Source organism: Cupriavidus sp. 22TCCZM04-2, assembly GCF_057798895.1.
Map to the genome: position 1 here is coordinate 128383 of NZ_JBYOJS010000011.1, position 56304 is coordinate 184686.

At 65.7% G+C, this 56304-nt stretch carries 55 protein-coding genes and 1 pseudogene (1 of these 56 only partly in view); 34 read left to right on the top strand and 22 right to left on the bottom strand.

Annotation, left to right across the window (positions count from 1 at the left end; all coding sequences use genetic code 11):
- Positions 1 to 406: amidase family protein (locus AC3FKG_RS17660; RefSeq protein WP_488743716.1), on the bottom strand; the 406-nt coding region annotated here is incomplete at its 3' end.
- Positions 407 to 626: 220 nt separating this feature from the next.
- On the opposite strand from AC3FKG_RS17660, the gene AC3FKG_RS17665 reads away from it, so the two are divergent.
- Positions 627 to 1232, top strand: coding sequence for a winged helix DNA-binding protein (locus tag AC3FKG_RS17665; RefSeq protein ID WP_483711245.1), 606 nt, complete (start codon positions 627 to 629; stop codon positions 1230 to 1232).
- A gap of 203 nt (positions 1233 to 1435) precedes the next feature.
- Positions 1436 to 5482, top strand: coding sequence for a phosphoribosylformylglycinamidine synthase (gene purL / locus AC3FKG_RS17670; RefSeq protein WP_488743717.1), 4047 nt, complete (start codon positions 1436 to 1438; stop codon positions 5480 to 5482).
- 85 nt (positions 5483 to 5567) lie between these two features.
- Here purL and AC3FKG_RS17675 read toward each other — a convergent pair whose 3' ends face one another.
- The 6 genes from AC3FKG_RS17675 to AC3FKG_RS17700 all read right to left on the bottom strand — a co-directional run bounded on the left by AC3FKG_RS17675 (position 5568) and on the right by AC3FKG_RS17700 (position 9797).
- Entirely contained in the window at positions 5568 to 5858 is a 291-nt protein-coding gene (locus AC3FKG_RS17675; protein WP_488743718.1) for a hypothetical protein, read from the bottom strand.
- 51 nt (positions 5859 to 5909) lie between these two features.
- Positions 5910 to 6704 carry a peptidylprolyl isomerase gene (locus tag AC3FKG_RS17680; RefSeq protein ID WP_488743719.1) on the bottom strand — a complete coding sequence of 265 codons (795 nt, stop codon included), beginning with the start codon at positions 6702 to 6704 and terminating at the stop codon, positions 5910 to 5912.
- A 4-nt stretch (positions 6705 to 6708) separates the two neighbouring features.
- A complete protein-coding gene (locus AC3FKG_RS17685) occupies positions 6709 to 7023 on the bottom strand; it encodes a BolA family protein (RefSeq protein WP_483711249.1) in 315 nt (104 codons plus the stop codon).
- 64 nt (positions 7024 to 7087) lie between these two features.
- The gene (locus AC3FKG_RS17690; RefSeq protein WP_488743720.1) at positions 7088 to 7627 is read right to left on the bottom strand and encodes a septation protein A; all 540 of its coding nucleotides are present in this window, start codon (positions 7625 to 7627) and stop codon (positions 7088 to 7090) included.
- Positions 7628 to 7707: 80 nt separating this feature from the next.
- Positions 7708 to 8118, bottom strand: coding sequence for a peptide-methionine (R)-S-oxide reductase MsrB (gene msrB / locus AC3FKG_RS17695; RefSeq protein ID WP_488743721.1), 411 nt, complete (start codon positions 8116 to 8118; stop codon positions 7708 to 7710).
- A gap of 116 nt (positions 8119 to 8234) precedes the next feature.
- Complete coding sequence (locus AC3FKG_RS17700) at positions 8235 to 9797, bottom strand: protein adenylyltransferase SelO (RefSeq protein ID WP_488743722.1); 1563 nt, start codon at positions 9795 to 9797, stop codon at positions 8235 to 8237.
- Positions 9798 to 10179: 382 nt separating this feature from the next.
- On the opposite strand from AC3FKG_RS17700, the gene AC3FKG_RS17705 reads away from it, so the two are divergent.
- The 6 genes from AC3FKG_RS17705 to AC3FKG_RS17730 all read left to right on the top strand — a co-directional run bounded on the left by AC3FKG_RS17705 (position 10180) and on the right by AC3FKG_RS17730 (position 17127).
- Positions 10180 to 11805 (top strand): 3-(methylthio)propionyl-CoA ligase, encoded by a 1626-nt coding sequence (locus AC3FKG_RS17705; RefSeq protein ID WP_483711253.1) that lies wholly within the window; start codon positions 10180 to 10182, stop codon positions 11803 to 11805.
- A gap of 151 nt (positions 11806 to 11956) precedes the next feature.
- Complete coding sequence (locus tag AC3FKG_RS17710; protein ID WP_488743723.1) at positions 11957 to 13207, top strand: branched-chain amino acid ABC transporter substrate-binding protein; 1251 nt, start codon at positions 11957 to 11959, stop codon at positions 13205 to 13207.
- Between the two features lie 166 nt (positions 13208 to 13373).
- Positions 13374 to 14321: a branched-chain amino acid ABC transporter permease gene (locus AC3FKG_RS17715; protein WP_483711255.1), complete on the top strand. Its 948-nt coding sequence runs from the start codon at positions 13374 to 13376 to the stop codon at positions 14319 to 14321.
- Positions 14322 to 14324: 3 nt separating this feature from the next.
- A complete protein-coding gene (locus tag AC3FKG_RS17720) occupies positions 14325 to 15644 on the top strand; it encodes a branched-chain amino acid ABC transporter permease (protein WP_483711256.1) in 1320 nt (439 codons plus the stop codon).
- A complete protein-coding gene (locus tag AC3FKG_RS17725; RefSeq protein ID WP_483711257.1) occupies positions 15641 to 16414 on the top strand; it encodes an ABC transporter ATP-binding protein in 774 nt (257 codons plus the stop codon). Before AC3FKG_RS17720 ends, AC3FKG_RS17725 begins: the two co-directional genes overlap by 4 nt.
- Positions 16414 to 17127, top strand: a complete 714-nt coding sequence (locus AC3FKG_RS17730; RefSeq protein ID WP_483711258.1) for an ABC transporter ATP-binding protein — start codon at positions 16414 to 16416, stop codon at positions 17125 to 17127. Before AC3FKG_RS17725 ends, AC3FKG_RS17730 begins: the two co-directional genes overlap by 1 nt.
- Positions 17128 to 17131: 4 nt before the next feature.
- Here AC3FKG_RS17730 and AC3FKG_RS17735 read toward each other — a convergent pair.
- Positions 17132 to 18690, bottom strand: a pseudogene (locus AC3FKG_RS17735) (amino acid permease).
- A 498-nt stretch (positions 18691 to 19188) separates the two neighbouring features.
- Between AC3FKG_RS17735 and AC3FKG_RS17740 the strand changes: the two are divergent.
- The 11 genes from AC3FKG_RS17740 to AC3FKG_RS17790 all read left to right on the top strand — a co-directional run bounded on the left by AC3FKG_RS17740 (position 19189) and on the right by AC3FKG_RS17790 (position 31473).
- On the top strand, positions 19189 to 21270 hold the full coding sequence (locus AC3FKG_RS17740) for a 3-hydroxyacyl-CoA dehydrogenase NAD-binding domain-containing protein (RefSeq protein WP_488743724.1): 2082 nt from the start codon (positions 19189 to 19191) through the stop codon (positions 21268 to 21270).
- Positions 21271 to 21323: 53 nt separating this feature from the next.
- On the top strand, positions 21324 to 21962 hold the full coding sequence (gene pncA / locus AC3FKG_RS17745) for a bifunctional nicotinamidase/pyrazinamidase (protein ID WP_488743725.1): 639 nt from the start codon (positions 21324 to 21326) through the stop codon (positions 21960 to 21962).
- 47 nt (positions 21963 to 22009) lie between these two features.
- Positions 22010 to 23188: an acetyl-CoA C-acyltransferase gene (locus tag AC3FKG_RS17750; protein ID WP_483711262.1), complete on the top strand. Its 1179-nt coding sequence runs from the start codon at positions 22010 to 22012 to the stop codon at positions 23186 to 23188.
- A gap of 197 nt (positions 23189 to 23385) precedes the next feature.
- Positions 23386 to 25248, top strand: coding sequence for an acyl-CoA dehydrogenase (locus AC3FKG_RS17755; protein ID WP_488743726.1), 1863 nt, complete (start codon positions 23386 to 23388; stop codon positions 25246 to 25248).
- A gap of 47 nt (positions 25249 to 25295) precedes the next feature.
- Positions 25296 to 26078, top strand: coding sequence for an SDR family oxidoreductase (locus AC3FKG_RS17760; RefSeq protein WP_488743727.1), 783 nt, complete (start codon positions 25296 to 25298; stop codon positions 26076 to 26078).
- Between the two features lie 118 nt (positions 26079 to 26196).
- Positions 26197 to 26634: a PaaI family thioesterase gene (locus tag AC3FKG_RS17765; RefSeq protein WP_483711265.1), complete on the top strand. Its 438-nt coding sequence runs from the start codon at positions 26197 to 26199 to the stop codon at positions 26632 to 26634.
- 106 nt (positions 26635 to 26740) lie between these two features.
- A complete protein-coding gene (locus AC3FKG_RS17770; protein ID WP_488743728.1) occupies positions 26741 to 27751 on the top strand; it encodes an NADP-dependent oxidoreductase in 1011 nt (336 codons plus the stop codon).
- Positions 27752 to 27820: 69 nt separating this feature from the next.
- A complete protein-coding gene (locus tag AC3FKG_RS17775) occupies positions 27821 to 28666 on the top strand; it encodes a class II aldolase/adducin family protein (RefSeq protein WP_488743729.1) in 846 nt (281 codons plus the stop codon).
- 81 nt (positions 28667 to 28747) lie between these two features.
- A complete protein-coding gene (locus tag AC3FKG_RS17780) occupies positions 28748 to 29650 on the top strand; it encodes an SDR family oxidoreductase (RefSeq protein ID WP_483711268.1) in 903 nt (300 codons plus the stop codon).
- A gap of 31 nt (positions 29651 to 29681) precedes the next feature.
- Positions 29682 to 30614, top strand: a complete 933-nt coding sequence (locus tag AC3FKG_RS17785; RefSeq protein ID WP_483711269.1) for an alpha/beta fold hydrolase — start codon at positions 29682 to 29684, stop codon at positions 30612 to 30614.
- A 154-nt stretch (positions 30615 to 30768) separates the two neighbouring features.
- Positions 30769 to 31473 carry an aspartate/glutamate racemase family protein gene (locus AC3FKG_RS17790; protein ID WP_488743730.1) on the top strand — a complete coding sequence of 235 codons (705 nt, stop codon included), beginning with the start codon at positions 30769 to 30771 and terminating at the stop codon, positions 31471 to 31473.
- 6 nt (positions 31474 to 31479) lie between these two features.
- Here AC3FKG_RS17790 and AC3FKG_RS17795 read toward each other — a convergent pair whose 3' ends face one another.
- Positions 31480 to 32001: an O-acetyl-ADP-ribose deacetylase gene (locus AC3FKG_RS17795; RefSeq protein WP_483711271.1), complete on the bottom strand. Its 522-nt coding sequence runs from the start codon at positions 31999 to 32001 to the stop codon at positions 31480 to 31482.
- Positions 32002 to 32055: 54 nt separating this feature from the next.
- Positions 32056 to 33204 carry an iron-containing alcohol dehydrogenase gene (locus AC3FKG_RS17800; RefSeq protein ID WP_483711272.1) on the bottom strand — a complete coding sequence of 383 codons (1149 nt, stop codon included), beginning with the start codon at positions 33202 to 33204 and terminating at the stop codon, positions 32056 to 32058.
- A 279-nt stretch (positions 33205 to 33483) separates the two neighbouring features.
- On the opposite strand from AC3FKG_RS17800, the gene AC3FKG_RS17805 reads away from it, so the two are divergent.
- The 3 genes from AC3FKG_RS17805 to AC3FKG_RS17815 all read left to right on the top strand — a co-directional run bounded on the left by AC3FKG_RS17805 (position 33484) and on the right by AC3FKG_RS17815 (position 36130).
- Positions 33484 to 34515, top strand: coding sequence for an alpha/beta hydrolase (locus tag AC3FKG_RS17805; RefSeq protein ID WP_488743731.1), 1032 nt, complete (start codon positions 33484 to 33486; stop codon positions 34513 to 34515).
- Positions 34516 to 34599: 84 nt separating this feature from the next.
- Entirely contained in the window at positions 34600 to 35580 is a 981-nt protein-coding gene (locus tag AC3FKG_RS17810; RefSeq protein WP_483711274.1) for a tripartite tricarboxylate transporter substrate binding protein, read from the top strand.
- A gap of 112 nt (positions 35581 to 35692) precedes the next feature.
- Positions 35693 to 36130 carry a YbgC/FadM family acyl-CoA thioesterase gene (locus AC3FKG_RS17815; protein WP_483711275.1) on the top strand — a complete coding sequence of 146 codons (438 nt, stop codon included), beginning with the start codon at positions 35693 to 35695 and terminating at the stop codon, positions 36128 to 36130.
- 105 nt (positions 36131 to 36235) lie between these two features.
- On the opposite strand, the gene denD is transcribed toward AC3FKG_RS17815, so the two are convergent.
- From denD to AC3FKG_RS17850, 7 genes are all read right to left on the bottom strand, one after another.
- Positions 36236 to 37210, bottom strand: a complete 975-nt coding sequence (gene denD / locus AC3FKG_RS17820; protein ID WP_488743732.1) for a D-erythronate dehydrogenase — start codon at positions 37208 to 37210, stop codon at positions 36236 to 36238.
- Positions 37211 to 37230: 20 nt separating this feature from the next.
- Complete coding sequence (otnI, locus tag AC3FKG_RS17825) at positions 37231 to 38013, bottom strand: 2-oxo-tetronate isomerase (RefSeq protein WP_488743733.1); 783 nt, start codon at positions 38011 to 38013, stop codon at positions 37231 to 37233.
- Between the two features lie 37 nt (positions 38014 to 38050).
- Entirely contained in the window at positions 38051 to 39427 is a 1377-nt protein-coding gene (locus tag AC3FKG_RS17830; protein WP_483711278.1) for an MFS transporter, read from the bottom strand.
- Positions 39428 to 39526: 99 nt separating this feature from the next.
- Positions 39527 to 40180: a 3-oxo-tetronate 4-phosphate decarboxylase gene (gene otnC / locus AC3FKG_RS17835; RefSeq protein WP_488743734.1), complete on the bottom strand. Its 654-nt coding sequence runs from the start codon at positions 40178 to 40180 to the stop codon at positions 39527 to 39529.
- A complete protein-coding gene (gene otnK, locus AC3FKG_RS17840; RefSeq protein WP_488743735.1) occupies positions 40177 to 41478 on the bottom strand; it encodes a 3-oxo-tetronate kinase in 1302 nt (433 codons plus the stop codon). Before otnK ends, otnC begins: the two co-directional genes overlap by 4 nt.
- Positions 41479 to 41491: 13 nt before the next feature.
- Positions 41492 to 42394, bottom strand: a complete 903-nt coding sequence (gene ltnD / locus AC3FKG_RS17845) for an L-threonate dehydrogenase (RefSeq protein WP_488743736.1) — start codon at positions 42392 to 42394, stop codon at positions 41492 to 41494.
- A gap of 52 nt (positions 42395 to 42446) precedes the next feature.
- Complete coding sequence (locus tag AC3FKG_RS17850) at positions 42447 to 43184, bottom strand: FadR/GntR family transcriptional regulator (protein ID WP_483711282.1); 738 nt, start codon at positions 43182 to 43184, stop codon at positions 42447 to 42449.
- Positions 43185 to 43375: 191 nt separating this feature from the next.
- On the opposite strand from AC3FKG_RS17850, the gene AC3FKG_RS17855 reads away from it, so the two are divergent.
- Positions 43376 to 43804, top strand: a complete 429-nt coding sequence (locus AC3FKG_RS17855) for a GNAT family N-acetyltransferase (protein WP_488743737.1) — start codon at positions 43376 to 43378, stop codon at positions 43802 to 43804.
- Here the strand turns inward: AC3FKG_RS17855 and AC3FKG_RS17860 are convergent, their stop codons facing one another.
- The 3 genes from AC3FKG_RS17860 to ygfZ are packed head-to-tail and all read right to left on the bottom strand — an operon-like array spanning position 43805 to position 45974.
- Positions 43805 to 44632 carry an NRDE family protein gene (locus tag AC3FKG_RS17860; protein WP_488743738.1) on the bottom strand — a complete coding sequence of 276 codons (828 nt, stop codon included), beginning with the start codon at positions 44630 to 44632 and terminating at the stop codon, positions 43805 to 43807.
- Positions 44633 to 44659: 27 nt separating this feature from the next.
- Positions 44660 to 44950, bottom strand: a complete 291-nt coding sequence (locus tag AC3FKG_RS17865) for a DUF4936 family protein (protein WP_483711285.1) — start codon at positions 44948 to 44950, stop codon at positions 44660 to 44662.
- A 16-nt stretch (positions 44951 to 44966) separates the two neighbouring features.
- Positions 44967 to 45974 carry a CAF17-like 4Fe-4S cluster assembly/insertion protein YgfZ gene (gene ygfZ / locus AC3FKG_RS17870; protein ID WP_488743739.1) on the bottom strand — a complete coding sequence of 336 codons (1008 nt, stop codon included), beginning with the start codon at positions 45972 to 45974 and terminating at the stop codon, positions 44967 to 44969.
- 202 nt (positions 45975 to 46176) lie between these two features.
- Here ygfZ and mltG point away from each other — a divergent pair, with 202 nt between their 5' ends.
- The 7 genes from mltG to AC3FKG_RS17905 all read left to right on the top strand — a co-directional run bounded on the left by mltG (position 46177) and on the right by AC3FKG_RS17905 (position 51548).
- Positions 46177 to 47172 (top strand): endolytic transglycosylase MltG, encoded by a 996-nt coding sequence (gene mltG, locus AC3FKG_RS17875; protein WP_483711287.1) that lies wholly within the window; start codon positions 46177 to 46179, stop codon positions 47170 to 47172.
- Positions 47173 to 47178: 6 nt separating this feature from the next.
- A complete protein-coding gene (gene tmk / locus AC3FKG_RS17880; protein ID WP_488743740.1) occupies positions 47179 to 47790 on the top strand; it encodes a dTMP kinase in 612 nt (203 codons plus the stop codon).
- Positions 47791 to 47873: 83 nt separating this feature from the next.
- Positions 47874 to 48887 (top strand): DNA polymerase III subunit delta', encoded by a 1014-nt coding sequence (locus AC3FKG_RS17885; protein WP_483711289.1) that lies wholly within the window; start codon positions 47874 to 47876, stop codon positions 48885 to 48887.
- 94 nt (positions 48888 to 48981) lie between these two features.
- Positions 48982 to 49377: a PilZ domain-containing protein gene (locus AC3FKG_RS17890; RefSeq protein WP_483711290.1), complete on the top strand. Its 396-nt coding sequence runs from the start codon at positions 48982 to 48984 to the stop codon at positions 49375 to 49377.
- 218 nt (positions 49378 to 49595) lie between these two features.
- A complete protein-coding gene (locus AC3FKG_RS17895; RefSeq protein ID WP_488743741.1) occupies positions 49596 to 50390 on the top strand; it encodes a TatD family hydrolase in 795 nt (264 codons plus the stop codon).
- Positions 50383 to 51129 carry an ankyrin repeat domain-containing protein gene (locus tag AC3FKG_RS17900; RefSeq protein WP_483711292.1) on the top strand — a complete coding sequence of 249 codons (747 nt, stop codon included), beginning with the start codon at positions 50383 to 50385 and terminating at the stop codon, positions 51127 to 51129. Before AC3FKG_RS17895 ends, AC3FKG_RS17900 begins: the two co-directional genes overlap by 8 nt.
- A gap of 29 nt (positions 51130 to 51158) precedes the next feature.
- A complete protein-coding gene (locus AC3FKG_RS17905) occupies positions 51159 to 51548 on the top strand; it encodes a YkvA family protein (RefSeq protein ID WP_488743742.1) in 390 nt (129 codons plus the stop codon).
- A 12-nt stretch (positions 51549 to 51560) separates the two neighbouring features.
- On the opposite strand, the gene egtB is transcribed toward AC3FKG_RS17905, so the two are convergent.
- A complete protein-coding gene (gene egtB, locus AC3FKG_RS17910) occupies positions 51561 to 52850 on the bottom strand; it encodes an ergothioneine biosynthesis protein EgtB (protein WP_488743743.1) in 1290 nt (429 codons plus the stop codon).
- Positions 52851 to 53007: 157 nt separating this feature from the next.
- Positions 53008 to 53628, bottom strand: a complete 621-nt coding sequence (locus tag AC3FKG_RS17915) for an FMN-dependent NADH-azoreductase (RefSeq protein WP_488743744.1) — start codon at positions 53626 to 53628, stop codon at positions 53008 to 53010.
- 152 nt (positions 53629 to 53780) lie between these two features.
- Between AC3FKG_RS17915 and AC3FKG_RS17920 the strand changes: the two genes are divergently transcribed.
- The 4 genes from AC3FKG_RS17920 to AC3FKG_RS17935 form a co-directional block, all read left to right on the top strand.
- Positions 53781 to 54728: a LysR family transcriptional regulator gene (locus AC3FKG_RS17920; protein ID WP_483711296.1), complete on the top strand. Its 948-nt coding sequence runs from the start codon at positions 53781 to 53783 to the stop codon at positions 54726 to 54728.
- A gap of 170 nt (positions 54729 to 54898) precedes the next feature.
- Positions 54899 to 55309, top strand: a complete 411-nt coding sequence (locus AC3FKG_RS17925; RefSeq protein WP_483711297.1) for a DoxX family protein — start codon at positions 54899 to 54901, stop codon at positions 55307 to 55309.
- Between the two features lie 68 nt (positions 55310 to 55377).
- The gene (locus AC3FKG_RS17930) at positions 55378 to 55911 is read left to right on the top strand and encodes a DUF4136 domain-containing protein (RefSeq protein WP_483711480.1); all 534 of its coding nucleotides are present in this window, start codon (positions 55378 to 55380) and stop codon (positions 55909 to 55911) included.
- Between the two features lie 129 nt (positions 55912 to 56040).
- Positions 56041 to 56304: the 5' end (the start) of a DNA translocase FtsK gene (locus tag AC3FKG_RS17935; RefSeq protein WP_488743756.1), read on the top strand. 3072 nt of this gene lie beyond the right edge of the window; 264 of the gene's 3336 nt are visible here — the first part of the coding sequence; the start codon lies at positions 56041 to 56043; the stop codon falls past the right edge of the window.

Below are 56304 nucleotides of genomic sequence, written 5' to 3' on the forward strand. Positions count from 1 at the left end.
CCATTGGGGGTTGGCGCCCCACCCCCGCCACCGCGAACTCGGTCATGTTGGTGCGGCCGACGACGGCCGCACCAACATGTCGCAGGCGGGCGACCACGGCGGCATCGGCGCTGGCGGGTGCGGCGTCGTGGCGCACTGCCGACGCCGCGCGCGTGACTTCGCCAGCGACGTCGAAGAGATCCTTCACCGAGACCGGCAGGCCCGCGAGCGGGTGCAGGCGCTTGCCGGCGCGGCACGCGGCATCGGCGGCACGGGCGGTCTGGATCGCGCTGTCGAAGGTGCTGTGCAGGAACACGGCCTGCGCGTGCTCGCCCGCCGCCGCGGCGGCGGCCGTCTCCACCAGGTCGGCGCGGCTCGTGGTGCCATCGCGCAGGCGGGAGTTCAGTATGTCGAGGTCTGGAAGCATCGGTGGCTTGGAGGCTTGGAGGCGTGGAGTCGGGCAGGCGCAATGGCTCCGGATTCAGCCGGCGTGCTGGCTCCAGGCGCGCAGCGGTGCGCGCCCTGCCTGTTCTTGTCAGGCATTCATGCTCATAATTTGCCGATAAACTGTCAAGCCAAAATTAGCGGGGACGTCACCGTGGGCATCGCCCGGCGGCTCCCGTGCAACGTTGCAAGGAGCATTCCCCATGGCACGCAAGCCCGCCGCGCCCGGTTCGGCCGCCGAAGCGGACCTCATCCACGCGCCGGACGACGTCCCCGTCAAGTCCGCTACCTCGCTGTCGCGCGCGGCGGGCACCAACATCGTATCGTCGTCGCATCTCGTGTCGGCGCGCAGCCCGGAGTTGTCCGAGTTCGAGTTCGGCCTGAACACCGCGTACAACGCTTACAGCCGCTGGGTGGTGCGCTGCATGGGCGCGGCCGGCGTGCGCGACCTGACCTTCCTGGACGTGCTGGTGCTGCACCATGTCAACCACCGCGGCCGGGCCAAGCGCCTGGCCGACGTCTGCTTCGTGCTGAACGTGGAAGACACCCACCTGGTGACCTACGCGCTGAAGAAGCTTCAGGGCCTGGGGCTGGTGACGGGCGAAAGAGTCGGCAAAGAGGCCACCTATTCGACCACGCCGGAGGGCGCCGAAGCCTGCGCGCGCTACCGCGAAATACGCGAGCAATGCCTGACCAGCAACTTCACCGCAGGCAGCGAGGAAAACGCCGAGATCGGCGAACTCGCACGGTTGATGCGCGTGCTGACCGGGCTATACGAGCAGGCGGCGCGCTCCGCAACGTCACTTTAAGGCCTGGAAGGCTGGTGACTTGGAAAAAGTGATGCATAGGCATTATCACGGCAAGGCGTAACACGGGGCGCCCGTGATGGCGCAGTGCAAAATCCGGGTGCCGGCAAGGTACAATACCGGTTTCCCGCCGGCCGGCATCCCATACAGCGGTGCCGGCATGCAGCAGCCCCTATCTCCTCCTTCGCCTCCCGACCGCTACGATCATGGCGCATTTTTCATGCTTCCCCGGCGCTTTGGCGCTTTCCGCCTTCCGCCAGCAACGCCTGCTCACCGCCCTGCGGCAGATCGACACCGATATCGAATCGGTGCACGGCCAGTTCCTCCATTTCGTTGACTCGGACACTGCGCTGTCCACGGAAGACCAGAGCCGCATTGCCGCGCTGCTGACCTACGGCGCGCCGTTCGCGGAGCAGCCGGAGGGCGACCGCTTCGTCGTGATTCCGCGTTTCGGCACGATTTCGCCGTGGGCCAGCAAGGCCACCGACATCGCGCACAACTGCGGCCTGACGCATGTGCACCGCATCGAGCGCGGCATCGAGATCACCGTGATCTGCAAGAAGGGCCTGCTGCGCGGACGCAAGACGCTGGATGCCGACACGCGCGCCGCCGTGGCCGCGCACCTGTTCGACCGCATGACCGAAACGGTGATTGCCTCGCGTGAGGACGCCGCCGGACTGTTCCAGGAGCTGCCGGCCAAGCCGCTGCGCTTCATCGACATTGCAGCCGGCCGCAGCGCGCTGGCCGAGGCCAACGTGGCCATGGGCCTGGCCCTGTCGGAAGACGAGATCGATTACCTGATCGACGCCTACGCGAAGCTGGAGCGCAACCCGACCGACGTCGAACTGATGATGTTCGCGCAGGCCAACAGCGAGCACTGCCGCCACAAGATCTTCAACGCCACCTGGACCATCGACGGCGTGCAGCAGGACAAGTCGCTGTTCGCGATGATCCGCAACACGCACCAGCTCAATCCGCAGGGCTCGATCGTGGCCTATTCGGACAACTCCGCCGTGATGGAAGGCGGCGTGGCCGAGCGCTGGTTCCCGCGCGGCGATGCTCACAAGTATGGCCGCCACGAGGCGCTGACCCATACGCTGATGAAGGTCGAGACGCACAACCACCCGACCGCGATCTCGCCGTTCCCGGGTGCCTCCACGGGCGCCGGCGGTGAAATCCGCGACGAGGGCGCGACCGGCCGCGGCGCCAAGCCCAAGGCTGGCCTGACCGGCTTTACCGTGTCGAACCTGATGCTGCCCGAGGCCGTCGAGTCGTGGGAAAACGACCGCGACGCTGCCCAGCCAGTGGCGCACCGCAATCCCGACGACAAAGCCGGCGTGACGGGCAAGCCGGACCGCATCGCCTCGCCGCTGCAGATCATGATCGAGGGCCCGCTCGGCGGCGCCGCGTTCAACAACGAATTCGGCCGCGCCAACCTGGGCGGCTACTTCCGCGTCTACGAGCAGAACGTGGGCGGCACCGTGCGCGGCTACCACAAGCCCATCATGATCGCGGGCGGCATCGGCAATATCGACGCCAGCCACACGCACAAGAACGACCTGCCGGCCGGCACGCTCCTGATCCAGCTGGGCGGCCCGGGCATGCGCATCGGCATGGGCGGCGGCGCCGCCAGCTCGATGGCGACCGGCACCAACACCGCCGACCTGGATTTCGATTCAGTCCAGCGCGGCAACCCCGAAATGGAGCGCCGTGCGCAGGAAGTGATCAACGCCTGCTGGCAGCTTGGCGACCAGAACCCGATCCTGTCGATCCACGACGTCGGCGCGGGCGGCATTTCGAATGCGTTCCCCGAAGTGGTGGACGGTGCCGGCCGCGGTGCGCGCTTCGACCTGCGCAAGGTGCACCTGGAAGAGTCCGGCCTTTCGCCCGCCGAAATCTGGTGCAATGAATCGCAGGAGCGCTATGTGCTGGCCATCGCGCCGGACAGTTTCCCCCAGTTCCAGGCCATGTGCGAGCGCGAGCGTTCGCCGTTCGCCGTGGTGGGCGTAGCCACCGAGGAAAAGCAGTTGCAGCTGGTCGATTCGCATGTCGACGCCGCGCTCAAGGAGCACTTCACGGTCGACATGCCGATGGACGTGCTGCTGGGCAAGCCGCCGCGCATGCACCGCGACGTGACGCGCGTCGAGCAGTCGCTGCCGGCGGTGGACGTCACCGGCATCTCGCTGGAACAAGCGGTGCGCGACGTGCTGCGCCACCCGACCGTGGCCAACAAGTCGTTCCTGATCAGCATCGGCGACCGTACCGTGGGCGGCATGAACGCGCGTGACCAGATGGTCGGCCCGTGGCAGGTGCCGGTGGCCGACGTGGCCGTGACCACGCTCGACTACAAGGGCAATGCCGGCGAGGCGATGACCATGGGCGAGCGCACGCCGCTGGCCGTGATCAACGCCCCGGCCTCGGGCCGCATGGCGATCGGCGAAGCGCTGACCAACCTGGCGGCGGCACCGGTCAAGGACCTGGGCAAAGTCAAGCTGTCCGCCAACTGGATGGCCGCTTGCGGCGTGGAAGGCGAAGATGCGAAGCTGTACGACACCGTGCATGCCGTGGGCATGGAGCTGTGCCCGGCACTCGGCATCAGCATCCCGGTGGGCAAGGATTCGCTGTCGATGCGCACCAAGTGGCAGGACGATGGCGTGGCCAAGGAAGTGGTGGCTCCCGTCTCGCTGATCATCTCGGCGTTCGCCGCGGTGGACGACGTGAACCGCACGCTGACGCCGCAACTGCGCACCGACGCGGGCGACACGGTGCTGATCGGCATCGATCTGGGCCGCGGCAAGAACCGCATGGGCGGCAGCATCCTGGCGCAGGTCACGCAGCAGGTCGGCGACAGCGCCCCCGACGTGGACAGCGCCGAAGACCTGAAGAACTTCTTCAACGTGATCCAGCGCCTGAACGGCGAAGGCAAGCTGCTGGCGTACCACGACCGCTCCGACGGAGGCTTTATCGCCACGCTGGCGGAAATGGCGTTTGCCGGCCACTGCGGGATCTCGCTGAACGTAGACATGCTGGCGCTCGACCCGCAGCAGGAACAGGACTATGGCGACGCCAAGAACTGGGCTCAGCAGATCGCCGAGCGCCGCAACGACCAGACCCTGCGCGCGCTGTTCTCGGAGGAACTGGGCGCAGTAGTGCAGGTGCGCCTGCAGGAACGCGATGCCGTGTTCGCGGTGCTGCGCGAAGCTGGCCTGTCGGCATGCAGCCATGTGGTCGGCAAGCCCAACGCAACCGACCAGATCGAGATCTATCGCGATGCCAAGAAGGTGTTCGGCGCCTCGCGCACCGACCTGCAGCGCAACTGGAGCGAGGTCAGCTGGCGCATTGCGCGCCTGCGCGACAACCCGGTCTGCGCCGACAGCGAATACGACCGCCTGCTGGACGCCGCCGACCCCGGCATCAGCCCGGTGCTGACCTTCAATCCGGCCGAGGACATCGCCGCGCCGTTCGTCGCGACCGGTGCCCGTCCGCGCGTGGCGATCCTGCGCGAGCAGGGCGTCAACTCGCAGATCGAGATGGCCTACAGCATGGACCGCGCGGGCTTCGATACGCACGACGTGCATATGAGCGACCTGATCGCGGGCCGTGCAAACCTGGCTGATTTCAAGGGCTTTGTCGCGTGCGGCGGCTTCAGCTACGGCGACGTGCTGGGCGCGGGCGAAGGCTGGGCCAAGACCATCCTGTTCAACGCGCAGATGGCCGAGCAGTTCGCGGCCTTCTTCAACCGCCAGGACACCTTCGCGCTGGGCGTGTGCAATGGTTGCCAGATGATGAGCAACCTGGCCCCGATCATCCCCGGTGCCGGGGCCTGGCCGAAGTTCACGCGCAACCAATCGGAGCAGTACGAGGCGCGCTACGTCACGGTGGAAGTGCAGCAGTCGCCGTCGATCTTCTTCGCCGGCATGGAAGGCAGCCGCATTCCGATCGTCGTCGCGCACGGCGAAGGGTTTGCAGATTTCTCGCAACAAGGCGAGATCGGAAAGGCCAATGTGGCACTGCGCTTTGTCGACAACCACGGTGCGGTGACGCAGACCTATCCGTTGAATCCGAATGGCTCGCCCGATGGCATCACGTCGGTGACAACGACCGATGGGCGCTTTACCGTGCTGATGCCGCACCCGGAACGCGTGTTCCGTGCCGCGACCATGAGCTGGGCGCCCGATGCCTGGAAGCAGGTCGCCGACGGCGCCAGCCCGTGGATGCGCATGTTCCGCAATGCGCGCAAGTGGGTGGGGTAATTCAGGGCCGAGTCGGGCAGCGTATGCTGCCTGAGATGGGTTAAGGGGCTCGTGGTGTCATGCAAAGCATGGCATCACGAGCCCCTTACTCTTGCAGCGGCGCCAGCAACCGCGAACTCCACGACGCATAGGCGAAGTGAAGCAGCCGGCGCGGGTCGCAATCCTGGAGGGGGATGATTTCGCCGCGCGATTCCTTGTAGGCGACCACCGCGCGGAGGATCTTCTCCGGCGCATAGCGGTCCCGCAACGGCAGGTGCTGATGGAGCGTGCGCCACCCGGGGGCGGCGCCGTCAAGCGAGGCCGAGGCAAGCGCGCAATAGCACATGCCCCGGGAAGAGAGATGCCAGAGTTGCCAGTAGCCGGCTCGAGGCTCCACGCTGCTGCTTCCTTCTAGTCTGCAGGCGGGCGGGGGCTCCGGCCTGCAACGTTACTGGATCTTGGCCTTTTCCTTGAGGGCCTTCATCATGGCCTGGAACTGCTCGCGTTGCCAGTTCTGGTCGCCCATCATCATCTGCATCAGCTGGGGCTTGACCTCTTCGTAGCTCGGGATCTTGGCGTCGCGGGTGTCGACCAGTTCGATGATGTGCCAGCCGAACTGGGTCTTGACCGGCGTATCGGTCATCTGGCCTTTCTTCAGACCCGTCATGGCCGCCGAAAATTCCGGCACGTAGCTGCTGCTGTTGGCCCAGTCCAGGTCGCCGCCGTTCGCCGCCGAGCCCGGGTCCTTGGACGAGGCCTTGGCCATGTCCTCGAACTTGGCGCCGGCCTTGATCTTGGCGATGATGGCCTTGGCGTCGGCTTCTTTCTCCACGAGGATGTGACGCGCGTGGTATTCCTTGCCGTTGCCGAACTGGGACTTGATCTTGTCGTACTGCTTGCGCAGTTCGGCGTCGCTGGCGCCGTGGGTCTTCACGTAGTCTTCGAACACCGCGCCGGCCAGCACGTTCAGGCGGGCTTGTTCCAGCTGCTCCTGCACGTCGTCACGCTGCGTCAGGCCGCGCTTGTTGGCTTCCTGCACCAGCAGTTCGCGGTCGATCAGCATGCTGCGCGCGCGGTCCCGCAACTCCGGGTTTTCGGGCTGGCCGGTGCCGGCGATCAGCTTGTCCAGCTTGGCCGAGGGAATGGCCTTGCCATTCACGACAGCGGCATTCTGGGCGGCTGCGGGCAGGCTGCCGGCAGCGAGCACAGCCGCCAGGCTGAACGAGAGGACGGTGGTCTTCATGGAATCAGGTCTGAGAGTTGCTGGAAGAACCGCGTGAAGTTTCGCGGGATTGAAATTCTTGATCGGTGAACGCGGTCACGGCCAAAGCGTGGATCTGCGTGGGGAACAGACCGCGCAGCGCATCATACACCATGCGGTGCCGCGCCACGCGGGAGTGCCCCGTAAAGCGCTCGCTGACGATGGTCACGTCATAGTGGCCACCGCCCGATGCCGCGCCGGCGTGGCCGGCATGCAACGCGCTGTCGTCGCGCACGACCAGATGGCTGGGGGCGAGCGCTTCGCGCAGCATCGCCTCGATAGTGGCGGGATCAGCTGCCATGTGTTCCTCGGGGATCTTGGAGCGAGGTCCGGAAGCCCCGGCCTCGCAAATGTGGCGCCGGCGTTCAGTCCGGCGTGTTTTCCTGCATGTGGCGTGACAGCCAAACACTTTGGGCGATGATGAAGACGAGCATCAGGCCCATGCTGCCAAACAGCTTGAAGTTCACCCAGACGTCCGTGGAGAACTGGAAGGCCACATACAGGTTCAGCAGCCCCATGGCGGCGAAGAACGTCGCCCAGGCCGCATTGAGGCGGCCCCAGACCGGGTCGGGCAGCGTGACCTGCTTTTCCATCATGGCGCGGATCAGGTTCTTGCGCCAGCCGATCACCGAGCCGATCAGCGCCACGGCGAACATCCAGTACAGCACGGTCGGCTTCCATTTGATGAAGCTCTCGTTGTGCAGGACCAGGGTGGCGCCGCCGAACACGCCAATGATCAGCAGGCTCACCCACTGCATCGGCTCGACCTTGCGGTGGCGCAGCCATACCCAGCCGATCTGCAGCACGGTGGCGCCGATGGCCACGGCCGTGGCGGTGTAGATGCCGGCCAGCTTGAAGGCGGCAAAGAAAAGGATGACCGGAAACAGGTCGAAAAGGAATTTCATGCAGGAATAGCCTGGGTTGGCGGGCCCGGCTTTTTGGGCAGCCGGCCCGCAGGCCGGCTGCACGGCCGGGCGCGTGTGCGTCAGCCGTCGCGCTCAGCCGGGTCGCGATTGTCGAATTTTAACGCAGCCGAGTTGATGCAATAGCGAAGTCCGGTCGGCGCCGGCCCATCTTCGAATACGTGGCCGAGATGGCTGCCGCATTCCTTGCAGCGGACCTCGACGCGCACCATGCCATGCGTGTGGTCGGCGTGCTCGGCGATCACCTCGCCGTTGATGGGCCGGAAGTAGCTGGGCCAGCCGCAGCCCGCGTCGAACTTGGTGGCCGATTCGAACAACGGGGTGCCGCAGCCTACGCACTTGTAGATGCCGTTGTCCCAGTGGTCCCAGTAGCGGCCCGTGAACGGGCGTTCGGTGGCGGACTCGCGCGCCACGCGGTATTCGATGTCGGAGAGTTGCTCGCGCCATTCGGCGTCGGTCTTGCTTGTGGTCATGCTGGATCCTTTCGGTAGGGGGCTGGCGTGCCATGCCGGCCTCACGCATTGGTCGCGGCCGTGGTCGGAACCTTACACCAGCCCGGACCGGCGTGCCGGCGGGCGTCCGGCCGAGTTCACGACGAGCAGCTCACTTCCAGGCCAGACGCCCAGTCCGGCGGCAGCGCCGCGTAGGCCTCCGATTCCGGTTGTTCGTCGAAGGGACGCGACAGCACCGCAAGCAGCTTGTCCACCTCGCTGAAGTCCTTTGCCCGCGCGTGGCGGATGGCGGTTTCAGCAAGATGGTTGCGCAGCACGTACTTGGGATTGACCGCCAGCATCGCGGCGCGCCGGGCGGTGTCGTTCGACTGTTCGGCCCGCAGCCTGGCCCGGTATTCTTCTGCCCATGCGTCCCAGGCGGCACGGTCAGGGAACAAGTCGCGCACCGGCGCGTCGCTGGCGCCATCCATGGATGAGATATGGGCCAGGTTGCGCCAGAACAAGGTGTAGTCCACGTGCTGCTGGTGCAAAAGCTGGAACAGGCTGGTCAGCAGCGGCTCGTCTTCCTTGTCGCCGCCGGCGGGCATGCTCAGGCCGAGCTTGGCGCGGTAGTGGCGGAAGAACGCGCTGGCGTAGCGATCGCGGAACGGATCGAGTGCCTCGCGCGCCAGTGCCACGGCGGCATCGCGCGCGGCGTCGCCGGCGTCCGGCTCCAGCCACAACGGCAGCAGCGCCTGCGCCAGGCAGTGCAGGTTCCAGAACGCGACCTGCGGCTGCTGGCTGTACGCGTAGCGGCCCTGGGTGTCCGAGTGGTTGCAGATATGGTTGGCATCGAACGCGTCGAGAAAACCGAAGGGACCGTAGTCGATGGTCAGGCCGAGAATCGACATATTGTCGGTGTTCATCACGCCATGGCAGAAGCCGATCGCCTGCCAGTGCGCCACCATGTCGGCCGTGCGCAGCGCGACCTCGCGCAGCAGTGCCTGGTAAGGCTGGGCGGACTCGCGGCAGCCCGGCATGAAATTGTCGATGACGAAATCGGCAAGCTGGCGTACCGCGGCAACGTCGTCGTGCGCAGCGAAGTGCTCGAAGTGACCAAAGCGGATAAACGTGGGCGCAAGCCGCGTCACCACGGCTGCGGTCTCGATGGTCTCGCGCCGCACCGGCGCGTCGGAACCGATGATGCTCAGCGCGCGCGTGGTCGGCACGCCGAGCGCCGCCATGGCCTCCGAACAAAGGTACTCGCGGATCGACGAGCGCAGCACCGCGCGGCCATCCGCCATGCGCGAATAGGGCGTGAGTCCGGCCCCCTTGAGCTGGATTTCCCACGGGCCGGCATCGGTCTGCGCCTGCGCCAGGCGGATCGCACGGCCATCGCCGAGTTGCCCCGCCCAGACGCCGAACTGGTGCCCAGAGTACACGGTGGCCAGGGTGTCTGCCCATTCGGGAACGCTGTTGCCGACGAACGCTTCAATGAACCCGGGCTGCGCCGATGCTGCGGCGGGCATGCCGAGCAGCGCAGCGGCGGACGGCGCGATGCTGACGAGGTAGGGCGAGGACAGTGGCGTGGGGCGCAGGCGCGTGAAAAAGCGCTCGCCAAGCTCGGCAAAGCCGGGCGTCGTTCGGAATGGCGCCTCGAACGTCGCGCTGTTGCCGGCGGCATCGCTCTGGGCGGAAGGGGGATTCAGGGTATCGGACATTGTCTGGGGGCGGACCGCGCGGCAAGGGATTCAGGCATTGACTAGCGAATGCCGCGTGTGGGCGGTGCAGCGCCGGCATGCTGTTTGTCCCGGAAGTGCGCTTGCGTGCTAGGGAAAACGACATGTTGAGGCGCAACATGGCTCGCAGTATTGTACTTCCACATCCGGATCCGGCCCGCCAGGCTGCCTTGCCAACGCAATCTTCTTCCCATTGATTGCGTCGATGAATCCGGTGCATGAATCTCGCACATTTGCGGCCTCGAATATGGCAGTGCACAACGGAATCCCGTTGACGTCGATCCAGGGTGTGGGAACAATCGCCAAAAAATAGAACGGTTGTTCGTTTTCAGAAGAAAATTACTAAAATTCAGGAGACTGTTTCATGGCATTGATGGGTCAAATGATGAGCGCGCCGCTGCTCATTTCCTCGATCATCAAGCACGCTGCACGCTACTACGGCGGCACCGAAATCGTCTCGCGACGTACCGAAGGCGACCTGCATCGCTATACCTATCGCGACTGCGAGCTGCGCGCCCGCAAACTGGCCCAGGCGCTCGGTGCGCTCGGCGTGAAGCAGGGCGACCGAGTTGGCACCCTGGCCTGGAATGGCTATCGCCACCTCGAGATCTACTACGGCGTGTCCGGCATGGGCGCCGTCTGCCACACGATCAATCCGCGCCTGTTTCCGGAGCAGGTCGCCTATATTGTCAACCACGCCGAAGACGGCTATGTCTTCTTCGACCTGACCTTCCTGCCGCTGGTGGAAGGTATTGCGCCGCATTGCCCGAACGTGAAGGGTTGGGTGCTGATGAGCGATCGCGCCCATATGCCGGCCGAGTCCAAGGTTCCGCTTCTTTGCTATGAAGAACTGGTCGACGCCCAGGACGGCAACTACGAATGGCCGCTGTTCGACGAGAGCCTCGCATCGAGCCTGTGCTACACGTCGGGCACGACGGGCAACCCGAAGGGCGCCTTGTACTCGCATCGCTCCACGGTCCTCCATTCCTACGCTTCGGCGTTGCCGGATGCACTGGGCTGCTCGGCACGCGACGTGATCCTGCCCGTGGTTCCCATGTTCCACGTCAATGCCTGGGGCCTGCCGTATTCGGTGCCGCTGGTCGGTGCGAAGCTCGTGTTGCCAGGCGCCAAGCTCGACGGGGCTTCGCTGTATGAGTTGTTCGAGCAGGAAAAGGTGACCTTCTCCGCCGGCGTGCCGACGGTTTGGCTGGGCCTGCTGCAGCATGTGCAGGCCAACAACCTGAAGTTCTCCACCTTCCGCCGCACCGTGATCGGCGGCTCGGCGGTGCCGCCGGCAATGATCCGTGCGCTGCGGGCCCTTGACGTCGAAGTCATCCACGGCTGGGGCATGACGGAGATGTCGCCACTTGGCACCACCTGCAAGCTGCTGGCCAAGCACGAGGAGCTGTCCGAGGAGGCGTGCCAGAAGGTCCTCGAGAAGCAGGGACGCGTCCTGTTCGGGGTGGACATGAAGATCGTCGATGGCGACGGCAAGGAGTTGCCGTGGGACGGCAAGGCCTTCGGCGACCTGCTGGTGCGCGGCCCGTGGATCATCGAGCGCTACTTCCGCAATGATGCGAACCCGCTCGTCGACGGCTGGTTCCCGACCGGCGACGTGGCCACCATCGATGCGGACGGCTACATGCAGATCACTGACCGAAGCAAGGACGTGATCAAGTCCGGCGGCGAATGGATTTCGTCCATCGATATCGAGAACGTGGCCGCGGCCCATCCGGCCGTGCATATGGCCGCCTGCATTTCCGTGTACCACCCGAAGTGGGACGAGCGGCCGCTGCTCGTCGTGGTCAAGAAGCCGAACGCCGAAGTCACCAGGGAAGAACTGCTGAAATTCTTCGAGGGCAAGGTCGCCAAGTGGTGGATTCCCGACGACGTGGCCTTTGTCAGCGAGATCCCGCTGACCGCCACCGGCAAGATGCAGAAGCTCAAGCTGCGCGACCAGTTCAAGGACTACCGCCTGCCGGCAGTGTAAGGCGGAAACGGGCATCCGCCACGCCGTGCCTCGCTTGCGGCACGGCGCGGGCGGGGCACCGGCGGGCGCGTGCAGAGCGCTGGAAGTCCCGCCCGGCAAGCCGCAATCGATGATCGATGACAAGCCAACGACAAGAGTGAAGGAGACAGGTATGACCAAAATGCGTCCGCTGGTGGCCGGCGTGGCCGCGTTCGCGGCACTGGGTTCTGCGCTGGTTTCGGGCACGGCACTCGCGGATACGGTGAAGATTGCCTTCATCGATCCGCTCTCGGGGCTGATGGCCCCCGTTGGACAGAACCAGCTCAAGAGCTGGCAGTACGTGGCCGAGGTGGCCAACCAGAAGGGATGGGGCGGCCCGCACAAGTTCGAGGTGGTCGGCTTCGACAACAAGCTGTCGCCGCAGGAGAGCCTGACTATCCTGAAACAGGTGGCCGACCAGGGCATCCGCTATATCGTGCAGGGCAACGGCTCGTCGGTGGGCCTTGCGCTGGAAGATGCGGTGGCCAAGCACAACGAGCGCAATCCGGGCAAGGAAATCGTCTACCTGAACTACGCCGCGGTGGACCCGGACATGACCAACAGCAAGTGCAACTACTGGCATTTCCGGCTCGACGCCAACTCCGACATGAAGATGGAGGCCCTGACCACCTATCTGGCCAAGGACCCCAACGTCAAGAAGGTCTACCTGATCAACCAGAACTACTCGTTCGGCCACCAGGTGGCGCGCGCGGCCAAGGACTACCTGAAGCGCAAGCGCCCGGATATCCAGATCGTCGGCGAAGACCTGCACCCGCTCGCGCAGGTCAAGGACTTTGCGCCGTATGCGGCCAAGATCAAGGCCTCGGGCGCCGATACCGTGATCACGGGCAACTGGGGCAGCGACCTGGCGCTGCTGATCAAGGCCGGCAAGGACGCCGGGCTGACCACCAACTACTACACGTACTACGCCGGCACCACCGGCGTGCCGACGGCAATGGGCCCCGCCGGCGCCGAGCACGTCAAGTACGTCGGCTACTACAATCCGAACAACGAGGGCTTCAAGGGCGCCGACATCATCGAGGGCTACAAGAAGAAGTACAACGACGACTTCTACGTGATGGCTGCCTACACCGGCGTAGCCATGCTGGCCAGGGCCGTCAAGGACAGCGGCTCCACCGACCCGGTCAAGGTAGCCAAGGCCATGGAAGGCATCAAGGTCGACAGCATGAATGGGCAGGTGGAGATGCGCAAATCCGACCACCAGGCCCAGCAGTCGCTGGTGGTGGCCACGTGGACCAAGGTCAACGGCAAGGACGTCAAGTACGACCAGGAGAACACCGGCTACGGCTGGAAGACCAATGCGCTGATGGACCAGTACGTCGCGGCGCAGCCGACTTCCTGCCAGATGAAGCGGCCGGGCTGATCCGCCCACGGCGGGCCGGCCGGCAGCATAAAGCCGGCCGCCCGATCCAGCATACTTTCGGTCGAAAATGGGGAGCGCCGGGATGCGATGCATCCGGCTCGATGGCGCTCGTCCTTGTCGAAACCGGATGGCTGTGCCGCGGCGCAGCCTGATTGAAGGATAAGTTGTGGAATTCTTCGTCATCTCACTGCTGAACGGCATCAGCTACGGGCTGCTGCTGTTCATGCTCTCTTCAGGCCTCACCCTGATCTTCAGCATGATGGGCGTGCTCAATTTCGCGCACGCCAGCTTCTATATGCTCGGGGCCTACTTCGCCTATACCGTGGCCAGCAAGGTCGGATTCTGGCCCGCGCTGATCCTGGCGCCGCTGCTGGTGGCTGGAGCCGGCGCACTGGTGGAGCGCTTCGGCCTGCGCACCGTGCACAAGTACGGACACGTCGCCGAACTGCTGTTCACGTTCGGGCTGGCCTACCTGATCGAGGAGGGCGTCAAGCTCGTGTGGGGCCTGGCCGCCGTGCCGTATCGCATTCCGGCCGAGCTGGATGGACCGCTGTTTACGGTCTTCACTTCGTCATTCCCGAAATACCGCGCCTTCATGATGCTGGTGTCGCTCGGCATGCTGGTGGCGATCTATCTCGTGCTCACGCGCACGCGCATTGGCCTGGTGATCCAGGCCGCGCTGACGCACCCCGAGATGGTCGAGGCGCTCGGCCACAACGTGCCGCGCGTGTTCATGATGGTGTTCGGCGGCGGCGCCGCGCTGGCGGGGCTGGCCGGCGTGATCGGCGGCAATGCCTTTGTCACCGAGCCATCGATGGCGGCGGCGGTCGGCTCGATCGTCTTCGTCGTGGCGGTGGTGGGCGGCATGGGGTCGCTGGTAGGGGCGTTTATCGCGTCGATCCTGATCGGCGTGCTGCAGACCTTTGCGGTGACCATCGATGCGTCGCTGGCCGGGCTCTTCAGCAGCATCGGACTGGCCGTGACCGACGCCACGCCGTTCTATTCGCTGTGGAAGCTCACCGTGGCGCAGGTGGCGCCGGTGCTGCCTTACCTGCTGCTGGTGCTGATGCTGATCTTCCGGCCGCGCGGCCTGATGGGAACCCGGGAGAGCTGAGCCATGAGAGTCGAAACGACGATGGAACAACGCCGTGAAGCGGTCATCACCGGCCGTACCGTGCACTACAAGCCGCTAAACCTGGCGCGCTGGCTGATATGGGGCATGACCGTGCTGGTGATGCTGGTGCTGCCGCTGATCTTCACCGGCGGGTTTGCGATCACGCTGATGTCCCAGATGGGCATCATGATTATCTTCGCGCTGTCCTACAACATGCTGCTGGGCCAGACCGGCATGCTGTCGTTCGGGCACGCGGTGTATTCGGGCCTGGGCGCCTTCATTGCCGTGCACGTGCTCAATATGATCGGCGCGGGCAAGGTGTGGCTGCCAGTGTCGATGCTGCCCCTTGTGGGCGGCGTGGCCGGCGCCTTCTTCGGCGTGCTGTTCGGCTACGTGACCACGAAGAAGTCGGGCACCACATTCGCCATGATCACCATGGGCATCGGCGAGATGGTGTTCGCCAGTTCGCTGATGTTCCCCGAGTTCTTCGGCGGCGAAGGCGGCATCTCGACCAACCGCGTGGTGGGCGACCCGTTCCTCGGCATCACCTTCGGTCCCGGGCGCCAGGTGTACTACCTGATTGCCGCGTGGTGCCTGGTGTCGATGGTGGCGATGTATGCGTGGACGCAGACGCCGCTGGGCCGCATCGCCAACGCGGTGCGCGACAACCCCGAGCGCGTTGAGTTCATTGGCTACAACACGCAGCGCGTGCGCTATCTGGTGCTGATCCTGTCGGCGTTCTTTGCGGGCATCTCGGGCGCGCTGTCGGCCATCAACTTCGAGATCGTCTCGGCAGAGAACGTCAGCGCGGTGCGCTCTGGCGGCGTGCTGCTGGCGGCGTTTATCGGCGGCGCCGGCGTGTTCTTCGGGCCGATCATCGGCGCGGTGGTCTTCATGCTGTTCGCGGTCGCGCTGTCGGACCTGACCAAGGCGTGGCTGCTGTACCTGGGCCTGTTCTTCGTGCTGATGGTGATGTTCGTGCCGGGCGGCATTGCCAGCCTGCTGCTGATGCAGATGCCGCTGCTGGCGAAGGGCAAGTTCAGGCAGATGCTGCCGTCCTATGGCCGCGCAGCGGCAGCGGGCGTGGTGCTGCTGGCGGCCATGATCCTGACCGTCGAACTGGTCTACAAGGTCCAGGTCGACAGCGCCAACGGGACCGGCATGTCGCTGTTCGGCATCGGCTTCGATGCGGCCACGCCGATACCGTGGGCGGTCGCCGCCGTGCTGTGGGTGGCCGGGCTGCTGGCATGGCGCATGGCGGTAGCGCGCGTGCGCGCCGCGTGGGACAAGGTGCAAGGCGAAATCGCGGGAGGCAGGGCATGACAGCGGCACTGGAACTGACCGATGTGCGCAAGAAATTCGGCCAGACGGAGATCATCCGCGGCGTGAACCTGTCCGTTCCCAAGGGCGAGCGCCACGCGCTGATCGGGCCCAACGGCGCCGGCAAGTCGACCACGTTCAACCTGATCTCCGGGCGCTTCGCGCCGACTACCGGCTCGGTGCGGCTGAACGGACAGGAAATCGGCGGACTGCAGCCGTTCGCCATCAACCGCATGGGGCTGTCGCGCAGCTTCCAGATCACCAATATCTTCCACCGCCTGTCGGTGTTCGAGAACCTGCGCTGCGCGGTGCTCTGGTCGCTCGGCTACAAGTACTCGTTCTGGCACCGCCTGTCGGCGCTGCGCGACGCGCGCGAGCGCGCCGACGAAGTGCTGGAGCTGATCGGCATGCAGCACCGGCGGGAGTCGCAGGCGGGGCTGCTGACCTATGCGGAGCAGCGCGCGCTGGAAATCGGCATCACCATCGCCGGTGGCGCCGACGTGATCCTGCTCGATGAACCCACGGCCGGCATGAGCCGCTCGGAATCGGACCATGCCGTCGAGCTGATCCGCAAGGTCACCGCGGGCAAGACGCTGGTGATGGTCGAGCATGACATGAGCGTGGTGTTCGGACTGGCCGACCGCATCTCGGTGCTGGTCTACGGCGAGGTGATCGCCACCGATACGCCGCAGGCCATCCGCAACAACCGCAAGGTCAAGGAGGCTTACCTGGGTACCACGCTGGATGAAGGCGCCACCGAAGGAGCGCACTGATGGCAAAGCGCATGCTGGACGTTACCGGGCTGCACGCCTACTACGGCAAGAGCCATATCCTCCACGGCGTGGACGCGCATATCGATGAAGGCGAGATCGTTGCGCTGCTCGGGCGCAATGGCGTGGGGCGCTCGACCATGGCCAAGGCCATCCTCGGCATGGTGAAGGCCGAGGGCTCGGTGCGTTTTCGCGACGAGGAAATCCTGGGCCGCCGCACCTTCGAGATCGCCCATCTCGGCATCGGCTACGTGCCGGAGAATCGCGACATCTTCCCGACGCTGACAGTGCGGCAGAACCTGCTGCTCGGCGAGAAGCGCAATCCGCGCCAGGCAAAGCCACGCTGGTCTATCCAAGATATGTTCGCGATGTTCCCGCGCCTGAAGGAGCGCGAGAATACCGCGGCGGGCGTGCTGTCAGGCGGCGAGCAGCAGATGCTGACCCTGTGCCGCACGCTGATGGGCGATCCTGACCTGATCCTGATCGACGAGCCGACCGAAGGCCTGGCGCCGATGATCGTGACGCTGGTGGGTGACTACCTCAAGACGCTGAAGGAGCGGGGCGTGTCGGTGCTGCTGATCGAACAGAAGCTGGCCATCGCGCTCGATATCTCGCAGCGGGTGTACGTGATGGGCCATGGGCACATCGTGTTCGAAGGCACGCCGACCGAACTGAAGGCCAATGCGCAGGTGCGCAAGGAGTGGCTGGAGGTGTAGAGGCTCAGGTCACGTCCGGCTCACCACCGGACGCGACCGGATATCCCGCTTGTGCAGCTTGGCTGGCCGCGACTTTCGCCGTCTTCGGCAGCTCGAACGGCATATCCTCATAGTCGATCAGCCGCGTCTTCCTGACGATACGGTAACCGAGCCACAGCGCCAGGAACACCGGCACGCCGATATAGGTGGCGATGATCTCGGGCCAGCGGTTGGGAATGTCCGCGAAGGCCTGATAGTTCTGCCCGGCCACGATCACGAGGCAAAGCACGCCTGCGAAGAGCGGGCCGAACGGATACAGCGGCGAGCGATAAGCCAGCGCGTTGACGTCATAGCCCTGGTAGACCAGCCCGCGGCGGAAGCGGTAGTGGCTGAGGGCGATGCCGAACCACGCGAAGAAGCCCGTCATCGCCGACGTATTGAGCAGCCACAGGTAGACCGCCTTGTCGCCGAACAGCGAGCTGAAGAAGCACAGCGCGCCAATAGCCGTGGTGACCACCAGCGCATTGAACGGCACGCCGTTCACGGTCAGCTTGCCGAGCCAGCGCGGCGCGCGTCCGCTGACGGCCAGGCCGTACAGAATGCGCGTGGAGACATACATGCTCGACGTGCCGGCCGACAGCAGCGCGGTCAGCACCACGGCATTCATCAGGCCGGCGGCGAAGGCCAGCCCGGCGTGGCGGAATACCAGCGCGAACGGACTCACGCCGACGTCGGTCACGTCATTGCGCAGCAGGTTCGGATCGGTATAGGGAATCAGCACGCCGATGATCAGGATCGCGATCACATAGAACAGCAGATGCGCCAGAAGGTCTGCCGGATCGCGCGCGGGATGGTCTGGGCCGGGTTCTCCGCCTCGCCGGCGGCCACGCCGACCGTCTCGGTGCCCTGGAACGAGAAGCCCGCAATCATCGCCACGCCGATCATGGCCGGTATGCCGCCGACGAACGGCGCGTCGCCGAGGGTGAAGTTGTGCCAGCCCGATTGCGGCCCGCCCTTCATGATGCCGAAGATCATCAGCAGGCCCACGAACAGGAACACGATCACCGTGATCACCTTGATCAGCGCGAACCAGTACTCGGCCTCGCCGAAGCCGCGCACCGAGAACGCGTTGAGCGCGAACATCAGCAGCAGGAAGCCCGCACTCCAGGCTAAGCCCGGCATGCCGGGAAACCAGAACTGCATCACCAGCTGCGCCGCCGTGAGCTCCACGGCAATGGTCACGGCCAGGCTGAACCAGTAGTTCCAGCCGAGCGCAAAACCGAAGCCTTCGTCGACATAGAGCGCACTGTAGGTGACGAAGGAGCCGGCCACCGGCATGTGGACGGCCAGTTCGCCCAGGCTGGTCATCAGGCAGTACACCATGAAGCCGAGCAGTGCATACATCAGCAGCGCGCCACCAGGGCCGGCCTGCGCGATGGAAGCACCCGAGGCGACGAACAGCCCCGTGCCCACGGCGCCGCCGATGGCGATCATGGTGAGATGGCGCGCCTTGAGCTTGCGCTGGAGATCGTCATGCTCGACGACCGGGTGCTGGTGCGGATGAGGGTGGGAGTGGGAAGACATCAGGGTCGCTGGAACTTCGCCTGCCCGGACCTCTTCTGGAGATCCGGGGCGGAAAAATGAAAAGCCGGGAGTCTAACCTGTCTTTTTTGGGAATCGTCCGCCGAGCTCAAATTAAGTCGCATACTGGCCTTGATCCGCAGCGTTGACTTCGCGAAAGTGCGGCGGGCGCCATGGGTTTTTCCGCAAACGCTTGGCTGGACAAGGGTTTATCCGGGTGCGGGGCCGTGGGCCCATGCACGCGGCGAAGGGCGGAAATAAAGCCCGCGCATGGTAGCGAAATAGCCGGAAAATTAAAATTGAACGACCGTGCTATTTTGTGTATGCTGTGTTTCGCCCGTCGGCTGAAACGCTTGTCGGGCGCGGGAATGCGGAGGGTTTACCCTTCGGTCGCGGCTCCGGCCGCGGCAGTCCGACGGCCGGGACAGGCCGGCAGTGCAGCACGAAGACATATTCGAGAATTCGAATCCCGAGACAACCCAAGACACCAAAGGAACCAGCATGACAGCGCAGTATCAGGTTCAGGACGGCGTAGCCGTCATCACGCTCGACAATCCCCCTGTCAACGGCCTGGGTCACAGCACCCGGCTTGGCATCGTCGATGGCATGACCCGTGCGCTGGACGATGCGGCCGTCAAGGCCATCGTCATCACCGGCGCCGGCAAGGCATTCTCGGGTGGCGCCGATATCCGCGAATTCAATACCCCCAAGGCCACGCAGGAGCCGACGCTGCATTCGGTGATCCGCGTGCTCGAAGGCTCGTCCAAGCCGGTGGTGGCAGCGGTCCATTCGGTGGCAATGGGCGGTGGCCTGGAGCTGGCGCTGGGCTGCAACTATCGCGTGGCGTCGAAGGGCGCGCAGATTGCGCTGCCGGAAGTGAAGCTGGGCCTGCTGCCCGGCGCCGGCGGCACGCAGCGCCTGCCGCGCGTGATCGGCCTGGAAGCGGCCGCGAACATGATCGTGTCGGGTACCGCCGTGCCGTCCGAGAAGTTTGCCGGCACCAAGCTGTTCGACGAGATTGTGGACGGTGACGTGCTGCCCGCCGCCGTCAAGTTTGCACAGAACGTTGCCGCCGCGCCCGGCCCGTACCCGAAGGTGCGCGATCTCAAGGTCCGCCACGAGAACGCCGAAGGCTTCCTCGGCTTCGCCAAGACCACCGTGGCTGCGATGGCCAAGAACTTCCCGGCGCCGCTGAAGTGCCTGGAAGCGGTGGCCGGCTCGATCAAGCCGTTCGAGCAGGGCCTGAAGGAAGAGCGCGATGGCTTCCTGTACCTGGTGACCACGCCGGAATCGCGCGCGCTGCGCCATGCTTTCTTCGGTGAACGCGCCGCCAGCAAGATCCCCGACGTGCCGTCGGACACGCCGGTGCGCAAGATCGAGAAGATCGCCGTGATCGGCGCCGGCACCATGGGTGGCGGCATCAGCATGAACTTCCTGAACGCTGGCATTCCGGTCACGATCCTGGAAACCAAGCAGGAAGCGCTGGACCGCGGCGTGGGCGTCATCCGCAAGAACTACGAGAACAGCGCCAAGAAGGGCAAGCTGACCCAGGAAAAGGTCGAGCAGCGCATGGGCCTGCTGTCGACCACGCTGTCCTATGACGACATCAAGGACGCCGACATGGTCATCGAGGCCGTGTTCGAAGAGATGGGCGTCAAGGAAGTCGTCTTCAAGAAGCTGGACGAAGTGATGAAGCCGGGCGCGATCCTGGCTTCGAATACCTCGACGCTGGACGTGGACAAGATCGCATCCTTCACCAAGCGTCCGCAGGACGTGGTCGGCATGCACTTCTTCAGCCCGGCCAACGTGATGAAGTTGCTCGAAGTCGTGCGCGGCGCGAAGACCGGCAAGGATGTGCTGGCCACCGTGATGGCGATCGGCAAGAAGATCAAGAAGACCGCCGTGGTGTCGGGCGTGTGCGACGGCTTTATCGGCAACCGCATGATCGAGCAGTACAGCCGCCAGGCCGGCTACCTGCTGGACGAAGGCGCATTGCCGGAGCAAGTGGACAAGGCCATCGAGAAGTTCGGTTTTGCCATGGGTCCTTTCCGCATGGGCGACCTGGCCGGCAACGATATCGGCTGGGCCATCCGCAAGCGCCGCGCCGTGGATAAACCGGACATCCAGTACTCGAAGACCGCCGACTTGCTGTGCGAAATGGGCCGTTACGGCCAGAAGACCGGCGCGGGCTGGTACGACTACAAGGCGGGCGACCGCAAGCCGTACCCGAATCAGCAGGTCAACGACATGATCGTGCAGCATTCGAAGGACCTCGGCATCACGCGCCGCAAGATCTCCGACGAGGAGATCGTCGAGCGCCTGGTGTTCGCGCTGGTCAACGAAGGCGCCAAGATCCTCGAAGAGGGCATTGCGTCGAAGGCCTCGGATATCGACATGGTGTACCTGACCGGCTACGGCTTCCCGCTGTTCCGCGGCGGCCCGATGCTTTACGCCGACCAGGTTGGCCTCTACAACGTGGCGCTGGCGATGAAGAAGTACGCCAAGGGCTACCACGGCGAAGCCTGGCAAGTCGCACCGCTGCTGCAGAAGCTGGCGGACGAAGGCAAGGGCTTCAACGACTGAGGCCCGGGCCGCAGCAAGGCAGAAGGAAGGCGAAAGCGAAGGCAAAGGTGAACATGAGACCCGGTCCGGATGACTGCCTGCTGGTGGTCGACGTGCAGAACGACTTCATGCCCGGCGGCGCGCTTGCCGTGCCGCGTGGCGACGAAATCGTTCCTGTCGTCAACCAGCTGGCGCGCATGTTTTCGCACGTGGTGCTGACGCAGGACTGGCACCCGGCGGACCATGTCTCGTTTGCCGCCAACCATGCGGGGACCCAGCCGTTCCAGATGCTGGCGTTGCCGTACGGCCAGCAGGTGCTGTGGCCGGTCCACTGCGTGCAAGGCACGGCGGGCGCGGCTTTCCATGCCGCGCTCGATGTGCCCAATGCCCGGCTGGTGATCCGCAAGGGCCATCATGCGGGCGTGGACAGCTACTCCGCCTTCCTGGAGGCGGACCGCAGCACGCGCACCGGACTGGCCGGCTATCTGCGCGAGCACGGCGTCAAGCGCGTGTTCCTGGCCGGACTGGCGACCGACTACTGCGTGGCGTGGAGCGCGCTCGATGCGCGCGCCGCAGGCTTTGAAGCCGTGCTGACCGAGGACGCCTGCCGCGCCATCGACCTGAACGGGTCGCTGGCACAGGCGTGGCAAGACCTCGCCGCCGCGGGCGTGAGGCGTATCCAGTCTGCCGACTTGCTGCAAGCCAAAGGCTGAACCGAACCAACCGAACTGAAAGACACCAAGATTCCGAGGAGCAAGACATGAACGAGGCAGTCATCGTATCCACCGCCCGCACCGGGCTGGCCAAGAGCTGGAAGGGCGCGTTCAACATGACCCATGGCGCCACGCTGGGCGGCCACGCCGTCGAGCACGCCATTGCACGTGCAAAGATCGAAGCCGGCGAAGTTGAAGACGTGCTGATGGGCTGTGCCAACCCCGAAGGCGCAACCGGCTCCAACATCGCACGCCAGATCGCTCTGCGCGCCGGTTGCCCGGTCACCGTGCCGGGTGCGACCGTGAACCGCTTCTGCTCGTCCGGCCTGCAGACCATCGCCATGGCCGCGCAGCGCGTGATTGCCGATGAAGGCGACATCTTCGTGGCCGGCGGCGTGGAAAGCATCTCGTGCGTGCAGTCCGAGATGAACCGCCACATGATCGCCGACCCGTGGCTGGTCAAGAACAAGCCCGAAATCTACTGGAACATGCTCCAGACCGCCGAGAACGTGGCCAAGCGCTACAACATCTCGAAGGATCGCCAGGACGAGTACGGCGTGCGCAGCCAGCAGCGCGCCGCCGCCGCCCAGGAAGCCGGCAAGTTCAAGGACGAGATCGTGCCGATCACGGTGCTTGCTGGGGTGGCCGACAAGTCCACGGGCCAGCTGGTCACGAAGGAAGTGACGCTGGACCGCGACGAAGGTATCCGCGGTGACACGACGCTGGAAGCCGTGTCTAAGATCCGCACCGCGGTGCCGGGTGGCGTGGTTACAGCCGGCAATGCTTCGCAGTTCTCGGACGGTGCTTCGGCAGCCGTGGTGATGAACGCACGCGTCGCGGCCGCCAAGGGCCTGCAGCCGCTGGGCGTGTTCCGCGGCTTTGCCGTGGCCGGTTGCGAGCCCGATGAAATGGGGATTGGCCCGGTGTTCGCGGTGCCCAAGCTGCTGAAGAAGGCCGGCCTGAAGGTCGACGACATCGGCCTGTGGGAGCTGAATGAAGCGTTTGCCGTGCAGGTGCTGTATTGCGCCGACAAGCTTGGCATTCCGATGGATCGCCTGAACGTGAACGGCGGTGCCATCGCCGTGGGCCATCCGTACGGCGTGTCGGGTGCGCGCCTGGTCGGCCATGCGCTGATCGAAGGCAAGCGCCGCGGCGTGAAGTACGTGGTGGTGACGATGTGCATCGGCGGCGGCCAGGGCGCGGCGGGTCTGTTCGAAGTGCTGTAAAGGCGGACCGCTTGTTTGCTCCCTCTCCCGCTTGCGGGAGAGGGAGCACGCTTGCAGCCATTCCGGGCCAGCCGTTACAGCTGGCGCAATATCGCTCCGAAGTCATTCCCTTCCAGTAGGGCTGTCTGGCAGCCCCGGGGCACACCAGCAAGACAAAAGAATTCGCGGCACGCCAAGCAGTGCCGCACGGAGACACCATGTCGCTGATCCTTTCCCGCCGTGACCTGAATTTCGTCCTGTACGAGTGGCTCAAGGCCGAAGAACTGAGCCAGATTCCGCGCTATGCCGACCACTCGCGCGAGACCTTCGACGCGGCGCTGGATACCTGCGAAAAAATCGCCACCGACCTGTTCGCGCCGCACAACAAGAAGAACGACCAGCACGAACCGGAATTCGATGGCGAGACCGTCACCATCATTCCCGAAGTCGGCACCGCCCTGAAGGCCTTCTGCGAGGCTGGCCTGATGGCCGCCGGGCAGGACTATGAACTGGGCGGCATGCAGCTGCCCGTGCTGGTCGAGAAGGCCGGCTTCGCCTACTTCAAGGCCGCCAACGTCGGCACGAGTTCCTACCCGTTCCTGACCATCGGCAACGCCAACCTGCTGCTGACGCACGGCACGCCCGCGCAGATCGACACCTTCGTCAAGCCAGAGATGGAAGGCCGCTTTTTCGGCACCATGTGCCTGTCGGAGCCGCAGGCGGGTTCATCGCTGTCCGACGTGACGACGCGCGCCGAATACGAAGGTGAATCGCCGCTGGGCGCGCAGTACCGGCTGCGCGGCAACAAGATGTGGATCTCGGCAGGCGAGCACGAGCTGTCGGAGAATATCGTCCACCTGGTGCTGGCCAAGATTCCGGGCCCGGACGGCAAGCTCGTGCCGGGCGTGAAGGGGATCTCGCTGTTCATCGTGCCCAAGTACCTCGTCAACGCCGATGGCTCGCTCGGCGAGCACAACGACGTGGTGCTCGCCGGGCTGAACCACAAGATGGGCTATCGCGGCACCACCAATTGCCTGCTGAACTTCGGCGAGGGCATGAAGCACCGGCCAGGCGGCAAGGCCGGTGCGATCGGCTACCTGGTCGGCGAGGCCGGCAAGGGCCTGGCCTGCATGTTCCACATGATGAACGAGGCACGCATCGGCGTGGGCCTGGGCGCCGTGATGCTCGGCTATACCGGCTACCTGCATGCGCTGGACTATGCGCGCAACCGTCCGCAGGGCCGCCCGGTCGGCCCCGGCGGCAAGGATCCCGCCAGCCCGCAGGTGAAGCTGGTCGAGCACGCCGATATCCGCCGCATGCTGCTGGCGCAGAAGAGCTACGTCGAAGGCGGCCTGGCGCTGAACCTGTATTGCGCGAAGCTCGTCGACGAAGAACGCGCCGCGGCCACCGCCGGCGATGCGCCATCGCACGCGCGGCTGTCGCTGCTGCTGGACATCCTGACGCCGATCGCCAAGAGCTGGCCGTCGCAGTGGTGCCTGGAAGCCAATAACCTGGCGATCCAGGTGCATGGCGGCTACGGCTATACCCGCGAATACAACGTCGAGCAGTTCTACCGCGACAACCGCCTGAACCCGATCCACGAAGGCACGCATGGCATCCAGGGCCTGGACCTGCTGGGCCGCAAGGTGGTGATGAAGGATGGCGCCGCGTTCCGGCTGCTGGGCGAGCGCGTGCAGGCCACTTGCGAGCGCGCGTTGTCCACCGGCGACAAGGAACTGGCCGGCGAAGCCCGTGCCCTGGGCGCTGCTGCCACGCGCCTGTCGGAGGTCACCAAGGTCCTCTGGAGCGCGGGGGATGCCAACGTGACGCTGGCCAACGCCAGCCTCTACCTCGAGGCCTTCGGCCACGTGGTGGTGGCGTGGATCTGGCTGGAGCAGGCACTGGTGGCGCAGGATGCGCTGGCACGCGGCGCCAGCGGCGAAGACGAGATGTTCTATCGCGGCAAGCTGGCCGCGGCCGCGTACTTCTCGCGTTGGGAACTGCCGAAGGTGGGTCCGCAACTCGACCTGCTGGCCACGCTGGACCGCACCACGCTGGACATGCAGGACGCCTGGTTCTGACTGGCTCCTCCACTCCCCGACATCAAGAATCATCAAGGAACCGAATCATGCGTACCATCCAGCAACTGTTTGACCTGAAGGGCCGTACCGCGCTGATCACCGGCGGTTCGCGCGGGCTTGGCCTGCAGATCGCCGAAGCGCTCGGCGAGCAGGGCGCGCGCGTGGTGCTGTCCGCGCGCAAGGCCGACGAACTGCAGGCCGCGCAGGCGCATCTGAAATCGCGCGGCATCGAGGCCGACTGGATCGCCGCCGACGGCGCGCAGGAGGCGGACATTGTGCGCCTGGCCGATGAGGCGCTGGCCAGACTGGGCCACGTCGACATCCTCGTCAACAACGCCGGCGCGACCTGGGGCGCTCCCGCTGAAGACTATCCGGTCGAGGCCTGGGACAAGGTGATGAACCTGAACATCCGCGGCCTGTTCCTGCTGAGCCAGCGCATCGGCAAGCTGTCAATGATTCCGCGCCGCCATGGCCGCATCATCAACGTTGCGTCGATCGCCGGACTTGCGGGCAACCCGCCGGGCTCGATGGAGACCATTGCCTACAACACCTCGAAGGGTGCCGTGATCAACTTCACGCGCACGCTGGCAGGCGAATGGGGCGAGCACAACATCACCGTCAACGCGCTTGCGCCGGGCTTTTTTCCGTCGAAGATGACCAAGGGCTCGCTCGATCGCATGGGCGTCGATGCCATGTGCGCGGGCGTGCCGCTGCATCGCCTGGGCGATGACGAGGACCTGAAGGGTGCCGCGCTGCTGTTTGCCAGCGACGCGGGCAAGCACATCACCGGCCAGGTGCTGGCGGTGGACGGCGGCGTCAGCGCGGTCTGACGGCTATCGGTGCACGGTCCTAACGATAGTCGGAGTTTGCGGCAATAATGCGGAACCGGTGCCGGCGGCATCATCTGTCTTCGGCACCACACCATCCCCCACACCAAATCGCATTGCCATGAACCAGTACACCGGCTCACTGAGCCATATTCCTTTCCTTGCCGATCTCGGCGTGACTTGCAGCCTGGCGGAAGGCGGACGCAGCGAGATCTCGCTGCCGATCGAGAAGCGCCACGAGAACAGCTGGGACATGGCCCACGGCGGCGTGATCATGACCCTTCTCGACGTGGCCATGGCAGTGGCCGGCCGCAGCAGCGATGCCGACGGCCGCGGCGTGGTCACTATCGAGATGAAGACCAGCTTCATGGCGCCGGGGCGCGGCCATCTGACCGCGCGCGGCACCACCGTGCACCGCACCACCACCATGGTCTTCTGCGAGGCGGAGATCGTCGACGCCGACGGCAAGACCGTGGCGCGCAGCTCGGGCACGTTCAAGTACATCCGGCGCATGCCTCCGCAGCGTCCGGGCGCAACGGATACCGGCGCCGACGGCTGAACGCCGGCACAGCAAACACAAGGGAGCGGATTCGCCGCTCCCGCATCGCAGCCACGCAGTGTCCTGCAGCCCGCAGTTTTCCAACTCCCATTGGAAGGAACCGACCATGTCGAACACATTCAAGCGCATCGTTCTCGCATCGCGTCCCGAAGGCGCGGTGACGCCCGCCAACTTCCGGCTCGAAGAAGTGCCCGTGCCGCAGCTTGCCGACGGCCAGGTGCTGGTGCGCAACCACTACCTGTCGCTGGACCCGTACATGCGCGGCCGCATGAACGAGAGCAAGTCCTACGCCGTGCCCCAGCCGCTGAATGAAGTGATGATCGGTGGCACGGTTGGCGAAGTCGTCGCCAGCAAGAACGCAAAGTACAAGGTCGGCGACAAAGTCGTCGGCATGTTCGGCTGGCAGGAGATGGGGGTGAGCGATGGCACCGGCATGCAGCCGGTCGATACCACGCATCTGCCGCTGTCGGCTTACCTCGGCTCGGTCGGCATGCCGGGCGTGACGGCGTGGTACGGGCTGAACAAGATCATCCAGCCCAAGGCCGGCCAGACCGTGGTGGTCAGCGCCGCGTCGGGCGCGGTCGGCAGCGTGGTCGGGCAGTTGGCCAAGCTGGCCGGCTGCCGAGCCGTGGGTTTCGCGGGCGGCAAGGACAAGTGCGACTACGTGGTCAACGAACTCGGCTTCGACGCGTGTATCGACTACAAGGCGGCCAAGGATGCGAAGGAGCTTTACACGATGCTCAAGGCGGCCACGCCCGACGGCATTGACGGCTACTTCGAGAACGTCGGCGGCGACATCCTCGACGCGGTGCTGACGCGCATGAATGCGTTCGGCCGCATCGCCATGTGCGGCATGATCGCGGGCTATGACGGCCAGCCGCTGCCGCTGAAGAACCCGCAACTGATCCTGGTGTCGCGCCTGACCGTCGAAGGGTTCATCGTCTCCGAGCACATGGAAGTGTGGCCGCAGGCGCTGAAGGAGCTGGGCACGGCCGTTGCGCAGGGCAAGATCAAGTTCCGCGAATCGGTCGCACAGGGACTGGAAAGCGCGCCGGAAGCGTTCATGGGCCTGCTCAAGGGCAAGAACTTCGGCAAGCAGCTGGTCAAGCTGGTGTAAGCGGCAAGGGCGCGGTCGGCCCTGCGCGGCCGGCTGGCCTGCATAGAACGACAACCACAGGAGACAGCCATGAACGCACCGCAAGCCCGGCCAGCACCCGACGACGAGATCGGCGCTGGCCTGTCAGAAGAGGTCAAGGCACGCTATCGAAACCTGCCGCGCCTGCCGCAGTTCGACACGCCGGCGCAGGAACGCCTGCACCGCAAGCAGCGCCTCGCCGCAGCCTTCCGGTTGTTCTCCAAATTCGGTTTCGACGAGGGCGTGGCCGGCCACATCACCGCGCGCGACCCCGAGTTCACCGATACCTTCTGGGTCAATCCGTTCGGCGTGCATTTCAGCCAGGTGACGGTGTCGAACCTGATCCGCTGCGACCATCACGGCAACGTGGTCGAGGGCGACTATCCGGTCAATGCGGCGGCGTTCGCGATTCATTCGCGCGTCCACCAGACCCGTTCCGATGCCGTGGCCGCAGCGCATTCGCATAGCACCTATGGCCGCGCCTGGTCCACGCTGGGCCGTCCGCTCGATCCGCTCACACAGGATGTCTGCGCGTTCTACAACGACCACGCTCTCTATGACGACTTCGGCGGCGTGGTGGTGGAGCTGGACGAAGGCCAGCGCATCGCCAATGCGCTGGGATCGAACAAGGCCGCCATCCTGCAGAACCACGGGCTGCTGACGGTGGGCAAGACGGTCGACGAGGCCGCGTGGTGGTTCATAACGATGGAGCGTTCGTGCCAGGTGCAACTGCTGGCCGAGGCGGCTGCCGCGCGTACCAATGCGCCGCTCAAAGTCATTTCCGATGCTGCCGCACGCCAGGCTTATTCGATCGTCGGTACCGCGCAGGCAGGCTGGTTCCAGTTCCAGCCGCTGTATGCCCGTATCGTCAAAGAGCAGCCCGACCTGCTGGACTGACACGATGACCTCCATGCCGCATGCAAGGCGGTACTGACCGACCGGAACATAAGGCAAACCACAGCGAGAGGGGACTAGAACATGAAGCAATTCGAAGGCAGGGTAGCCGTCATCACGGGTGGCGCTTCGGGCTTTGGCAAGGAATTTGCGCGCACGGGCGCGGCGCTCGGCATGAAGCTGGTGCTGGCCGATGTGCAGCAGGATGCGCTGGATGCCGCCGTGGCCGAACTGAAGGCGCAAGGTGCCGAGGTGATCGGCGTGCGCACCGATGTCTCGCGCGGTGAACAGGTGCAGGCGCTGGCCGACGCGGCCATGGAGCGCTTCGGTCAGGTCAACGTGCTGTTCAATAACGCCGGCGTCGGCGCGGGCGGCCTGCTGTGGGAAAACTCGCTGAAGGACTGGGAGTGGGTGCTGGGCGTGAACCTGTACGGCGTGATCCACGGTGTGCGCATCTTCACGCCGCTGATGCTGGCCGCCGCGGCGAAAGATCCCGCGTACCAGGCGCACATTGTCAACACGGCGTCGATGGCGGGCATGCTGAGTCCTCCGGCGATGGGCGTCTACAACGTGTCCAAGCATGCCGTGGTCACGTTGACCGAAACGCTTTACCAGGACCTCGGGCTCGTCACCGAGCAGGTGCGCTGCTCGGTGCTGTGCCCGTACTTCGTGCCGACCGGCATCAACCAGTCACAGCGCAACCGGCCCACCGATCTGGCGAACGACGCGCCGCCCACGCGTTCGCAGATGGTGTCGCAGGCGTTGACGGACAAGGCGGTCACTTCCGGCAAGGTCACGGCCGAGGACGTGGCGCGCAAGACCTTCGATGCCATCCGCGACGAAAGCTTCTATATTTATTCGCACCCGCAGGCCCTCGCACCCGTGCAGCAACGTTTCGAGGACATCATCGGCCAGCGCAATCCGGGCGATCCGTTCGCGGACAAGCCCGAGGTGCGCGCCGGCCTGGTTGCCGCGCTGCGCGGCTGACGCAACGCAACAAACCAGACGAGGCCCGCGCATGGAGAACGCCATGACCGCCCCCGCCGTAATCCGCCATCTGCAGTTTGCCAGCCTGCCCAACGGCACGCGCCTGCACTATGCCAGCGCCGGGGAGCGCGGCAAGCCGCTGATGCTGTTCGTGCATGGCTTCCCGGAGTTCTGGTTCGAGTGGGAAGCCCAGCTTGCCGAATTCGGCCGCACCCACTTTGCGGTGGCGCCGGACCTGCGCGGCTTCAACCTGTCGAGCAAGCCCGAGGCCGTCGACGCTTACCGCCCGCGCCATATCGTCGAGGACCTGGTGCAGTTCGTCTCCGTGCTCGGCTACGAACGCTGCATCGTCGTGGCCCACGACTGGGGCGGGGCGATCTGCTGGAACCTTGCCATCCAGTTCCCGCAACTGGTCGAGCAACTGGTGATCATTAATTCGCCGCATCCGTACCTGTTCGCCAAAGCGCTGGCAACTGATCCGCAGCAGCAGGCGGCCTCGGCCTATATGAACTGGCTACGCCGCCCGGGCTCGGAAGAAATCCTGGCCGCCAATGGTTTCGCGATGCTGGAGAACATGCTCAAGGCGGGTGGCGAGCAACCCGCGCCGTGGTTCAGCGGCGAAACGCGCGAGAAATACCTGGCCGCATGGGCGCAGCCGGGCGAGGGCGAATCGCATTCGCTGTCGGGCGGCGTCAATTACTACCGCGCTTCTCCGATGCATCCGCCCGGGCCCGGCGAGCCGCCGCCGGACATCTCGCGGCTCGATCCGGCGGCGTTCGTGGTGCGCGTGCCAACCTTCGTGATCTGGGGCGAGCGCGACCGCGCACTGCCGAAATCGCTGCTCGATGGCCTCGACCAGTTCGTGCCGGACATGCGGCTGGAGCGCATTCCGGACGGCACGCACTGGGTAGTGCACGAGCAGCCGGAGCTGGTCAACCGGTTGATACGCAGCGCGCTGAAGTAGCGGAAAACGCAGTCTTGCCGTGCAGTTGGGATGGTTGCCCGGCCATAACTGGCCGGGTCGCCCGCGCGAAAACTGTCCCTGTCTGCCGGCAGATCCGGGTGGTAGATTGCCTCGTCGACAACGCGCAGCCCCCATGCGCCACACGGAGCAGGCAATGAAGACTATCGGGCTGATCGGCGGCATGAGCTGGGAATCGTCCGCCGAATACTACCGTCTCATCAACCAGGGCATGAAAGCCCGGCTGGGCGGGCATCGCAATGCGCGCAGCGTCATGGCCACGGTGTGCTTCGAGGAGATCAAGGCGCTGCAGCACGATGGGCGCTGGGACGAGCTTGCCGTGCTGATGCAGCAGGCCGCCCGGCAGTTGCAGGCCGGCGGTGCCGATTTCGTGCTGCTGTGTACCAACACCATGCATCGCGTGGCCCCGGCGATCGAAGCTGCGTTGTCGGTGCCGTTCGTCCATATCGTCGACCCGACCGCGCTGGCGCTGCGCGAAGCAGGCATCGGCCGTGTCGCGCTGCTCGGCACGCGCTTCACGATGGAGCAGGATTTCTACCGCGGCCGGATGCACGACCGCCATGGCATCGAGACCCTGGTGCCGGACGAAGCCGATCGCGCCATCGTGCACGACATCATCTATGACGAGCTCTGTCATGGGACGATTCGCGACGCGGCGCGCGCGGAATTCCAGCGCATCATCGGCGAACTCGGCACGCGCGGCGCGCAGGGCGTGATCCTCGGCTGCACCGAGATCACGCTGCTGATCGGCCCGCAGGACAGCGCGCTGCCGGTGTTCGATACCACCGCGCTGCATGCGCAGGCCGCGGTGGCCATGGCCGATGATGGCGTGGTGCCGTAGGCGTCGTCAGGACAGGCGCTCGCGGTACAGCTTGTAGTTCTCGTCGTCGAAGCAGACGAACGTCACCTGTTCGATGCCTTTGGCGGTAGCCAGGGCCTCGCGCACCGCACGGATGGCGATATCGGCCGCGCGTTCCCGCGGAAAGCCGTAGATGCCGGTGCTGATATTGGGAAAGGCAATGGTGCGCAGGTGATGTTCGGCGGCCAGCCGGATGCTGTTGCGGTAGGCACTGGCCAGCTGTGCGTCTTCGTCGCGGCTGCCGCCATGCCAGACCGGGCCGACCGCATGGATGACGTACGGCGCGGGCAGCAGTCCGCCGGTGGTGATCACCGCCTCGCCGGTCGGGCAGCCACCCTGCGTGTCGCGGATGGCCTTGCACGCCGCCATGATCGCGGGTCCGCCGGCACCGTGGATGGCGCCGTCCACGCCGCCGCCGCCGAGCAGGCCGCTGTTGGCCGCATTGACGACTGCGTCGACTTCCATCCGGGTAATGTCGCCATGCACAACCTGCAAGTGTTCACCAGTCATTCGCTGTCTCCCCCAGTGGATGAGTGTCCCGGACCGGCCCAGGGCCAGGCTGGCCTACATGGACGCCACAAGCATACGCCGATAATCCTCCGCGCTGGCCTCTTTTGGATTGGTCTTGTGGCAGTGGTCGAGCAGCGCGCCCGCGATCACCTTGTCGAACATGTCCTCGGTGACACCCATCTGGCGCAGGCCGGTGGGCAGCCCCAGGCGGGCGGTCATGTCGTGCACGGCCTGGGCGATGTCGGCGTCTTCCGGCAGGTGCATGGCGCGGCGCAGGCGCGCATAGCGGTCGTCGCGGACCACGGTCGGGGCGTCGGCATTGAAGCGCAGCACGGCTGGCATGACCACCGCGTTGAGCGTGCCGTGGTGCAGGCCGGTCTTGCCGTCGATCTTCAGGCCGCCGAGCGGATGCGACAGCGAATGCACGCAGCCCAGGCCCTTCTGGAACGCCATGGCGCCCTGCATGGACGCGCTCATCATATTGAGCCGCGCATCGCGGTCCTTGCCGTCGCGGGTGGCGCGCTCGATATGGCCCCAGCCGCGCTCCAGGCCGTCCAGTGCAATGCCGTCGGCGGGCGGATTGAAGGCGGGCGCCAGGAAGGTCTCGATGCAATGGGCAATCGCATCCATGCCGGTCGCGGCGGTCAGGCCGGCAGGCAGCCCCAGCGTCAGTTCCGGGTCGCAGATGGCTGATTTCGGCAGCAAGTGCCAGGAGTGGAAGCCGAGCTTGCGCCCGTCGTCGAGGATGATGATGGCGCCACGCGCCACCTCGCTGCCCGTGCCGGAAGTGGTGGGCACGGCAATCAGCGGCGCGGCGCGCTCGGTGATCTTCGCGCTGCCGCCTTCGATGGTCGCGTAGGTGGTCAGTTCGCCCGGATGCGTGGCGAGGATCGCGATGCCCTTGGCCAGGTCGATCGAAGAACCACCGCCGACGGCGACCAGGCCATCGCAGCCGGCGTCGCGATATTGCTGTGCGGCCTTGCGCACCATGGCCTCTGTGGGGTTGGACGGGGTCTCGTCAAAGACCGCCACCGGCAGGCCTTTCATCGCATCGATCGCGCGCTGCGCCACGCCCGCCGCGACCACGCCCTTGTCGGTCACCAGCAGCGGCCGACGGATACCGATGCGTTCACATTCGGACTTGAGCAGGCTCACCGCGCCGAAGTCGAGATGGATGTGGGTCAGATAATAGATAAAGGCCATGGTTCGCTGTCTCCTGCGGCGATCCGCCGCTAATTTCGCTTCTAGGGCGCTTCCTGTATTCACTGGCCAAACGGGTTCGATGGGTCGATCATCGCCCAGAAAACCCCCGCCGCGCTCATGCATCGGGGTTATTTCGGACTGCCCGCTTCCTGAAACACTGGCATGATACTTAAATCGAACGATCGTTCACAATTCGAACTTCTCCCGATGCCGGGGGAAGCGGGAAACATTTTGGCCGGCCAGGATGCCGCCAGGGCTGTATCGAATCCAGTGTCTGCCATGTCCGCTGTACCGTCCACCTCATCCCCCGCCTCGCCCGCTGGCCACGCGGTTACCGGCATGCCGGCGGTGGCACTCGATCCGCAAGTGGCAGCGTTGCTCGACCTGATCGCGCGTGCCAAGCGGCCGCCCATCCATGTGATGGACGTCGAAGACGCCAAGATCGCGTACGAGAAGAGTGCGCCCATCCTCGATATTTCGCCGCCCGCGGTACACGCGGTGGAGGATCTCCATATCTGTGGACGCGATGGCCATGCCATTCCGGTACGCCTGTATGCGGCGCGCGAGGCGAGCTGGGCCGAGCCGTTGCCGTTGCTCGTGTATTTCCATGGCGGTGGTTTTACGGTGGGCAGCGTGAATTCGCACGATCCGTTGTGCCGCATGCTGGCGTCGCGCGCCGATTGCATGGTGCTGTCCGTCGACTATCGCCTCGGACCGCAATGGCGATTCCCGACCGCGGCCAACGATGCCTTCGACGTGCTGCACTGGGTGTTCGAGGAAGCCGCCCGCCTGGGCGCGGATCCGCAGCGCATTGCGCTGGGCGGAGACAGCGCCGGCGGCACGCTGGCCACGGCCTGCGCCATCCATGCGCGCGACAGCGGCCTGGCGCCCGTGCTGCAACTGCTGATCTATCCAGGCACCTGCGCGCGACAGGACACGCCGTCGCACCGGGCTCTGGCAGACGGCTATCTGCTCACCGAGGACATGATCCAGTGGTTTTTCTCGCACTACCTTGACCAGGAATCCAGCCGCGACGACTGGCGCTTTGCTCCGCTCGACGGCGGCGGCGCCGGTGCCGATGTGCGCGGCTGCTGTCCCGCGTGGATCGCCGTGGCCGGCTACGACCCGCTGCATGACGAGGGCGTGGCCTACGCGGAAAAATTGCGCGCGGCCGGCGTGGCGGTCACGCTGGCCGACTATGCTGGCATGATCCACGACTTTTTCAAGATGGGCCGTTTCGTCCCCGCCGTGGCGCAGGCGCATGCCGATGCCGTGGCGGCGCTCCGGGCCGCTTTCGGCACCGGGCAATAAAAAGCAAGCATCGGGCCGCGGCACGCGCGGCACCCGATCCAATCATTTCTAGCAGTGACTTGCAGCACAAGGAGATATCGTCAAATGCAACGCCGCCAATTCATCGCCCGCGCCGGCCTCGCCGCCGCCACCGCCGCGCTTGGTTTCGCCGCCATGCCCGCGCAAGCGCAGGCAGAGAAATTCCCGCAACGCCCGATCCGCCTGGTCATCGGCTATACGGCCGGCGGTTCCACGGATATCCCGTTCCGCGTGCTCGCTGAAAACGCCTCGAAGATCCTCGGCCAGCCCGTCATCGTCGAGAACAAGCCGGGTGCCGGCGGCGTGCTGCCGGCCCAGATGATGCAATCGACGCAGCCGGACGGCTACACGCTGGCGCAGGTCGCCATGCCGGTCTATCGCCTGCCGTACACGACCAAGATCAACTGGGACCCGGTCAAGGACCTGAGCTACATCATCAACCTGGCCGGCTATTCGTTCGGCCTGGTGGTCCCGGCCGATTCGCCGATCAAGACCATGCAGGACTACATCGCCTACGCCAAGGCCAATCCGGGCAAGCTGACCTACGGCTCGCCCGGCACCATGACCACGCTGCACCTGACCATGGAAGAACTGGCGATGAAGCAGGGCGTGCAGTTCTCGCACATCCCGTACAAGGGCAACTCCGAATCGATGCAGGCGCTGCTGGGCGGCCACGTGATGTCGGTGGCCGATACGCCGGCGTGGGCGCAGTACGTGGAGCAGGGCAAGCTGCGCCTGCTGTCGACGTGGGGCGACAAGCGCTCGGCGCGCTTCCCGAACGTGCCGACGCTGAAGGAACTGGGCATGGGCATCGTGCAGACCTCGCCGTTCGGCCTGGTGGCACCGAAGGGCACCGACCCGAAGATCGTGCAGAAGCTGCATGACGCCTTCAAGAAGGCCATGGAAATGCCGAACTACCGCGAATCGCTGGCCAAGTTCGACATGGAGCCGTACTACATGAACAGCGCACAGTACTCGCAGTTCGCCGCGGATACGGTGAAGAAGGAAAAGGCCATCATCGAGAAACTGGGCCTGGCCAAGCAGTAAATTCGCTGGCGCCAGCCTGCACCACGGCTCAGGCCGCCATCCCGCCGGAACCATGCGACGCGGGGTGGCGGCCTGAATGCCATGTGAGATCCATTCAAGGGAGACCAGCCCGATGGCAAAAGAAGATTTCCGCCACAGCATGCCACTGCGCGTGCGCTGGGCCGAAGTCGATCCGCAGTCGATCGTCTTCAATGCGCACTACCTGACCTACTGCGATATCTGCGTGACCGAATACTGGCGCGATGCCGGCATCCGCTATCCGGAAGACGTGCTGCACGCGCATGGGGTCGATATCTTCGTGGTCAAGTCCACGCTGGAGTATCACGCGTCAGCGCGGTTCGACGATGTGCTCGAAATCCGCGGCCGTATGGCGCGGATGGGGCGGTCGAGCATGCTGTTCCGGGTGGAGATGTACCGGGGGGACGAACACCTGATCACGGGCGAAATCGTGTATGTGTGCGCGGATCCGACGTCGCAGAAATCGGCGCCGATTCCGGGGACGGTGAGGGAGATTATTGAAGGGTATGAGGTGGTGAAACCGGCGGCGTGAGGCTGCCGTGGTTTCTCCCTCTCCCGCTAACGGGAGAAGGGACCGGCTTCTGCGAGATGCGAGGGCGCTGGCAGTAGCGAGCGGGGGGCAGCAAAACGTTGCGGCTTACTTCGCCAACCCCGCATCCTCGATATACGCGCGGATCACCTCATCAAAACTCGCATCGCTCTGGAACCCCAGCGATATCGCGCGTTCCGCATTCCACGCCGCCGGCCACGTGCCCACAATCTTCTCGACGCGTTCCTCGCGCTGCCACGTCACCCGGTCGGCCGCTGCATCGCCCGCCACGCGGCGCAGCGCTTCAACCATGCCCGCTGCCGTCACCGACAGACCCGGCAGGTTCACCACACGGCGGTTGCCCAGACGCTCGCCATCCAATTCGATACCGTTGACAAGCGCCGTCACGGCCGCGCGCGGCGATAGCAGCCACAGCGGCGTTTCCGGTGCCACGGGGCAATTGGCCTCCACGCCCGCCAGCGGCTCGCGGATGATGCCGCTGGCAAACGACGAGGCCGCCGCATTGGGCTTGCCCGGTCGCACGCTGATGGTCGGCAGGCGCAGCACGCGGCCGTCTACGAAGCCGCGGCGGCTGTAGTCGGACAGCAGCAATTCGCCGATGGCCTTCTGCACGCCGTAGGACGATTGCGGGTTCAGCGCCGTATCGTCCTGTACCACGGGTGGCAGTTCGCCGCCATAGACCGCGACCGAGCTGGTGAACAGGACGCGCGGCTTGTGGCCGGCCAGGCGGCAGTTTTCCAGCAGCGCGCGCGAGGCGTCGAGGTTGACGCGCATGCCAAGCTCGAAGTCGGCCTCGGCCTGGCCCGAAACCACGGCGGCCAGGTGGAAGATGGCGCCGGTGTCGGCATCGATGGCTTGCGCAAGGACGGCGGGGTCCGACAGGTCGCCGCTCACCACGCGCACGCGCGCATCATCCAGGCCTTGCGGCGCTACCACGTCGAGCAGCGTCAGGCGGTCGAAGGCGACGGCGCGGCCGTCCAGGTCGAGGGTCCCGCGCCGCAGCAGCAGGCGCGCCAGTTGCAGGCCGAGGAAGCCGGCGCCGCCGGTAATCAGTACGTTCATGGCAATGCTTCTCCGTGGGTTCAGCGCTTCAGGTAAGGCTTGATCCAGCCCAGGCCGGCGGAGGTGCCGGCGCGCGGCCGATACTCGCAGCCGATCCAGCCCTGGTAGCCCAGGTTGTCGATGACGTCGAACAGGTACGGGTAGTTCAGTTCGCCGATGTCCGGCTCGTGGCGCTCGGGCACGCCGGCAATCTGGATGTGGCCGATACCCGCGAAGTCGCGCTGCAGTGTCTTAGTCACGTCGCCTTCCACGATCTGGCAGTGGTAGCAGTCGAACTGCACCTTCAGGTTGTCGGCGCCGACTTCCTTGCAGATGGCCTGGCCGTCGTCCTGGCGGTTCAGGAAATAGCCGGGCATGTCGCGCGTGTTGATTGGCTCGACCAGCACGGTGATGCCTTGCGCTGCGGCGGCGTGGGCGGCATGGGACAGGTTTTCGCGGTAAGTGGCGCGGCAGCGCGAGCGGTCGGCCTCGGCCGGGATCAGGCCGGCCATCACGTGGATGCGGTCGTTGCCGATCACGCCGGCATATTCGAGTGCGCGGCTGAACGCGGCGCGAAACTCCGCTTCGCGGCCGGGCAGGGCGGCAATGCCGCGTTCGCCCGCGGCCCAGTCCCCCGGCGGCGCGTTGAACAGCGCCTGCACCAGGCCATGGGCGTCGAGACGCGCGCGCAGTTCGGCGGCCGGGTGTTCGTACGGGAACAGGTACTCGACTGCCTGGAAGCCATCCGCCGCAGCGGCGGCAAAGCGGTCCAGGAAGTCATGCTCCGTGTACATCATTGAAAGGTTGGCGGCGAAACGCGGCATGGTTGGCTTCCGGTTGTGAGTCTTGAATGCGGGCGGGTCAGCGGTTGACCAGCTTGGCCGGTGTCAGCCATACGAGCACGGCGCCGACCACCAGGATCGCCGACAGCACGTACATCGGCAACTGCGTGCTGTGCGTCATGTCCTTGAGCGCACCGACCATATACGGCGACACGAAGCCGGCCAGGTTGCCCACCGAGTTGACCACCGCGATGCCCGAAGCAGCGGCGATGCCAGACAGGAACGCGGTTGGCAGCGACCAGAACAGCGGCGCGCAGGTCAGCACCCCGGCGGCGGCCAGCGACAGCGCGGCGATGGCTACGGTCGTATTGTCCGCAAACGAGGCCGCAATCGCAAAGCCCGTGGCGCCCATCAGTGCCGGCACGATCAGGTGCCAGCGGCGCTCGCTGCGGGCATCGGCGCTGTGGCCGAGGAAGTTCATGACGACAATCGCGCACAGGAACGGAATCGCCGACAGCAGGCCGATGTTGAAGTTGCCGGTGACGCCACTGGCCTTGACCAGCGTGGGCATCCAGAACGTCAGCGCATACTGGCCGGTGACAAAGCAGAAGTAGATCAGGCACATCCACCAGACGCGGCTGTCACGGAACACGGCGCCGAGCGAGTGGCCATGCGATTTGCCCGAGGCGGCGCCGGCCGCCTTGACCGCATTCTGCTGGTCTGCCTCGACATTGCGCTTGAGCACGCGTTTTTCATCAGCGTCGAGCCACGGCGCCTTGTCGATGCCATCACGCAGCACGAAGACGGTCAGCACGCCGATCAGCAGGGACGGCAGCGCTTCGATGATGAACATCCATTGCCAGCCGCGCAGGCCATGGGTGTTGTTGAAGGCGTCCATGATCCAGCCCGACAGCGGATTGCCGAACATGCCGGCCACGGGAATGCCCGACATGAACAGCGCGATCATCTTTGCGCGGCGGTTGGCCGGGTACCAGTAGGTCAGGTAGAGGATCACGCCGGGATAGAAGCCCGCTTCGGCCAGGCCCAGCAGGAAGCGCATCACGTAGAACTGGGTCGGCGTCTGCACGAACATGAACAGCCCTGACACGATGCCCCAGGTGATCATGATGCGCGCGATCCAGATGCGCGCGCCGAGCTTGTGCATCAGCAGGTTGCTGGGCAGTTCGAACAGGAAGTAGCCGATGAAGAACAGGCCGGCGCCAAGACCGAACACGGTCTCGGAGAAGGCCAGGTCCTGGCCCATCTGCAGCTTGGCGAAGCCGACATTGACGCGATCGAGATAGGCGATCACGTAGCACAGCATCAGGAACGGCATGATGCGCCAGAACACCTTGTGATAGGCGCGTTTCTCGATCTGGGCGTCGGCGTCGAGCCGGGCATTGCCGCCCAGGCTGTCGTAGGCGGGCACGCTGGCCGCGGGTTGGTTCGGTGTCACGGTGGTCTCCGTTCGGGTTTTGGGGGCGCGAGTGTTCTCCGCGCGGCTGCCTGGCGGCAGTCGCGTCCGGGTCGCGTCGGGTCGGGAATCAGTAAGTTGCTACCAGCGGGCTTTGAAGGTATCCCGCAGTTCGGTGAGTGCGCTTTCGCTGAGCGCGGCGCGGGCGGCGAAGCCCGGCACATCTTTCATCATCATCCAGAGCTTCGCGGTCTCCTCCAGTTCTTCCAGCGCGAAGGCCGCGCGCGAGACGCCGGACTCCCACACCACCGGACCGAGCCGCTCCAGCATGACGCCGCGCACCTTGCTGGCGAGCGTGGCAACCTGCGCCGCAACGGCCGGATCGCCGGGGCGGTGGTACGGAATCATCGGGATGTGGCCGACCTTCATGACGTAGTACGGCGTGAGCGGCGGCACGATATCGGCGGGCGCCCACACGCCGACCAGCGTCAATGCCACGAGGTGCGTCGAGTGCGTATGCACCACGGCGTTCGCCTCGCGGTTGTTGTCATAGATGGCGCGGTGCAGCGTCAGCGTCTTCGACGGCTTGTCGCCCGAGACCCAGTTGCCATCGCCGGACACCTTGGCCACGGCTGCCGGATCCATCATGCCGAGGCAGGCGTCGGTCGGCGTGATCAGCCATCCATCATCGAGCCGCGCGCTGATGTTGCCCGCCGAGCCAACCGTATAGCCGCGCTGGAAGAGGCTCGCGCCGATGCGGCAGATCTCTTCGCGCAGCTTGCTTTCCTGGCTCATGGCTGTCCTCCGAGCTGGGCGAGTGCCTGCGCGAAGAAATCCTCGCCGCCGAAGTTGCCGGATTTCAGGGCGAGCGCGAGCGGCTGAGCATCGAGCGTGACGGTTGCAGGCACACCCGGCGCGATCTGCTCGCCGATGCGCAACGCCCGCACACCCAGCGCCTGCACGACGGCGCCCGAAGTCTCGCCACCCGCGACAACGAAGCGGCGCGTGCCGCTGGCGAGCAGTCCGGCCGCGATACCGGCCAGCGCCTGTTCGACCAGATGGCCCGCGCGTTCCACGCCGAGTTCGGCTTGCACGGCCTTGACTTCATCGTGGCTGCTGGTCGCGTAGATCAGCACAGGCTCATCGCGGCCGGCCGCAAAGGCGAGCGCGGCATCGACTACCGCCTCGCCGCGCGCGAGTGCCAGCGGATCGATGCGCAGGGCGGGGCGGCCTTCTCCGAGCCAGCGCGCAACCTGGCCGTTCGTCGCGCGAGAGGCGCTGCCAGCCAGCACGACGCCATGGCCGTCGATGCGCGGCACCGACGCGGCATCGCCACGCTGCGGCAGCAGGCCCGCACGGCGGAAGTTCTCGGGCAGGCCCAGCGCGATACCCGAGCCGCCGGTGATGAGCGGCAGGTCCGCGCACGCTTGTCCGAGCGTGAACAGGTCGGCATCGGACACAGCATCGGCAATCGCGAGGCGCACGCCATCGCCGCGAAGGTCCGCAATACGTTCGGCAGTCGCATTCGCACCGCGAGCGACGGCGTCGTAGCGCAGCAGGCCGACCTTGCCCCGGCTCTGCTCCTGCAGCACGCGTACGAGGTTCGCGTCGGTCATTGGCGTGAGCGGATGGTGCTCCATGCCTGACTCGTTCAGCAGGACATCGCCGACGAACAGATGGCCGCGGAAAATCGTGCGGCCATTCTCGGGGAAGGCCGGGCAGGCGATGGTGAAGTCGCTATCGAGCGCTGCCAGCAGGGCTTCGGCGACGGGGCCGATATTGCCGGCGCTGGTTGAATCGAACGTCGAGCAATACTTGAAGACGAACTGCCTGCAACCCTGTCCGCGCAGCCGGTCGAGCGCGGCCAGCGATTGCGCCACGGCGTCGGCGGCGGGAATGGTGCGCGACTTGAGCGCGACCACGATGGCATCGGCTTGCGCCATGTCTTGCACGGCGCCGGCGTCCGGGACGCCAATGGTCTGCACCGTGCGCATGCCGTTGCGCACCAGCGTGTTGGCCAGGTCGGTGGCGCCGGTGAAGTCGTCGGCGATGCAGCCCAGCAGCGGGCGCTTTTGCGCTTGGATGGCGGTCATGATGCGCTGCGCCTCAGTGGGCCTTGTCGGCGTTGGCCGGAAGTTCGATGCCGGGGAAGATCTTGATCACGGCGGAATCGTCCTCGCCGCCGTGGCCGGCGGTGGAGGCCATCATGAACATCTGGTGCGCGGCGGCGGACAGCGGCAGCGGAAATCTGCTGGTGCGCGCGGTGTCGAGCACCATGCCGAGGTCCTTGACGAAGATGTCGACCGCCGACAGCGGCGTGTAGTCGCCGGAGAGGATATGCGGCACGCGGTTCTCGAACATCCACGAATTGCCGGCGCTGTGCGTGATGACGTCGTACAGCGCATCCGGGTCGACGCCTTCGCGCAGGCCCAGCGCCATGGCTTCGGCCGCGGCGGCGATATGCACGCCGGCCAGCAGCTGGTTGATGATCTTGACCTTGGAGCCGGCACCGTGGGCGTCGCCCAGGCGGTAGACCTTGCCGGAAATGGCGGCGAGAACGTCTTCGGCAAGCGAATAAGCTTCGGCGGGGCCGGACGTCATCATGGTCATCTCGCCGCTGGCCGCGCGCGCGGCGCCGCCGGACACCGGGGCGTCGAGCATCAGGATGCCTTGCTCGCCAAGACGGCGGCCCAGGGCTTCGGCAAAGGCGGGCGGCACCGTCGCGCTGGCAATGACGAGCGTGCCCGGGCGCATCGCCGTGGCGGCGCCGTTGGCGCCGAACAGTACGGCCTCGGTTTGCTGGGCATTGACCACCAGCGTGATCACGACATCGCAGCGGCTGCCCAGTTCGGCGGGGCTGGCGCACGGCACGCCGCCGGCATCGGCAAAGCGCTGCAGCACGTCGGGCCGCAGGTCGCAGGCATGCACGTTGAGGCCCGCGCGCAGCAGCGACTGCGCTACACCGTTGCCCATGGCGCCAAGGCCGATTACGCCGATATTCCGGGACATAGAAAACTCCTGATGCAGGTGAGACTGGTCAATCGATGAGGACGGCGCCGGTTCAGCTAGCCGTGCCGGAACGCTCGTCGTCCGCTTCGTCCTGGCCCAGCTGGGACAGGCGGCGGGCGGCGTTGAACATATGGTTTTGCGCGGCATTGCTGGCGGCCAGCGCGTCGCCCGCGCGGATCGCGGCGACGATGGCAAGGTGTTCGTCGCGCACCTGGCGCGTGAAGTCGGCGCGGCGCGCTTCGTTGGTCCGCGTCACGCGCGTTGCCGCTTCCAGGTACTGGCTCAGGAATTCGAGGGTCTTGAGGAAATACGGATTACCCGTGGCCGCTGCAATGGCGCGGTGGAATGCCACGTCGGCGGCGACACCGTCGCCGCCCTCGGCCACTTCGGCATCGAGCCGGGCCAGCGCTGCGTCGATGGCCACCATGGTCGCGTCGGTACGGCGGCGCGCGGCCTGCGCCGCCACTTCGGCCTCGATGGCCCGGCGCAGTTCGACGATCTGCAGGACCGAATCCAGCGTGCCGGTGTCGGTGTAGTCGATTCGCAGCGGGCGGATGCCGGCCTGCTCGGTCACGAACACGCCGCTGCCCTGGCGCGATTCGACCACGCCTTCGTATTTGAGCCGCGAGATCGCTTCGCGGATCACCGTGCGGCTGACGCCGAATTCCTCGGACAGCACAGCTTCCGTCGGCAGCTTGTCCCCGCGCGAGAAGGCGCCGCTCTGGATCTTGTCCAGCAGTTGTTCGGCGACATTGTCGGTCAGGGCTCGGGCCGGGACTTTCTGGAACATGGCTTATCTGGTCATCGGGTGGTCAGGTCATCATACAAATTTAACAGGGATCTGTTAGTGCAGGTAAACCCTTATACGGTGCAGGCTGCACGATGACGGTGCCTCCGATACGCGGAGGTTTGTGGCGTATCATGGCAGCCGCAGCCTACCCGCGGTTCCAACGCTTATCCGCTTACTTCCAACGAATTTCCATGCCTGTCACCGTCCTGATTTGTCCCTGGTCCGAAGCGCGCGAGCGCGCACGCGCCATCCGCTACGCGGTGTTCGTCGAAGAGCAGGGCGTGCCGGTCGAGCTGGAGTGGGACGATTGGGATGAGCCGAGCTGGCATGCCCTGGCGCTGGCCGGGGACGGCACGCCGGTTGCCACCGGCCGTCTGCTGCCCGACGGGCATATCGGCCGCATGGCGGTGCTCGGCCTGGTGCGGGGCACCGGTGTCGGCGCGCGCGTGCTGGAGGCGCTGATGAACAAGGCCGCCGAACTGGGCTATCCGGAGCTGGTGCTCAACGCGCAGACGCATGCCGCGGCATTTTATGCGCGCGCCGGTTTCACGCAGGCCGGGGATGAATTCGAGGAAGCCGGCATCCCGCACGTGGAGATGCGCAAACGCCTGCGCGGCTGATCAGCGCGGCGCCGGTACCGTGCCCGTGTCGCGGGCCAGGTTCAGCTTGCCGCGATAGGAGACCTCGCCGGTCTGGCCGTTCGCATCGAAGCTGCGTTCGCTGAAATCGAAGCGCCCGTCGTGGCGCACGCGCAGCACGGTGCTCGCGCGCGTGCCGTAGTTGGGCGAGCGGATGAACGCCGACGACAGCAGCTTTTCCCACTCGGGCGAGACACCGGTCGAGGGCAGCTCGAAGTTCGCGGTCTGGCGCTCGTCAGCCAGCAGTTGGAGGTAGGGTGCGGCGCTGGCGTTGGCATGGCCGGTATCGGCCGCCAGCACTTCCGCGAGCGCGCCGACCCGGCTGCGCACCTTGGGCCACGGCGTATCGAGCAAGGCGTTGGATAGCCCGTACAGGCCCGGCCGCAGGCGCTCCGGCTGGCGAGAGGCCGACCGGTTGCTGTACCACCAGAGTTCGTGCAAATCGCAGGCCAGCAGATTGAAGCCGTTGTAGCAGCCGTCCGCGCCTGCAAGGGCGCCAAGGTAGTCGGCTGGCCCCCGGTGTCCTCGCAGGAAGCCGGCCACCAGTTCACCGCGCGAACGCGCGTCGGTGCGTTTTTCCGACGGGGCGCGATAGTTTGTCAGCGCGGCAAAGCGGCCTTCGCCCGCCACGCCCATCCAGGTGCCGGGCTCGCCGATGACATCGGCCAGGTCGCGGCCGGCCAGCACCTGCGAGGCCTCCTGCCACCAGTGCGCGGGCGCCGCCGGACGGGCATAGAATTCGTCGCGATTGCCGGCCACCACCAGGGCATAGTCCGGGTGTGATTGCCAGGCAACCAGGATCAGGCACATTGCTTTGCTTCCTTTACTGCGCAGGATCTACAGCAGGTCCAGGTCGATGAAATGCTCGACCTGGCGCTCGCCATCCACCCACTGCTCCAGACCGCTCTGGCGCCACAAACCTGACAGCGTGGCGTCGAAGGCGGGAGGGACATCGGCATAGCATTCCATCCAGGTCTGCACGCCGGCGCGGGTTTCGGGCCTGCGCATCAGCGTACCACCAATTCCGGTCGCCTCGGCAACGGTCTCCATCCAGCGGTGCCAGTGCGGCAGCGCTTCGGCCGCCGTGGCTTCCGGCACGCGGAAATAAACGTAGAGGTGATCGCTCATGACGGTGTCCTGCAGGTCAGCCGGCGGCCTGCGCGGCCTCGGACAGCGGTACTTCGTACGGAAGACGGCCCACCGTCAGCGCGGCGCCTTCGGCGCTGCCCAGGTGCAGGGCTGCCGCGACGGCGTCGATCTTCAGTTCGGCCAGGGCCGCCCAGCCGCCCTGGGGCGCCGGAGCGGCATTGACGATCATGCCGCACGGCTGCTGCGGGTCTTCCGGTCGGAAGATCTCCGCGGCCGGTGCCGGCACGGCGCCGTTGCCCTGTACCAGCCACATGCGGCGCTTGAGCGTGCCGCGGTACTGGCTGCGGGCCACGATTTCCTGTCCCGGATAGCAGCCCTTGCGGAAATTGACGCCACCGACGATTTCGAAATTGACCATCTGCGGCACGAACTGCTCCTGCGTCGCCGCGACGATGCGCGGGATGCCGGACTGGACTTCGAGCCAGTCCCAGAACGCCGCATCGGCTTCGGACAGCTGGCTTGCCAGCGCCGCTCGGATTTCGGCGGCGCGCTCGGCCGGCAGCAGCAGTTCCCAGCGCGCCTGGCCGGCGGCGTCCGGCAGGCGGACGACGGTCGTGCCGTCAGCGCTGTCGGCGGCGAACACGGCGTTGGGCGCGGCCAGCCCGGCCTTTGCCAGGGCCTGTGCGGCGTGCGGCCCGGCCACGCCGAGCACCGCGACGGCCGGCGTGAGATCGCTGAGTTTCGCCTTGGCGCGCAGCACGAACATGCTCAGGCGCTTCTGCAGCGCGGGCAGGACGTCGGCCGACAGTTGCAGCACGATGCCGTCGGCGTCGCGCCACATCAGGAAGCTGGCCTGCAGCCGGCCCTTGGGCGAGCAATAACCGGCCAGGCGCGCGGCGCCAGGAGCGAGATCCTCGACCGCATTGGTCAGCTGGGTGTGCAGGAACGTGGCGGCGTCGTCGCCCGCCACGCGGATCCAGCCAAGCCCGGACGGCGCGCAGACAATGCCCCTGCTTTGCAGGGCGTCAAGGCTGGCGGCGAGGTCCGGGGCTGGGGTGTTCATTTCAGGCATTCCGTTCAGGCGAGAGGGTGCGTTTGGCAGGTGCGCGCCGCGCGTCACGGCTCCGGCAGAGACCCGTCTCATCGTGGCGGCGCAAGGCTCCCGGTATTATATGGGGCTGCCGGCATTTCAGCCGGCGCCGGCGCGCGCGGCGGGCAGGGGGCATCACCCGCCACACGGACGCTGCCGAGACTGAACGGATTTCATGACACGTCTTTTCATCCGCCTGGGGCTCGTGGTCCTGGTGCTTGCCGCGGCTGTCGCCGGCGCTTTTGCATGGTGGGCCAACCAGCCGCTGGGGCTGTCCACATCGCCCGTCGAGGTCGTCATCAAGCCTAATTCGGGCGTCGCCAGCGTCGGTCGCCAGCTCCAGCGCGGCGGCGTGGGCATGGATTCGCGGCTGTTCCAGCTGTTGGTCAGGCTGACCGGGCACGGACCGGACCTGAAGGCGGGCGGCTACACCTTCGAGGCGGGCATTACGCCGCTGGGCGTGATCGGCAAGCTCGCGCGCGGCGAGGTGACGCATTACGTGGTCACCGTGATCGAAGGCTGGGAATTCCGCAAGATGCGCGCGGCCGTGGACGCCAGCCCGGCGCTGCGCCACGACACGCAGGGCATGTCCGATGCCGAACTGATGAAGGCGATCGGCGCCGCCGAGGCCGCGCCGGAAGGGCTGTTCTTCCCGGATACCTACCTGTTCGCGCGCGGCAGCAGCGATATCGAGTTGTACCGCCATGCCTACAAGGCCATGCAGCGGCGCCTGAACGAAGCCTGGAACGCGCGTGCCGCGGACCTGCCCTACAAGACCCCGTACGAGGCGCTGGTGATGGCGTCGATCGTCGAGAAGGAAACCGGCCAGGCCGCCGAGCGCCCGATGATCGCCGCGGTATTCGTCAACCGGCTGCGCAAGAACATGATGCTCCAGACCGACCCGACCGTGATCTACGGCATTGGCGAGCGCTTCGACGGCAACCTGCGCAAGCGCGACCTGCAGACCGACACCCCGTACAATACTTACACACGTAATGGCCTCCCGCCCACGCCGATCGCGTTGCCGGGGCTGGCCTCGCTGGCGGCAGCGACGGCGCCGGCGCCGTCGGACGCGCTGTATTTCGTGGCGCGCGGCAACGGCACCAGCCATTTCTCCAACACGCTTCCCGAACACAACCGCGCGGTCGACCAGTACCAGCGCGGCAAATAGGCATCCATGCGCGGAAAATTCATTACCTTCGAAGGCATCGACGGCGCCGGCAAGAGCACCCATATCGACTGGGTGGCGGCGCGCCTGCGCGAGCGCCAGGACCTTGGCGCCGTGGTCACCACGCGCGAGCCCGGGGGCACGCCGCTGGGCGAAGACCTGCGCCAGATTCTCTTGCACCGGAAGATGCACCTGGAAACCGAAGCGCTGCTGATGTTCGCGGCACGGCGCGAACATATCGCCGAAGTCATCGAACCGGCGCTGGCGCGCGGCGACTGGGTGATCTCCGATCGCTTCACCGACGCCACCTTTGCCTACCAGGGTGGTGGCAGGGGGCTGGCCACGGCGCGGCTCGAAGCGCTGGAAGACTGGGTGCAGGCGGGACTGCAGCCGGACCTGACGCTGCTGTTCGACGTGCCGCTGGAAACCGCCAGCGAACGCCTGGCTGGTGCGCGAGCGCCGGACAAATTCGAGGCCGAATCGCGCGCCTTCTTCGAACGCACCCGTACCGAGTACTTGCGTCGTGCCGCGCAAGCACCCCGCCGGTTTCGCGTGATCGACGCCACGCGGAGCATCGACCAGATTCGTGTCGAGCTTGAGAAAATCATCGCAACGCTTTGATTTTGAAGCTTTAGATTGATTGATAATATCGCTTTCGAGATGAAGGCGGCACTTCAGCCTTCACGGCTAACTGACTGATTCGCATGCTCTATCCCTGGCAAACGGAAGACTGGCAACGGCTTGGCGCGCTGCGCGAACGGCTGCCCCATGCGCTGCTGATCCACGGCCAGCAAGGGACCGGCAAGCGCGACCTGGCGCTGCATTTCGCTCAGGGCCTGCTATGCGAGTCGCCGCGGCCCGATGGCCAGCCGTGCGGCCAGTGCGCGGCCTGCCACTGGTTCAGCCAGGGCAACCATCCCGATTTCACCGTGGTCCGTCCCGAGGCGCTGGAGGCTTCGGGCGAAGGCGAGTCGGACGACAGCGGCAAGAAGAAGGCGCCCAGCAAGATCATCCGCATGGAGCAGGTGCGGGCGCTGATCGAGGCGGTCGGCGTCGGGACGCACCGGGCCGGCTTGCGCGTGGTGGTGGTCTACCCGCTGGATGCCCTGCAGGCCGAAGGTGCCAACGCACTGCTGAAGACGCTCGAGGAGCCGCCATCGTCGACGGTGTTCCTGCTGGTCACCGACCGGCTCGACCGGATCTTGCCGACCATCCTGTCGCGCTGCCGCCAGTTTTCCGCGCAGCGGCCGACACCGGAAGCCGCGCTCGCCTGGCTCAAGAGCCAGGGCGTGGCGGACGCCGAAGCCCAGCTTGCACTGGCCGGCGGTTCGCCGCTGACGGCATTGCATGCCGCCGAAGCCGAGGAGCAGCCGCTGCAGCGCTGGCTGGTCGGCCAACTGGGTGCCGGCGCCGAGTTCGACGCGTCTGCTGCGGCGGAACAACTACAAAAGATGCCGGTCCCCGCCGTGCTTGGCATCCTCCAGCGCTGGACGTACGATCTGCTGAAATGCCGGCTCGATGCCTCGGGCGGCGCGGTGCCGCGCTACTTCCCGAAGGAGCGCGCGGTGCTGGCGCGTTGTGCCGGCGCATCGAGCGCCCATCGGCTGCAGGCGTTTGCGTCGCGCATCAATGCGCACCGTCGCAGCGAAAATCATCCGCTCGCGGCAAGGCTGGTGATGGAATCCGTATTTCTCGAATACCGGCAACTGTTCCAGTGACAGCGCTGGCGTAGCAGGCGAGGCCCGGCAACCGCCGGGGAGCAGCTCCAGAACACTTAAAACAGAACGATAGTCGGTCAAAAAGGGGTCAGTCATGAATGCAGAAGTCGCAACCATACCGGGGCGGGCCACCGCCACCATGGGTGGCGCACCATCGCGGCCGAACGTGTTGTCCTTGTCGATCAAGGACCAGGCGGGGCTCTATGCCGCGTACATGCCGTTCCTGGCGCGCGGCGGCATTTTTGTGCCGTCGAACCGGCCGTTCCGTCTGGGCGAGCAGGTGTTCCTGGTCCTGTCGCTGCTGGACCGTCCGCAGAAATACCAGGTCGCCGGTCATGTTGCCTGGATCACGCCGCCGGGCACGCCGATGAAGACGCCCGGCGTCGGCGTGCATTTCCCTGACGACGACAATGGCCGCAACCTGCGGCGTGCCGTAGAGGAAATCCTGGGCAAGCAGTTGGAATCCGGACGGCCAACCCAGACTTTATGATGGTTGCGAAGATTGCTTGATAACTGGCTGATATTGAAGAATATTTTTTTAGTTTTACTGTAAGCACGATGGTGCCGGCGACATGCCCGGTACCGCTGCTCTCCGCAGCACCGTATTCGCGTTGCCCGTGGCGACGGCCGAGTCGGCGCGGTTGTCCGTAGCGTCCCGCCAGGCTAGCCGGTTTCCGGTTCCTGGGTCGCAGTACCGAGGTTTCCCCCATGTTTGTAGATTCACACTGCCATATCGATTTTCCCGACCTGGCCGCCCGTCTGCCTGAACTGCTCGAGAATATGCGCGCCAACCAGGTGTCGCACGCGCTCTGCATCTCGGTGACGCTGGAAGACTTTCCGCGCGTGCTGGCGCTGGCCGAGCAGCATCCGAACCTGTACGCCTCGGTCGGCGTGCATCCGGACTACGAAGAGGGCGAGGAGCCCACGCTGGAGCGTCTGCTGGAACTCTCCGCGCATCCGCGCGTGGTGGGCACCGGCGAAACCGGCCTCGACTACTACCGCCTGAACGGCCGCAGCATCGCCGATATGGCATGGCAGCGCGAGCGCTTCCGCACGCATATCCGCGCGGCACGGCAGACGGGAAAGCCGCTGATCATCCATACCCGTTCCTCGGCGGACGACACGCTGCGCGTGATGCGCGAGGAAAACGCCCGCGAGGCCGGTGGCGTGATGCATTGCTTCACGGAAACCTGGGATGTCGCGAAACAGGCGCTGGACGAAGGCTTCCATATTTCGTTTTCGGGAATCGTCACGTTCAAGAGTGCGGCAGACCTGCAGGAAACCGCCCGCAAGGTGCCGCTGGACCGCATGCTGATCGAGACCGATTCGCCGTACCTCGCCCCCGTGCCGTACCGCGGCAAGACCAACGAGCCGGCCTGGGTGCGCCATGTGGGCGAGTTCATTGCCAATCTGCGCGGCATCCCGGTGGAACAGCTCGCTGCGCAAACAACCGATAATTTCTTCAAGCTTTTCAAGCACATCAACAGGGAAGCTCATGTTTGACATGAAATCTATCCGCGCGCTGTCCGGCGCCATGCTGCTCGGCTGCGCGGCGCTGGCCTGGGCCGCGCCGGCCGACGACATGCGCAAGGCCGTGGAATTCGACGACGCGCGCACCGTGCAGAAGCTGCTGGGCCGCGGCATCGATCCCAATATCGTCGACAGCCGCGGCGAGCCGGTGCTGGTTGTGGCATTGCGGGAAAAGTCCCTGAAAGCCGCGACGGCGCTGATCAAGGCCAAGGACATCGACTTCGACAAGGCCAACCCCGCCGGCGAAACCCCATTGATGATCGCCTCGCTGCAGGGCGAACTCGACATGGTCAAGCTGATGGTTGACGACATGGAGGCCGAGGTCAACAAGACCGGCTGGACGCCGCTGCACTATGCGTCCACCACCGGCCACAACGATGTCGTCAAATACCTGGTCGACCACGCCGCCTACATCGACGCCGAAAGCCCGAACGGCACGACGCCGCTGATGATGGCCGCACGCGGCGGCCACATCGAGACCGTGAAGCTGCTGCTCGACGAAGGCGCGGACATGCGGCTCAAGAACCAGCAGGGCATGACGGTGATCGACTTTGCCGAGCGCTATAACCAGGCCGAGATCGCCAATGGCCTCAAGTCGCGCTGGCAGAAGCTGTACCCGCAGGTGCCTATCGTCGCCGCGCCGCCGCTGAAGGCGCCCGTGGCGCAGCCCGGTGGCCAGCCAATGAAGGCAGCGCCCGCCAGCGGCAAATAATGTCGAAATCTGGTACGCGGACGGAGGCGATGCCCCTGAGCCGGCGCCTGCGGCAGTGGGCGCGCAGCCTCAAATCCAGTCTCGTGATGCTGTGGTTCTGCAGCCGCCATCCGGATACGCCGCTGGCCGCGCGTCTGCTGGCGGTGCTGGTTGTGGCCTATGCGTTCAGCCCGATCGACCTGATTCCGGATTTCATCCCGGTTCTCGGTTATGTCGATGATGTCCTGCTGGTGCCGGCTGGGATCTGGCTGGCCTTCCGGCTGGTGCCAGCTGCCGTGAAGACGGATTGCCGTGCGCAGGCCGACACCTGGCAGGCGTCGAAGCAAGCGCGCCCACGCAACCTGTGGGCGGCGGGGGCGATCGTGCTGGTTTGGGCGTTGCTGGCGTGGCTAGGCTGGCGCTGGTGGTCGGGCCGCTGAACGCGCCCCGGTTCAGGCGTCGTCCGCCAGGCGCACGCCGGTGAACTGCCAGCGCTGGTGCGGATAGAAGAAGTTGCGATAGCTGGCCCGGATATGCGATTCGGGCGTCACGCACGAGCCGCCGCGCAGCACCATCTGGCTGCTCATGAACTTGCCGTTGTATTCGCCCACCGCCCCGGCGCTCGGCTGGAATCCCGGGTAGGGCAGGAAGGCGCTGCCGGTCCATTCCCACACATCGCCAAACATCTGGCGCAGCACGCCCGAGGTGTTCTGCCGGTCCGGCAGCGGACGCAGCACGCGGCCCTCGATGAAATTCCCCGTCGCCGGCAAGTTGCGGGCCGCATGTTCCCATTCCGCTTCGGTCGGTAGCCGGCGCTCGGCCCAGCGGGCAAAGGCATCGGCTTCGTAGAAGCTGATATGCGTGACCGGGCTTTCCGGGTCGACCGGATGCATGCCGCGCAGCGTCATCTGCCACCAGGTCCCATCGCGCTCCTCCCAATACAGCGGCGCGTGGATACCTTGTTCGCACACCCAGCGCCAGCCGTCCGACAGCCATAGCCCCGCAGTCTGGTAGCCGCCGTCGTCGATGAATTCGAACCACTGGCGGTTGCTGACCGGGTGCGAGCACAACGCATAGGGCTGCAGGAACACCTTGTGGCGCGGCCCTTCGCAGTCAAATGCAAAATCCTCGCCGCGACTGCCGATCTCTACCACGCCACCGTCAAAGCGGACCCAGTCCGGGGCCGGCCGCGGGTCGGCGATCACCGGCTCCAGCAGTTCCGGCGCGAACGCGGGCCGCAGTGGATTCTGCGCGAACAGGTGCAGGATATCGGTCAGCAACAGTTCCTGGTGCTGTTGCTCATGGTGCAGCCCGAGCGTGATCAGGGCGGCTTCGGCATCGGTCTGGGCGGCGCCGAGCAGGCTCAGCATCGATTCGTCCACCGCTTCGCGGTAGGCCAGGATCTCGTCCAGCGACGGCCGCGTGAGCAGGCCGCGGCGCGGGCGCGGATAGCGCGCGCCGACGGACTCGTAGTAGGAGTTGAACAGGAAGCGGTAGTCCGGATCGACCGGCTCGTAGTCCGGCATGCGGGCGGCCAGCACGAATTCCTCGAAAAACCACGTGGTGTGAGCCAGATGCCATTTGGCCGGGCTGGCTTCCTCCATCGACTGCACCGTGGCGTCGGCATCCGACAGGTCGGCGACCATGGCTTCGGTCGCGGACCGGATGTGCCGGTACTGCGCCAGCAAGGCGGGTTCGTGCGGCGGGTGGATGGCGGCGGCTGGCAGCAGGGCTGAAGTCATGCGGGCTCCCGGGATCGGTCGATGACTGAGGCGAAGGACGCGTCTGGCCGTTGCAGGCCGGCCAGTGACGTCGCCAAATGGCACGCGGGGCGCCGTAGCGCCCCGCATCCATCATAGACTCGATCCGCCGTCGCGGCGAGCCGGTGCCGCGACGCGGTCAGGCCGCCAGGCGGGCGCCGTCGTTCAGCGCGGCGAGCTCCGTGCGGGCGCTGCTCAGGCCGGCTTCGCGAGCGTCCGGACCCATGGCCAAGCCGTGGGCGCGCACGTACGTGATGTCGGTGATGCCCAGGAAGCGGAACACCACATCCACGGTCTTCTCGTGCAGGTCCAGTTCATTGGCGTCCTGGCGCACGCCGCCGCGCGACGACACGACGATCACGCGCTTGCCGCCGGCCAGGCCGACCGGGCCAGTCTCGGTGTACTTAAAGGTACGGCCGGCCTGGGCGATGCGGTCGATCCAGGCCTTGAGCTGGCTCGGGATGCCGAAGTTGTACTGCGGCACGCCCACCACCAGCACGTCGGCGGCCAGGAATTCCGCCAGCCAGGTTTCGGTGCGCTGCAGTTCGGCTTCCTGCACGGCGTTCAGGCCGTCCTTCGGGCCGCCCAGCACGGGCAGCAGGTTGCCGGACAGGTGGGCCGGGGCGTCCTGGTCCAGGTCACGCACCGTTACCGTGGCACCCGGGTTGGCGGCGACCAGGTCGCCCACGGCGCTGGCGGTCAGGTTGCGGGAAACGGAATTGCCACCAAGAACGCTCGAATCGATCTGCAGGATGTTCATGACTTTCTCCACTAAGGTGCGGTTGCGATGGAGGAAAGATAGCGGCTGGCCATTGGTATCGGTAGTGAGGCAAAATGCAAATAATTGTTCTATTCGTGCAACGACTGGCGCGCCCTTGATGCGTGTGACGTTGCGCAGGCGGAGGTGCCCACATGCAGGACCTGAACGATTTGTCGCTGTTTGCCCAGGTGGTCGAGCATGGCAGCTTTTCGGCCGCCAGCCGCGCCACGGGAATTCCGAAGTCGCGGCTGAGCCGGCGCATCGCGCAGCTCGAACGGGATCTGGGCGTACAGCTGTTGCGCCGGACGACCAGGCAGGTGCGCGTGACGCCGCTCGGCGAGTCCTTCTTCGAGCGCTGCCGCGCCATGCTGAACGAGGCGCAGGCCGCGCGCGAAGTGATCGAGCAGGCGCGCGACCAGCCGGGCGGCACGCTGCGCGTGAGTTGTCCGGTGGCGATTGCGCAGATTCTGCTGGCGCCGGCGATCGGCCATTACATGCGGGCCAACCCGGCCGTGCGCATCGAACTCGAGGCCACGAACCGTCGCGTGGATGTGATCGGCGAAGGCTATGACCTGGCGCTGCGCGTGCGCGAGATCCTGGAAGATTCCAGCCTCGCCGTGCGCACCTTCGGCGAAAGCCAGCTCATGCTGGTGGCCAGTCCTGGCCTGCTCGACAGCATCGGCCGGCCGCGCACGCCACAGGCACTCGATGGCATGCCGGGCGTCGGCCAGAAGCCGCACGATGGCAAGCACGTCTGGATTCTTGGCTGCAAGAGCGGCGAGACCATCCAGATTTCCTATGATCCGCGCCTGGTGACCGACGAGTTTGCACTGCTGCGCGAGGCAGCGATTGCCGGCATCGGCGTGGCCATGCTGCCGCGCATGTACTGCCGAGATGCGATCGACCGTGGCGAACTGGAGCTGCTGCTGCCCCAATGGGAAATGCCAGTGGGCACGCTGCACGCCGTGTTCCCGTCGCGCAAGGGCGTGACCCCGGCGGTGCGGCGCTTCCTGGATTTCCTCAGCGAGATCCTGCCCGAGAACGCGCGCAAGGTCGGCATGCACGAGGGCAGGGAGCCGGCGATGCACCGCGTGGTCTGACGGCGCGGCCGCGATCGCTTGCCGGGTTCTTGCGCCTTTACCTTCACGCCGCGGCGCACTAAGGTACATGGGCGAGAGCCCCTTGCGTGCGGGCGAAGTCGCTTGGCCACCGAACGGCCGGCCTGCTTCCCGGGTGCTCCGATTGTTCTCAACCGGCAAGGAGGATGGCCATGAGCGGCTCTCAGGGTTCGCAGGACTTGGGCAAGGCAGTGTTGCGCGTTGTGTTGGGCGCGCTGATCCTGATGCACGGCATTGCCAAGCTGAAGGGAGGCGTGGGCTTCGTCGAGCAGACCGCCACGCAGGCGGGGTTGCCAGCCTGGGTCTCCTACGGCGTCTATTTCGGTGAAGTCATTGCGCCCGTGCTGCTGATCATCGGCCTTTGGACCCGTGTTGCGGCGCTGATCGTGGTCGTGAACATGCTGTTCGCGATCGGGCTGGTGCACATCAAGCAGATCGGCATGCTCAATGAAACCGGTGGCTGGCAGCTGGAACTGCAGGGCATGTACCTGGCGGCCGGGCTGACGCTGATGCTGATCGGCGGAGGCAGGCTGGGTGTGGGTGGTGCCGGCCGGTGGAACTAGCTATGGCCGCCCGTTGCTGGAGGCGTATCGTGAAGGCCCCGAGAAGCTGGACGGCAACGGCCGTTGCCATGGCGTCGGTGCTGCTGACGGCCTGCGCCAGCGCGCCGGACATCAAGACCGACTACAACCGCAGCGTGAATTTCGACGCGTATCGCAGCTTTGGCTTCGTGAAGAACCCCGGCACGGACCGGCAGGGTTATGAAAGCCTGACGACGCAGTACCTCAAGGGCGCCGTGCAGCGCGAGATGACGTCGCGCGGCTACCAGTACAACGCGCAGTCGCCCGACCTGCTGGTCAACTTCAATGCGCGCATGCAGGAAAAGGTGCAGGTCACCCCGGCGCCGCCGCCGATGATGGGCTACTACGGCTATCGCGGCGGACTCTATGCGCCGTGGCCCGGCTACGGCTTCTCGAACGACGTTTACACCTATACCGAAGGCACCCTGAACATCGACCTGGTCGACCGCAAGGCGATGAAACTGGTCTGGGAGGGCGTCGCCGTGGGCAGCGTCGACACGGGGAACCAGTCCGATATCCAGCAGCGCATCGAGAAGGTGGTGAGCCAGATCTTCGCCCGGTACCCGTTCCGCGCCGGCCAGTAGGGCAGGGGGCTCTGTTGCCGTCGCGCCGCGCTTACGAAAACTTGCGCTTTATTGCGCGGCCCGACGGCATGGCCGGTCTGCTTAAACGCTACAATCGCTGCCCGTAGTTTTGAACGTGGCATGGCGATCATGGGTTTTGGCTGGTTCGGATTTTCGACTCTCTGGCTGGTGCCGCTGGTGTGGCGGCTCTTCGGTGGACTGCTTGCCGGTGAACGGCGCCTGGCCGGCCCCGGTTCGCTGCGGGTCTGGCTCGGTACGCTGATCGTGCTCTGCGCGAGCGCTACGCTCGAGGCCCTGACCGGCGGCGAAGGCGGGAGCGCGGGCGGCTCCGCAGGGCGCGCGCTTGGCGCCATGGTCGGGAATCTGTTTGGCTGGACGCCCGCCCTGCTGCTG

Coding starts and splice junctions, on each gene's coding strand:
- ltnD (WP_488743736.1), bottom strand. CDS start 42,394: ATGTCCCGGAATATCGGCGTAATCGGCCTTGGCGCCATGGGCAACGGT.
- ygfZ (WP_488743739.1), bottom strand. CDS start 45,974: ATGAACACCCCAGCCCCGGACCTCGCCGCCAGCCTTGACGCCCTGCAA.
- AC3FKG_RS17855 (WP_488743737.1), top strand. CDS start 43,376: ATGCCTGTCACCGTCCTGATTTGTCCCTGGTCCGAAGCGCGCGAGCGC.
- AC3FKG_RS17740 (WP_488743724.1), top strand. CDS start 19,189: ATGACAGCGCAGTATCAGGTTCAGGACGGCGTAGCCGTCATCACGCTC.
- AC3FKG_RS17665 (WP_483711245.1), top strand. CDS start 627: ATGGCACGCAAGCCCGCCGCGCCCGGTTCGGCCGCCGAAGCGGACCTC.
- AC3FKG_RS17680 (WP_488743719.1), bottom strand. CDS start 6,704: ATGAAGACCACCGTCCTCTCGTTCAGCCTGGCGGCTGTGCTCGCTGCC.
- AC3FKG_RS17725 (WP_483711257.1), top strand. CDS start 15,641: ATGACAGCGGCACTGGAACTGACCGATGTGCGCAAGAAATTCGGCCAG.
- AC3FKG_RS17765 (WP_483711265.1), top strand. CDS start 26,197: ATGAACCAGTACACCGGCTCACTGAGCCATATTCCTTTCCTTGCCGAT.
- AC3FKG_RS17860 (WP_488743738.1), bottom strand. CDS start 44,632: ATGTGCCTGATCCTGGTTGCCTGGCAATCACACCCGGACTATGCCCTG.
- AC3FKG_RS17685 (WP_483711249.1), bottom strand. CDS start 7,023: ATGGCAGCTGATCCCGCCACTATCGAGGCGATGCTGCGCGAAGCGCTC.
- AC3FKG_RS17780 (WP_483711268.1), top strand. CDS start 28,748: ATGAAGCAATTCGAAGGCAGGGTAGCCGTCATCACGGGTGGCGCTTCG.
- AC3FKG_RS17900 (WP_483711292.1), top strand. CDS start 50,383: ATGTTTGACATGAAATCTATCCGCGCGCTGTCCGGCGCCATGCTGCTC.
- AC3FKG_RS17730 (WP_483711258.1), top strand. CDS start 16,414: ATGGCAAAGCGCATGCTGGACGTTACCGGGCTGCACGCCTACTACGGC.
- mltG (WP_483711287.1), top strand. CDS start 46,177: ATGACACGTCTTTTCATCCGCCTGGGGCTCGTGGTCCTGGTGCTTGCC.
- purL (WP_488743717.1), top strand. CDS start 1,436: ATGGCGCATTTTTCATGCTTCCCCGGCGCTTTGGCGCTTTCCGCCTTC.
- tmk (WP_488743740.1), top strand. CDS start 47,179: ATGCGCGGAAAATTCATTACCTTCGAAGGCATCGACGGCGCCGGCAAG.
- otnI (WP_488743733.1), bottom strand. CDS start 38,013: ATGCCGCGTTTCGCCGCCAACCTTTCAATGATGTACACGGAGCATGAC.
- AC3FKG_RS17795 (WP_483711271.1), bottom strand. CDS start 32,001: ATGACTGGTGAACACTTGCAGGTTGTGCATGGCGACATTACCCGGATG.
- AC3FKG_RS17710 (WP_488743723.1), top strand. CDS start 11,957: ATGACCAAAATGCGTCCGCTGGTGGCCGGCGTGGCCGCGTTCGCGGCA.
- AC3FKG_RS17905 (WP_488743742.1), top strand. CDS start 51,159: ATGCCCCTGAGCCGGCGCCTGCGGCAGTGGGCGCGCAGCCTCAAATCC.
- AC3FKG_RS17755 (WP_488743726.1), top strand. CDS start 23,386: ATGTCGCTGATCCTTTCCCGCCGTGACCTGAATTTCGTCCTGTACGAG.
- AC3FKG_RS17885 (WP_483711289.1), top strand. CDS start 47,874: ATGCTCTATCCCTGGCAAACGGAAGACTGGCAACGGCTTGGCGCGCTG.
- AC3FKG_RS17775 (WP_488743729.1), top strand. CDS start 27,821: ATGAACGCACCGCAAGCCCGGCCAGCACCCGACGACGAGATCGGCGCT.
- AC3FKG_RS17890 (WP_483711290.1), top strand. CDS start 48,982: ATGAATGCAGAAGTCGCAACCATACCGGGGCGGGCCACCGCCACCATG.
- otnK (WP_488743735.1), bottom strand. CDS start 41,478: ATGACCGCCATCCAAGCGCAAAAGCGCCCGCTGCTGGGCTGCATCGCC.
- AC3FKG_RS17790 (WP_488743730.1), top strand. CDS start 30,769: ATGAAGACTATCGGGCTGATCGGCGGCATGAGCTGGGAATCGTCCGCC.
- AC3FKG_RS17920 (WP_483711296.1), top strand. CDS start 53,781: ATGCAGGACCTGAACGATTTGTCGCTGTTTGCCCAGGTGGTCGAGCAT.
- AC3FKG_RS17800 (WP_483711272.1), bottom strand. CDS start 33,204: ATGGCCTTTATCTATTATCTGACCCACATCCATCTCGACTTCGGCGCG.
- pncA (WP_488743725.1), top strand. CDS start 21,324: ATGAGACCCGGTCCGGATGACTGCCTGCTGGTGGTCGACGTGCAGAAC.
- AC3FKG_RS17810 (WP_483711274.1), top strand. CDS start 34,600: ATGCAACGCCGCCAATTCATCGCCCGCGCCGGCCTCGCCGCCGCCACC.
- AC3FKG_RS17895 (WP_488743741.1), top strand. CDS start 49,596: ATGTTTGTAGATTCACACTGCCATATCGATTTTCCCGACCTGGCCGCC.
- AC3FKG_RS17930 (WP_483711480.1), top strand. CDS start 55,378: ATGGCGTCGGTGCTGCTGACGGCCTGCGCCAGCGCGCCGGACATCAAG.
- AC3FKG_RS17770 (WP_488743728.1), top strand. CDS start 26,741: ATGTCGAACACATTCAAGCGCATCGTTCTCGCATCGCGTCCCGAAGGC.
- AC3FKG_RS17850 (WP_483711282.1), bottom strand. CDS start 43,184: ATGTTCCAGAAAGTCCCGGCCCGAGCCCTGACCGACAATGTCGCCGAA.
- AC3FKG_RS17750 (WP_483711262.1), top strand. CDS start 22,010: ATGAACGAGGCAGTCATCGTATCCACCGCCCGCACCGGGCTGGCCAAG.
- AC3FKG_RS17700 (WP_488743722.1), bottom strand. CDS start 9,797: ATGTCCGATACCCTGAATCCCCCTTCCGCCCAGAGCGATGCCGCCGGC.
- AC3FKG_RS17865 (WP_483711285.1), bottom strand. CDS start 44,950: ATGAGCGATCACCTCTACGTTTATTTCCGCGTGCCGGAAGCCACGGCG.
- AC3FKG_RS17805 (WP_488743731.1), top strand. CDS start 33,484: ATGTCCGCTGTACCGTCCACCTCATCCCCCGCCTCGCCCGCTGGCCAC.
- otnC (WP_488743734.1), bottom strand. CDS start 40,180: ATGAGCCAGGAAAGCAAGCTGCGCGAAGAGATCTGCCGCATCGGCGCG.
- AC3FKG_RS17705 (WP_483711253.1), top strand. CDS start 10,180: ATGGCATTGATGGGTCAAATGATGAGCGCGCCGCTGCTCATTTCCTCG.
- AC3FKG_RS17785 (WP_483711269.1), top strand. CDS start 29,682: ATGGAGAACGCCATGACCGCCCCCGCCGTAATCCGCCATCTGCAGTTT.
- AC3FKG_RS17690 (WP_488743720.1), bottom strand. CDS start 7,627: ATGAAATTCCTTTTCGACCTGTTTCCGGTCATCCTTTTCTTTGCCGCC.
- AC3FKG_RS17915 (WP_488743744.1), bottom strand. CDS start 53,628: ATGAACATCCTGCAGATCGATTCGAGCGTTCTTGGTGGCAATTCCGTT.
- AC3FKG_RS17760 (WP_488743727.1), top strand. CDS start 25,296: ATGCGTACCATCCAGCAACTGTTTGACCTGAAGGGCCGTACCGCGCTG.
- AC3FKG_RS17925 (WP_483711297.1), top strand. CDS start 54,899: ATGAGCGGCTCTCAGGGTTCGCAGGACTTGGGCAAGGCAGTGTTGCGC.
- AC3FKG_RS17815 (WP_483711275.1), top strand. CDS start 35,693: ATGGCAAAAGAAGATTTCCGCCACAGCATGCCACTGCGCGTGCGCTGG.
- denD (WP_488743732.1), bottom strand. CDS start 37,210: ATGAACGTACTGATTACCGGCGGCGCCGGCTTCCTCGGCCTGCAACTG.
- AC3FKG_RS17720 (WP_483711256.1), top strand. CDS start 14,325: ATGAGAGTCGAAACGACGATGGAACAACGCCGTGAAGCGGTCATCACC.
- egtB (WP_488743743.1), bottom strand. CDS start 52,850: ATGACTTCAGCCCTGCTGCCAGCCGCCGCCATCCACCCGCCGCACGAA.
- msrB (WP_488743721.1), bottom strand. CDS start 8,118: ATGACCACAAGCAAGACCGACGCCGAATGGCGCGAGCAACTCTCCGAC.